This is a genomic window from Serratia sp. TSA_198.1, from assembly GCF_052686505.1.
In genome coordinates this window covers 1-55627 of sequence record NZ_JBQZFP010000011.1, presented here as the reverse complement: position 1 = coordinate 55627, position 55627 = coordinate 1, and the positions used below count along the sequence as shown (strand labels likewise).

At 59.0% G+C, this 55627-nt stretch carries 55 protein-coding genes (1 of these 55 cut by a window edge); 36 read left to right on the top strand and 19 right to left on the bottom strand.

All coding sequences use genetic code 11. The features are described from left to right. The 3 genes in view from ACUTSW_RS24690 to puuE are tightly spaced (at most 19 nt apart) and all read left to right on the top strand, a layout consistent with a single transcriptional unit that may run on beyond the window. Nucleotides 1-424, top strand: the 3' portion of a protein-coding gene (locus tag ACUTSW_RS24690; RefSeq protein WP_445585572.1) for a GntR family transcriptional regulator. It extends 326 nt beyond the left edge of the window; the window shows 424 of its 750 coding nt (coding positions 327-750); its start codon lies off the left edge, out of view; it ends in the stop codon at nucleotides 422-424. Then, nucleotides 421-1164, top strand: coding sequence for an allantoin racemase (gene hpxA / locus ACUTSW_RS24685; RefSeq protein WP_197912136.1), 744 nt, complete (start codon nucleotides 421-423; stop codon nucleotides 1162-1164). The genes ACUTSW_RS24690 and hpxA overlap by 4 nt, the downstream gene beginning before the upstream one ends. Before the next feature lie 19 nt (nucleotides 1165-1183). Continuing rightward, nucleotides 1184-2122, top strand: a complete 939-nt coding sequence (gene puuE / locus ACUTSW_RS24680) for an allantoinase PuuE (protein ID WP_073440923.1) — start codon at nucleotides 1184-1186, stop codon at nucleotides 2120-2122. A gap of 55 nt (nucleotides 2123-2177) precedes the next feature. Here the strand turns inward: puuE and ACUTSW_RS24675 are convergent, their stop codons facing one another. Genes ACUTSW_RS24675 through ACUTSW_RS24655 form a run of 5 tightly spaced genes read right to left on the bottom strand, consistent with a single transcriptional unit; the run spans nucleotide 2178 to nucleotide 10171 of the window. After that, nucleotides 2178-4373, bottom strand: a complete 2196-nt coding sequence (locus tag ACUTSW_RS24675) for a TonB-dependent siderophore receptor (protein WP_445585571.1) — start codon at nucleotides 4371-4373, stop codon at nucleotides 2178-2180. Between the two features lie 35 nt (nucleotides 4374-4408). After that, the gene (locus tag ACUTSW_RS24670; RefSeq protein ID WP_445585570.1) at nucleotides 4409-5737 is read right to left on the bottom strand and encodes a lysine N(6)-hydroxylase/L-ornithine N(5)-oxygenase family protein; all 1329 of its coding nucleotides are present in this window, start codon (nucleotides 5735-5737) and stop codon (nucleotides 4409-4411) included. Then, nucleotides 5734-7482 carry an aerobactin synthase IucC gene (gene iucC / locus ACUTSW_RS24665; protein WP_445585569.1) on the bottom strand — a complete coding sequence of 583 codons (1749 nt, stop codon included), beginning with the start codon at nucleotides 7480-7482 and terminating at the stop codon, nucleotides 5734-5736. The genes ACUTSW_RS24670 and iucC overlap by 4 nt, the downstream gene beginning before the upstream one ends. Next, nucleotides 7479-8429, bottom strand: coding sequence for a GNAT family N-acetyltransferase (locus tag ACUTSW_RS24660; RefSeq protein ID WP_445585568.1), 951 nt, complete (start codon nucleotides 8427-8429; stop codon nucleotides 7479-7481). Before ACUTSW_RS24660 ends, iucC begins: the two co-directional genes overlap by 4 nt. Then, on the bottom strand, nucleotides 8426-10171 hold the full coding sequence (locus ACUTSW_RS24655; protein WP_445585567.1) for an IucA/IucC family protein: 1746 nt from the start codon (nucleotides 10169-10171) through the stop codon (nucleotides 8426-8428). The genes ACUTSW_RS24660 and ACUTSW_RS24655 overlap by 4 nt, the downstream gene beginning before the upstream one ends. Before the next feature lie 137 nt (nucleotides 10172-10308). Here ACUTSW_RS24655 and ACUTSW_RS24650 point away from each other — a divergent pair, with 137 nt between their 5' ends. Both ACUTSW_RS24650 and ACUTSW_RS24645 read left to right on the top strand, forming a co-directional pair. Continuing rightward, complete coding sequence (locus tag ACUTSW_RS24650) at nucleotides 10309-11532, top strand: MFS transporter (protein ID WP_445585566.1); 1224 nt, start codon at nucleotides 10309-10311, stop codon at nucleotides 11530-11532. Nucleotides 11533-11537: 5 nt separating this feature from the next. Beyond that, a complete protein-coding gene (locus tag ACUTSW_RS24645) occupies nucleotides 11538-12422 on the top strand; it encodes a siderophore-interacting protein (RefSeq protein WP_445585565.1) in 885 nt (294 codons plus the stop codon). A gap of 9 nt (nucleotides 12423-12431) precedes the next feature. Here ACUTSW_RS24645 and ACUTSW_RS24640 read toward each other — a convergent pair whose 3' ends face one another. From ACUTSW_RS24640 to ACUTSW_RS24615, 6 genes are all read right to left on the bottom strand, one after another. Next, nucleotides 12432-12722, bottom strand: coding sequence for a type II toxin-antitoxin system RelE/ParE family toxin (locus ACUTSW_RS24640; RefSeq protein ID WP_445585564.1), 291 nt, complete (start codon nucleotides 12720-12722; stop codon nucleotides 12432-12434). Beyond that, entirely contained in the window at nucleotides 12710-12988 is a 279-nt protein-coding gene (locus ACUTSW_RS24635; RefSeq protein WP_166728990.1) for a CopG family ribbon-helix-helix protein, read from the bottom strand. The genes ACUTSW_RS24640 and ACUTSW_RS24635 overlap by 13 nt, the downstream gene beginning before the upstream one ends. 85 nt (nucleotides 12989-13073) lie before the next feature. Further along, nucleotides 13074-13460: an oxalurate catabolism protein HpxZ gene (hpxZ, locus tag ACUTSW_RS24630; RefSeq protein WP_445585563.1), complete on the bottom strand. Its 387-nt coding sequence runs from the start codon at nucleotides 13458-13460 to the stop codon at nucleotides 13074-13076. Nucleotides 13461-13463: 3 nt separating this feature from the next. Then, complete coding sequence (locus tag ACUTSW_RS24625; protein WP_197912129.1) at nucleotides 13464-14864, bottom strand: AtzE family amidohydrolase; 1401 nt, start codon at nucleotides 14862-14864, stop codon at nucleotides 13464-13466. After that, complete coding sequence (gene hpxX, locus ACUTSW_RS24620) at nucleotides 14861-15052, bottom strand: oxalurate catabolism protein HpxX (RefSeq protein WP_006322394.1); 192 nt, start codon at nucleotides 15050-15052, stop codon at nucleotides 14861-14863. Before hpxX ends, ACUTSW_RS24625 begins: the two co-directional genes overlap by 4 nt. A gap of 24 nt (nucleotides 15053-15076) precedes the next feature. Next, on the bottom strand, nucleotides 15077-16663 hold the full coding sequence (locus ACUTSW_RS24615) for a gamma-glutamyltransferase family protein (RefSeq protein WP_445585562.1): 1587 nt from the start codon (nucleotides 16661-16663) through the stop codon (nucleotides 15077-15079). Nucleotides 16664-16932: 269 nt separating this feature from the next. On the opposite strand from ACUTSW_RS24615, the gene ACUTSW_RS24610 reads away from it, so the two are divergent. From ACUTSW_RS24610 to ACUTSW_RS24565, 10 genes are all read left to right on the top strand, one after another. After that, nucleotides 16933-17772 (top strand): MurR/RpiR family transcriptional regulator, encoded by an 840-nt coding sequence (locus ACUTSW_RS24610; protein WP_006323781.1) that lies wholly within the window; start codon nucleotides 16933-16935, stop codon nucleotides 17770-17772. 219 nt (nucleotides 17773-17991) lie between these two features. Beyond that, nucleotides 17992-18783, top strand: a complete 792-nt coding sequence (locus tag ACUTSW_RS24605) for a transporter substrate-binding domain-containing protein (protein WP_197912127.1) — start codon at nucleotides 17992-17994, stop codon at nucleotides 18781-18783. Between the two features lie 12 nt (nucleotides 18784-18795). After that, nucleotides 18796-19461: an amino acid ABC transporter permease gene (locus tag ACUTSW_RS24600; protein WP_445585561.1), complete on the top strand. Its 666-nt coding sequence runs from the start codon at nucleotides 18796-18798 to the stop codon at nucleotides 19459-19461. Beyond that, nucleotides 19461-20117: an amino acid ABC transporter permease gene (locus ACUTSW_RS24595; RefSeq protein ID WP_332271377.1), complete on the top strand. Its 657-nt coding sequence runs from the start codon at nucleotides 19461-19463 to the stop codon at nucleotides 20115-20117. Before ACUTSW_RS24600 ends, ACUTSW_RS24595 begins: the two co-directional genes overlap by 1 nt. Further along, nucleotides 20098-20841 (top strand): amino acid ABC transporter ATP-binding protein, encoded by a 744-nt coding sequence (locus ACUTSW_RS24590; RefSeq protein ID WP_004949026.1) that lies wholly within the window; start codon nucleotides 20098-20100, stop codon nucleotides 20839-20841. Before ACUTSW_RS24595 ends, ACUTSW_RS24590 begins: the two co-directional genes overlap by 20 nt. Nucleotides 20842-20887: 46 nt before the next feature. Continuing rightward, nucleotides 20888-22129: a pyridoxal-phosphate-dependent aminotransferase family protein gene (locus ACUTSW_RS24585; RefSeq protein WP_197912126.1), complete on the top strand. Its 1242-nt coding sequence runs from the start codon at nucleotides 20888-20890 to the stop codon at nucleotides 22127-22129. Then, the gene (gene hpxK, locus ACUTSW_RS24580; protein WP_241921246.1) at nucleotides 22129-23385 is read left to right on the top strand and encodes an allantoate amidohydrolase; all 1257 of its coding nucleotides are present in this window, start codon (nucleotides 22129-22131) and stop codon (nucleotides 23383-23385) included. Before ACUTSW_RS24585 ends, hpxK begins: the two co-directional genes overlap by 1 nt. Next, nucleotides 23385-23885, top strand: a complete 501-nt coding sequence (gene uraD, locus ACUTSW_RS24575) for a 2-oxo-4-hydroxy-4-carboxy-5-ureidoimidazoline decarboxylase (protein WP_445585560.1) — start codon at nucleotides 23385-23387, stop codon at nucleotides 23883-23885. Before hpxK ends, uraD begins: the two co-directional genes overlap by 1 nt. Beyond that, nucleotides 23878-24213 carry a hydroxyisourate hydrolase gene (gene uraH, locus ACUTSW_RS24570; protein WP_445585559.1) on the top strand — a complete coding sequence of 112 codons (336 nt, stop codon included), beginning with the start codon at nucleotides 23878-23880 and terminating at the stop codon, nucleotides 24211-24213. Before uraD ends, uraH begins: the two co-directional genes overlap by 8 nt. A 74-nt stretch (nucleotides 24214-24287) precedes the next feature. Further along, nucleotides 24288-25640, top strand: coding sequence for a nucleobase:cation symporter-2 family protein (locus tag ACUTSW_RS24565; RefSeq protein ID WP_004949032.1), 1353 nt, complete (start codon nucleotides 24288-24290; stop codon nucleotides 25638-25640). Between the two features lie 42 nt (nucleotides 25641-25682). On the opposite strand, the gene ACUTSW_RS24560 is transcribed toward ACUTSW_RS24565, so the two are convergent. Next, a complete protein-coding gene (locus ACUTSW_RS24560) occupies nucleotides 25683-26456 on the bottom strand; it encodes an amidohydrolase (protein ID WP_013811621.1) in 774 nt (257 codons plus the stop codon). Beyond that, a complete protein-coding gene (locus ACUTSW_RS24555) occupies nucleotides 26444-27604 on the bottom strand; it encodes a pyridoxal phosphate-dependent aminotransferase (RefSeq protein WP_445585558.1) in 1161 nt (386 codons plus the stop codon). Before ACUTSW_RS24555 ends, ACUTSW_RS24560 begins: the two co-directional genes overlap by 13 nt. A gap of 162 nt (nucleotides 27605-27766) precedes the next feature. Here ACUTSW_RS24555 and ACUTSW_RS24550 point away from each other — a divergent pair, with 162 nt between their 5' ends. From ACUTSW_RS24550 to ACUTSW_RS24540, 3 genes are read left to right on the top strand one after another with little or no spacing between them, the layout of a single operon-like run. Continuing rightward, entirely contained in the window at nucleotides 27767-28381 is a 615-nt protein-coding gene (locus ACUTSW_RS24550) for a methylthioribulose 1-phosphate dehydratase (RefSeq protein ID WP_445585557.1), read from the top strand. Beyond that, entirely contained in the window at nucleotides 28378-29067 is a 690-nt protein-coding gene (mtnC, locus tag ACUTSW_RS24545; RefSeq protein WP_445585556.1) for an acireductone synthase, read from the top strand. Before ACUTSW_RS24550 ends, mtnC begins: the two co-directional genes overlap by 4 nt. Next, a complete protein-coding gene (locus tag ACUTSW_RS24540) occupies nucleotides 29064-29606 on the top strand; it encodes a 1,2-dihydroxy-3-keto-5-methylthiopentene dioxygenase (protein WP_063202606.1) in 543 nt (180 codons plus the stop codon). Before mtnC ends, ACUTSW_RS24540 begins: the two co-directional genes overlap by 4 nt. A 35-nt stretch (nucleotides 29607-29641) precedes the next feature. Here the strand turns inward: ACUTSW_RS24540 and mtnA are convergent, their stop codons facing one another. After that, a complete protein-coding gene (mtnA, locus tag ACUTSW_RS24535; protein ID WP_063202604.1) occupies nucleotides 29642-30670 on the bottom strand; it encodes an S-methyl-5-thioribose-1-phosphate isomerase in 1029 nt (342 codons plus the stop codon). A 143-nt stretch (nucleotides 30671-30813) separates the two neighbouring features. On the opposite strand from mtnA, the gene mtnK reads away from it, so the two are divergent. Then, nucleotides 30814-32013 carry an S-methyl-5-thioribose kinase gene (mtnK, locus tag ACUTSW_RS24530; protein ID WP_445585555.1) on the top strand — a complete coding sequence of 400 codons (1200 nt, stop codon included), beginning with the start codon at nucleotides 30814-30816 and terminating at the stop codon, nucleotides 32011-32013. Between the two features lie 91 nt (nucleotides 32014-32104). On the opposite strand, the gene ACUTSW_RS24525 is transcribed toward mtnK, so the two are convergent. Both ACUTSW_RS24525 and fadE read right to left on the bottom strand, forming a co-directional pair. After that, nucleotides 32105-32257 (bottom strand): Hok/Gef family protein, encoded by a 153-nt coding sequence (locus tag ACUTSW_RS24525; RefSeq protein ID WP_004949052.1) that lies wholly within the window; start codon nucleotides 32255-32257, stop codon nucleotides 32105-32107. 288 nt (nucleotides 32258-32545) lie between these two features. After that, nucleotides 32546-35002 (bottom strand): acyl-CoA dehydrogenase FadE, encoded by a 2457-nt coding sequence (gene fadE, locus ACUTSW_RS24520; RefSeq protein ID WP_445585554.1) that lies wholly within the window; start codon nucleotides 35000-35002, stop codon nucleotides 32546-32548. Nucleotides 35003-35247: 245 nt separating this feature from the next. On the opposite strand from fadE, the gene lpcA reads away from it, so the two are divergent. Both lpcA and ACUTSW_RS24510 read left to right on the top strand, forming a co-directional pair. Next, a complete protein-coding gene (lpcA, locus tag ACUTSW_RS24515; RefSeq protein WP_004949058.1) occupies nucleotides 35248-35829 on the top strand; it encodes a D-sedoheptulose 7-phosphate isomerase in 582 nt (193 codons plus the stop codon). Between the two features lie 96 nt (nucleotides 35830-35925). Then, nucleotides 35926-36729 carry a class II glutamine amidotransferase gene (locus ACUTSW_RS24510; RefSeq protein WP_004949060.1) on the top strand — a complete coding sequence of 268 codons (804 nt, stop codon included), beginning with the start codon at nucleotides 35926-35928 and terminating at the stop codon, nucleotides 36727-36729. Here ACUTSW_RS24510 and dpaA read toward each other — a convergent pair. Next, nucleotides 36664-37431, bottom strand: a complete 768-nt coding sequence (gene dpaA, locus ACUTSW_RS24505; RefSeq protein WP_445585553.1) for a peptidoglycan meso-diaminopimelic acid protein amidase — start codon at nucleotides 37429-37431, stop codon at nucleotides 36664-36666. The two genes, ACUTSW_RS24510 and dpaA, sit on opposite strands and share 66 nt — an antisense overlap. A 595-nt stretch (nucleotides 37432-38026) precedes the next feature. Here dpaA and ACUTSW_RS24500 point away from each other — a divergent pair. The 8 genes from ACUTSW_RS24500 to nqrM are packed head-to-tail and all read left to right on the top strand — an operon-like array spanning nucleotide 38027 to nucleotide 45136. After that, the gene (locus ACUTSW_RS24500) at nucleotides 38027-39376 is read left to right on the top strand and encodes a Na(+)-translocating NADH-quinone reductase subunit A (protein ID WP_445585552.1); all 1350 of its coding nucleotides are present in this window, start codon (nucleotides 38027-38029) and stop codon (nucleotides 39374-39376) included. A gap of 3 nt (nucleotides 39377-39379) precedes the next feature. Beyond that, nucleotides 39380-40621, top strand: a complete 1242-nt coding sequence (locus tag ACUTSW_RS24495; RefSeq protein WP_006323795.1) for an NADH:ubiquinone reductase (Na(+)-transporting) subunit B — start codon at nucleotides 39380-39382, stop codon at nucleotides 40619-40621. Beyond that, nucleotides 40611-41405, top strand: a complete 795-nt coding sequence (locus ACUTSW_RS24490) for a Na(+)-translocating NADH-quinone reductase subunit C (RefSeq protein WP_445585551.1) — start codon at nucleotides 40611-40613, stop codon at nucleotides 41403-41405. The genes ACUTSW_RS24495 and ACUTSW_RS24490 overlap by 11 nt, the downstream gene beginning before the upstream one ends. Next, complete coding sequence (locus ACUTSW_RS24485; RefSeq protein ID WP_445585550.1) at nucleotides 41398-42027, top strand: NADH:ubiquinone reductase (Na(+)-transporting) subunit D; 630 nt, start codon at nucleotides 41398-41400, stop codon at nucleotides 42025-42027. The genes ACUTSW_RS24490 and ACUTSW_RS24485 overlap by 8 nt, the downstream gene beginning before the upstream one ends. A 6-nt stretch (nucleotides 42028-42033) precedes the next feature. After that, on the top strand, nucleotides 42034-42630 hold the full coding sequence (gene nqrE, locus ACUTSW_RS24480; RefSeq protein ID WP_004949072.1) for an NADH:ubiquinone reductase (Na(+)-transporting) subunit E: 597 nt from the start codon (nucleotides 42034-42036) through the stop codon (nucleotides 42628-42630). A gap of 15 nt (nucleotides 42631-42645) precedes the next feature. Next, nucleotides 42646-43869 (top strand): NADH:ubiquinone reductase (Na(+)-transporting) subunit F, encoded by a 1224-nt coding sequence (nqrF, locus tag ACUTSW_RS24475; RefSeq protein ID WP_197928504.1) that lies wholly within the window; start codon nucleotides 42646-42648, stop codon nucleotides 43867-43869. Next, on the top strand, nucleotides 43870-44901 hold the full coding sequence (locus ACUTSW_RS24470) for an FAD:protein FMN transferase (protein ID WP_445585549.1): 1032 nt from the start codon (nucleotides 43870-43872) through the stop codon (nucleotides 44899-44901). It abuts the gene before it with no gap. Nucleotides 44902-44908: 7 nt separating this feature from the next. Then, nucleotides 44909-45136 carry a (Na+)-NQR maturation NqrM gene (gene nqrM / locus ACUTSW_RS24465; protein WP_445585548.1) on the top strand — a complete coding sequence of 76 codons (228 nt, stop codon included), beginning with the start codon at nucleotides 44909-44911 and terminating at the stop codon, nucleotides 45134-45136. Nucleotides 45137-45173: 37 nt separating this feature from the next. Here nqrM and ACUTSW_RS24460 read toward each other — a convergent pair whose 3' ends face one another. After that, nucleotides 45174-46070: a glycerophosphodiester phosphodiesterase family protein gene (locus tag ACUTSW_RS24460; protein WP_445585547.1), complete on the bottom strand. Its 897-nt coding sequence runs from the start codon at nucleotides 46068-46070 to the stop codon at nucleotides 45174-45176. A gap of 237 nt (nucleotides 46071-46307) precedes the next feature. On the opposite strand from ACUTSW_RS24460, the gene dinB reads away from it, so the two are divergent. Further along, complete coding sequence (dinB, locus tag ACUTSW_RS24455; RefSeq protein WP_445585546.1) at nucleotides 46308-47369, top strand: DNA polymerase IV; 1062 nt, start codon at nucleotides 46308-46310, stop codon at nucleotides 47367-47369. A 44-nt stretch (nucleotides 47370-47413) separates the two neighbouring features. Here dinB and pepD read toward each other — a convergent pair whose 3' ends face one another. Then, nucleotides 47414-48874 (bottom strand): beta-Ala-His dipeptidase, encoded by a 1461-nt coding sequence (gene pepD / locus ACUTSW_RS24450; RefSeq protein WP_006323802.1) that lies wholly within the window; start codon nucleotides 48872-48874, stop codon nucleotides 47414-47416. 324 nt (nucleotides 48875-49198) lie between these two features. On the opposite strand from pepD, the gene gpt reads away from it, so the two are divergent. From gpt to ACUTSW_RS24420, 6 genes are all read left to right on the top strand, one after another. Continuing rightward, nucleotides 49199-49657: a xanthine phosphoribosyltransferase gene (gene gpt / locus ACUTSW_RS24445; protein ID WP_004949082.1), complete on the top strand. Its 459-nt coding sequence runs from the start codon at nucleotides 49199-49201 to the stop codon at nucleotides 49655-49657. A 141-nt stretch (nucleotides 49658-49798) separates the two neighbouring features. Then, on the top strand, nucleotides 49799-51046 hold the full coding sequence (gene frsA / locus ACUTSW_RS24440) for an esterase FrsA (protein ID WP_445585545.1): 1248 nt from the start codon (nucleotides 49799-49801) through the stop codon (nucleotides 51044-51046). A 60-nt stretch (nucleotides 51047-51106) separates the two neighbouring features. Further along, nucleotides 51107-51508 carry a sigma factor-binding protein Crl gene (gene crl / locus ACUTSW_RS24435; protein ID WP_004949084.1) on the top strand — a complete coding sequence of 134 codons (402 nt, stop codon included), beginning with the start codon at nucleotides 51107-51109 and terminating at the stop codon, nucleotides 51506-51508. A gap of 114 nt (nucleotides 51509-51622) precedes the next feature. Next, complete coding sequence (proB, locus tag ACUTSW_RS24430) at nucleotides 51623-52726, top strand: glutamate 5-kinase (RefSeq protein WP_006323805.1); 1104 nt, start codon at nucleotides 51623-51625, stop codon at nucleotides 52724-52726. A gap of 9 nt (nucleotides 52727-52735) precedes the next feature. Further along, nucleotides 52736-53989, top strand: coding sequence for a glutamate-5-semialdehyde dehydrogenase (gene proA / locus ACUTSW_RS24425; RefSeq protein WP_445585544.1), 1254 nt, complete (start codon nucleotides 52736-52738; stop codon nucleotides 53987-53989). Between the two features lie 363 nt (nucleotides 53990-54352). Beyond that, on the top strand, nucleotides 54353-55591 hold the full coding sequence (locus ACUTSW_RS24420; RefSeq protein WP_064799179.1) for an IS110 family transposase: 1239 nt from the start codon (nucleotides 54353-54355) through the stop codon (nucleotides 55589-55591). The last annotated feature ends 36 nt before the right edge of the window (nucleotides 55592-55627 follow it).

Sequence of the window (55627 nt, the reverse complement as noted above, 5' to 3'; positions counted from 1 at the left end):
GCCGTCGGTGGTTGCCGCCTGTCGCGAAGAACACCTGCTGGCGATGGAAGGCATCGTGGCGCAGGAACAGCAGGCGCACCGCGATCAGGACGGCGCGGCGGCCATTCGTCTTTCTGCCGCCTTTCACGTTCAATTACAGGCGATCGCCGGCAATAACGTACTGACAGAAATGGTCTCGCAGCTCACGTTGCGCTCATCACTGGTGATTGCCGTTTACGGCGCACCCTGGCAGCAGGGCTGCCGCTGTCACGATCACAGCGATCTGCTGGCGCTGCTGCGCCGCAAGGACTGCACGGCGCTGGTGGATCACATGGCCCGCCATTTTGACGATATTGTGGCGAACCTGAGGTTTAGTCAGGGGGGAGATGAAACTCCTGATTTTGCCCGTATTTTTGCCAAAACCGGTTTGCAGGAGCCTTTATGACCGCCGATTGCGTAATCCAGGTCATCAACCCGAACACCAGCCAGGCCATGACGGCGACCATTGCCGGTGCCGCCCGCGCGGTGGCTGCGCCGGGCACCAAGATCCTGGCAGTTTGTCCGCCAGAGGGAGCGCCGTCGATAGAGGGGCATTTCGACGAAGCGATTGCCGCGATCGGTGTTTTGCAGCAGGTCAAACTCGGCCGCGAAGCCGGCGTCAGCGGCCATATCATCGCCTGTTTTGGCGATCCGGGCCTGTTGGCGGCGCGTGAGTTGGCAAGCCGGCCGGTGGTTGGCATCGCCGAGGCGGCCATGCATATGGCGACGCTGGTGGCGACGCGCTTTTCTATCGTCACCACACTGCCGCGCACGCTGATCATTGCACGCCATTTACTGCATCAATATGGGTTTGAGCGCCACTGTGCCGCGCTGCATGCTATCGATCTGCCGGTGTTGACGCTGGAAGATGGCAGCGGCCTGGCTCAGCAGAAAGTACGTGAACAGTGCATTAAAGCAAAGCAACACGACGGCAGCGGGGCGATCGTGCTCGGCTGCGGCGGCATGGCCGATTTGGCTCGTGAACTGACGCAGGAGCTGGGGATCCCGGTGATCGACGGCGTCAGCGCTGCGGTGAAAATGATCGAGTCGCTGCATGCGCTGGGCCTGAGCACCAGCAAGCACGGCGATCTGGATTTCCCGCTGGTCAAACCCTTGTCCGGCATGTTTGGCAGTTTTAACGGGTAATCGGCAGAGAGAAGCAGCGATGAAAGAGTATGACTTCAATCAAGAGTATCCCCGCGATCTGATGGGCTATGGCGGTCGGCCGCCGCACGCTCGCTGGCCGGGGCAGGCGCGTATCGCAGTCCAGTTTGTACTCAACTACGAAGAGGGCGCGGAAAACAACGTTTTGCATGGCGATGCCGGGTCCGAACAGTTCCTGTCCGATATCATTGGCGCGGCCAGCTACCCCGAACGGCATATGTCGATGGAGTCGCTGTACGAGTACGGGTCACGCGCCGGATTCTGGCGTATCCATAATGAGTTTCAACGCCGCGGTCTGCCATTGACGGTGTTTGGCGTGGCGATGGCGCTGGCGCGCAATCCGCTGGTGGTCGAGGCGATCAAAAACGCCAATTATGATGTGGTCAGCCACGGCTGGCGCTGGATCCACTATCAGAATATGGACGAAGCGACCGAACGGCAGCATATGCAGCGGGCGATCTCGGTACTGAGCGATCTGTTCGGCAAGGCGCCGCTCGGCTGGTATACCGGCCGCGACAGCCCGAATACCCGCAGACTGGTGGTGGAACAGGGCGGTTTGCTGTACGACAGCGACTATTATGGCGACGATTTGCCGTTCTGGACCGAAGTGCAGTGCGCCAATGGCGAGAAAAAACCGCATCTGATCGTGCCCTACACGCTTGAGGCCAACGACATGCGTTTTGCTTCACCGCAGGGCTTTAATACCGGCGAGCAATTCTATACCTACCTGAAAGACAGCTTTGATGTGTTGTATGCCGAAGGGGAAACGTCGCCGAAGATGTTGTCGATCGGCATGCACTGCCGTTTACTGGGGCGCCCGGGCAAGTTCCGCGCGTTGCAGCGGTTCCTGGATTATGTCGAGCAGCACGATCGGGTCTGGGTATGCCGGCGGCAGGATATCGCCGAACATTGGGTGGCGCAGCACCCTTTCAAAAAATAACCCGTGCCGGCACGGGTCGATTGATGTGGGCGCCGTAGAGGCGCCCTCATCAGGATCAGAACAGCACTGAGTAGTTCAGACCAAAGGTGCGGCCACGGCCTTTATAGCTGTACAGCTCTGGTGAGCCGTAAGTTGGGCTGTAAAGGATCGGCGCGCGCTGGCCCCAGACGGTGGTGTAATTCTTGTCCAGCAGGTTTTCCACGCTGAAGCTGACTTTCCCCACCGGCAAAGCGTAGCTGCCGAGGAAATCGAGGGTGTTGTAACCGTTGATTTTATTCCCGTCGGCATCCGAAACGTCGAACGTTTGCTGCGACTGCATGCGAAGATTCCAGTCGCCCGGAGCCCAATTGACGTAGGCGGTGGCTTTCGACGGGCTGGCGGTGTCGACGGTCAGTTTCTCCCACTTGCCGTCGGTTTTTGTTTCCGATTTGATCAGGTTAAAGGTGGTGCCGGTGCTCCATTCGCTGTTGTCGAAGAAGTAATCCACCGCACCTTCCACCCCGTAAATCCGGCGTTTATCCGAATCCAGGTTAATGGTCATGTCGGTTCTGTTGATCGAGATGGTTTTATCCGACAGCGAATAATAGGCAGCGACCTGGGTACGCAAGTTATCGCCGGTGTAGCGCCAGCCCAACTCGTAGGCGTTGACCTTGATGCCTTCCAGTTTGGAGTCGTTAACGTTGACGCTTTTCTGCAGCTGATAATGCCCGTTGACCAGCTTATAAGTGCCCGAACCGTAGTACTTCGCCAGATCCGGGATCTCAAAGCCTTGCGAGAAGTTGATCCATGCTTGCTGACGCTCGGTCAGGTGCGCCAGTAAACCGGCGTTGAACAAGGCGTTGTTGTAGTCGGTTTTGCCGCCCGGCACCGCATCGGCGGAGTTCGCCAGACCATTGGCGATCCCTTGTTGCTGCGCATAGCCGACAAAGTCGTCCATCTTGTTCTCGGTGTACTGATAACGTACGCCGCCGCTGAGGGTAAACATCGGGTCGATGTCATAGCTGGCCTGAAGGAACGGTGCCAGGTTGGTGGTGGTATAGCCAGGATAGCGGCCGACGTTATAGGCATTTTCCAGCGTCATACCGCCGGACTGCTGCGCCTTGGCCAGATTGAAGAACTGCTGGTTGGCGTTGAAGCTTTCATGTTCGGCGTCGACGCCGTAAGTCAGCGTCAGGGCGTCAATCGGCTTGCTGTTCAGCGTCAGTTTGCCGCCGTAAAAATCGGTCTTCTGCTGTGAGGCACCGATGCTGGTGACTTTGCCGCTGGTCAGCGTCGGGAACGGGTAGAAGGTCAACGATTCGTCGCGATAATAGACCTGCGCCACCAGATCCTGGCCCCAGAAATCGGTGTTGGAATATTGCAGGTTAATCAGATGGCGTTCGGTGCCCGGTATACGGTCCGAATTCAGGTTGCTGCCGTTGGAGGCCTGGCCCGCACCGGTCACGGCCGAGAAATTTTGCCCCAGATACAGGCCGTGCTTGCCGTCCGACTCGCTGTTGAAATACTGCGTCGTCACCTGCAACTGCTGGTGATCGTCAATGTTAATGGTGCCGGTACCCATCACGTCGATGCGATCGGAATATTGCAGCCCGGTTTGGGTGTTATCAATCAACACCTCATTGCCTTTGCCGTCGTACCAGCCGCCGTAACGTTGATAGGAGACCGACAGGCGGCCCGACGCGTTATCGTTGCCGCCGCTGACCGCCGCCGACACATTCTCGTCGTGATCGTTATGGCCGCCGAAACCGGTTTTTCCGCCCACCTGCAGCTCAACCTGTTTCTCTTTTTGCCCTTTCTTGGTGATGATGTTGATCAGGCCGCCGGTGCTGCCGCCGCCATACAGCGAGGTGGCGCCGGAAATCACCTCAATGTGCTCGATGTTGAACGGATCGATGGAATCCAACTGGCGGCTGTCGCTGCGCGAAGAGTTCAAACGCACACCGTCGATCATCACCATCATCGAACGGCCACGCATGTTCATGCCGTAGTTGGTACGGCCCTGGCTGCTGACATCCATGCCCGGGATCAGTTGCGCCAGGATATCTTTGATTTCCTTGCCACCCTGGACCTGCTGCTCAATTTCCTGGCTTTCAATCACCCAGGTGGTTTGCGCCATCTCTGCCACGCTACGGTGCGAGCGGCTGGCGGATACCACCATTTGATCTTCGCTTTTTTGTTCTTCTGCCCAGGCCGCCGGCGCAAGCATCGCCAGCAGGCAAGGGTTCAATACCCAAAGGTGTTTGCGTTTCATCGTTATTTTTCCAGTGTTCCCATATTGGTGTGTAATTAAAACTCGGTGTAATTGAGCATGACGTGTTCAGCGCGAGCCGGGGTGGCCGGTTGCTGACTGCGCCATTGGATCACAGCCGGGGTGGACGTTAAATCGAACTGGTCGCGTCCTAAAGCCCGGTTGAGAATACGTGCCGACCGCCAGGCCATCAGGCTGAGCTGGGGTTCGGCGATACCGTGGCTGTGCATGCCGGCGTTGACGGCAAACAGGCAGTTTTCCTGCGGGCCCTGCCACTCGAGGGTGAAGTCGGGCGCAACGCGGTATTGGTCATCGGCCGTGGTCAGCAGACGCTCCGCCAGCGGGGCGAGGAACGTGGGGCGATCCTGCTGATAACCGGTGGCGAAGATCACCACATCGGTATCGAAAGTTTCTTTGCCCTGATCGAGGTGGTGATGGGTCACCAACTGATAGCCGTTACCCTGAGCGTGGATCGCCGCCAGCGAACGGCTTGGCAGCAGGCGCGCCCAGGGTTTTTCACGCAGCACTTCAAACTGGTGATACATCGCGCGGTAGATGGCCAGCAGCGAATCGCTGGTGATGCCGTCGGAGGTCATTTTCTGCTCGGTCAGCATGCGTTGCTTGGCGCTGTCGTTCAGGCCATAAAAGCTGTCGACATAGTCCGGCGTGAAGTACTCGTTGGCGAACGCCGCTTCATCCAGCGCATTGTAGTTATTGCGGCGCGAGATCCAGTTCAACTGCGCCGGTTGGCCCCACTCGGCGCGGAAAATGTTCAGGAACAGATCGGCGCCGCTCTGGCCGCCGCCGACGATGGTGACGCGTTTGCCGGTCAGATCCGGGTTGCGCAAGGTCATCTCGCTGGCGTGGAAGCAGCGGTCGTTTTGCTCGGTAACGCAGTCCGGCAGTTTGATGCGTTTGCCGATGCCCAGGCAGACATGGCGTGCCCGGTAGGTGGCGCGCTGGGTGGTGACGACAAACTGGCGTTGCCGATCGTCAAAATCCACGCTCTGAATATCCTGGCTAAACTCGAGCGAACTCAGCCCGTTGGCGGCCCAGTCGAGGTAATCGGCGAACTCTTCGCGCGACACCGTACGCAGCTCGGTGGTCAGGAAGCGGTAGAATTTCTTCCTTTTCACCAGATAGTTAAGAAAGCTGTACGGATTGGTGGGCGACACCGCGCTGACCAAATCTTTCAGGAAGCTGGTCTGCATATGGCAGTCCGGTACCATCATGCCGGGGTGCCAGGAAAAGTGCGGTTTGCGCTCCAGGAATTTGCCGTTAAAGCCGGCGACTTCACTGCCGAGCGCGGCGATGCTGAGGTTGAAGGGGCCGATGCCGATGCCGATGAAATCCAGAGGCTGATTCATTGGGCAAACTCCTTGGTGACCAAATAAAGAGGGTTATCCAGATCTTGCAGATAGTTTGGCAACATGCGGCTGCCGCCATCCTGCTCCGAATAGGTGAGTTTCACCGGGTTGAGCACCACGCGAATAATTTGTGGTTTGAATAAATCAAAGAGGGCGAAGCGTTCTGCCATGTCCGGGTGCTGCGCCATGTAGCGCTCCAGCACCTGCGCCAGCAGTTGATAGAAACGGGATTCACTGACCCCGCAGGCTTGCATCAACGGCGAAATAAAACGCAGCACGGTGACGAAATGCCCGGTTTGCAAATCATGGATCAGATAGTCGGCGGACAGGCGCACGGTAACGTCCTTCACCACCTTCGGCAGTGAGGCCGCTTCCGGGAAGTCCTGATCCACCAGGCGCATATCGCCCTGGAAGTCTTTCAGCAGCACGCGTTGCGGCACATGGTCCTTCATCACCAGCGTGATGTTTTGGCCGTGGGCGATCAGGGCTACGCCGTAACGGCACATCAGGTGGTACATCGGCAGCACCACCCGGCTAAACATCTGTTGCAGCCAGGACTCGGCGCTCAGGCCGGACCGGGCGATGTAGGCGCCGATCAGCGGCTGGCCGTGGTTATCGGTTTCCATCAGCGTCGCCATCAGAATGGCCTGCTCGCCGTCCCGCAGATAGCACGAAGGGTTCTCGCGCCAAATCACCCCCAGCATTTCCTGATAGCGATAGGGCGCTTTGGCCAAAGCCGCGTAGGTTTGGTGCGTCATATAGCCTGCGGCCGGCTCGCCGAGGATCTCGGCACCGCTGGCGCGCAGCGTACTGTCTTCGGCAAACACCTGTTGCAGCCAGCGGGAGGCGGCCGGCCCGGCGCTGATGTACTTGCCCGGAATGCCGCGGTAACACGAGGTGTTGTAAATGGTCAGCGGCAGCTTGATGTCGAACGCCGAACGGCGGCTGACGTTGGTCAGGGTGCGTAATGATTGCTGCGCCAGATAGTTATCGCCAAACTCGCCCAGCTCGATCAGTTCTCCTTCGGCCAGTTGCGGCAGGAAGTGCAACGCGATCTTTTGCTGCCACTGCCATGGGTGCAACGGCACCGGGATCCAGTCATCGTTCAGCTCCAGCTCACGCCAGCGGCGGTCAAAGCGCTGGCGTTCATCGCCTGTCATGGCGCTGCCGAGCAGGTTTTCCAGCGGGTAGTTATCGTCGGCACACCAGACAAAGCTGCCCCGTTTGGCCGCGACCCAGTGCAGCCGGAACTGGCCCTGATATTCGGGCGCATACTGCTGCAACGCGGTCAGACCCCAGCCGCGACGGCCTTTGTTGAAGATAAACTTGGGGTGGCCGGCCAGCAGGCATTGCAGCGCGTCGGCGTCGAGCGCAATCAGATCCTGCGCGCTCATGCCGTGACGGGCGGACAGCAATTGCATATCACCGCGCAGCGTGGCGTACAGATCTTCCAGATGTTCGGCGATCTGCGCATCGTCCATCTTCAGCACCTGCGCCAGCTGGCGCAGCGTTTGGTCGGCCGCCAACGGCTGGCGATCGCAGGCCAGGCTGGCGGCGTCGATGTGTAACCAGCCCCAGATGCCGCGTTCGGCGCTGAAGGTATAACTGGCGTCGCCCAGTGCGATGCGCCATTGGCCGTCATGCTGTTCGGCGCATAGCGTGCGTTCGTATTCCAGCTCGGCCAGGATCTTGGCGATCATCTGGCGGTTGACCCGTTGCCAGTTGGCGTAATCTGCGGTGGTCATAAGCCGATCCCCCGGAAGAATTCATCGCGCTGATTCATGATCAGACGCGAACGCTTGTGCGGGAAATCGAACTCTTTCACGGTGTGGTAACCGGCGGCCGGCAGGTGGCGGAACAGGCGTTGGTTGTCGGCGCGCGGCTCGGCGACCACCCGTGTGGTGCGCGGTTCATCCAGATACAGGTAATGAGTCAGGCCGCGCAACCAGCTGCGGATATAGTGCGCGCCACGGCGATCTTCCTCGCCGACCAGCATGTGTAGCCCACGGTCGAACGGTTGCCAGCGGTAGTGGCGGCCAATGCGGTCTTCCGGTGCCCAATAGACTTCGAAATAACCGAACGGGCGATCGTCGAAACACCCCAGCAACGGATAGCAGTAGCTGGAATCCAGCTGGCGTTGCAGGTAGGCCGCCTGAGTTTCCAGCGGGCCGCTCATTTCCCAGAAGGCATCGACGCGCGGCGAATTCATCCAGCGGGTGAATTGCCCGGCATCGCGTTCTACTTCCGGCAGCCGGAAACTCAGGGTCTGTTTAAGTTGCGGATCGTAACGGCGATAGACCTCGCCATTGGGCCGCATCGGGCGTTGCGGGTACCAGAGGCTGCGTTCGGCGTCATACATCATCTGAGCGGAGGCAGGGTTGCGTTCGGCGCCCAGCCACAGCGGTAACTGATAAAACGTCTCGCGTGCCAGATAGTCGCCGCTTGCGAGCGCGAACAGCGCCTGCGCCTGCGGCTCTTCGCGCCATTGCGCATAGGGCAGAATGATGCCGCTCAACTGCGGTGCGGCTATCAGCAACTGGTCCAGCGCCTGCACCAGCCAGCCTTGCGGCAGGGAACCGGGATAGTGCAGCACCGCGCTGCCGTCCAGGCCCAGCCCGAGTTGCAGCTCCTTTTCCAGCCGTTCACAGCGAAAGCCGCTGCCGGCATGCATCAGTTTGGCGTGCGGCATCATTGGGCGGCTCCCTGGCGCAGCGGATTGACGAAATCAAAGTAAATCACCGCCGGATCGACGATGGTATTTTCGTTGTGGTCGTGCAGGTAACAGAAGAAGTTGCCTTTGCAGTTCCAGTGGCTGCTGTCGAGCACGTAGTCCAGGCACAGGGTGTTTTTGGCCGTGTCGCGCAGGCCGCTCAGCGCGTCGCGTACCCGGGCCATCAGGCTTTCTTCCGTGTCGAAACCGGCGGCAGCCAGTGCGGCGGTCACCGCCAGACTGGAGTTCACCAGCAGGTAGTAAGGGAAGTAGCGCAGCAATTGCTGTTCGCTGAAGCGGTTTTCCGCATCGGCTTCGCCAATCTCTTCCAGCCACGGTGTGGCATCGCGGGTAAAGCCGCTGCCCTGGCAGTCGCGGTACAGCATGCCGATCGGCAGATCCTGCTGCATCTCCACCAGAATGTTTTGCTGGTGGGCCAGCAGCACCAGCCCGTAATCGGCTTCCGTGCTGAACAGCGGCAACAACACCTGTTGGCAGTAGGCGTCCAGCCAGGCATGGGCGGCTTGTTGCAGCGGCAGATTCAGGCGGGCGGCCAGACGGCGCACTGCGGCGGCCAGCAGGCTGTCACCGCCATCCGGCGCTGCCTGCGTCAGCGTTACCAGCACGTTGGTTTGGCTATGCGGCTGGTCGAACAACAGGTTATCGCGCAGCGCCATCAGGCTTTCTTCCTGGACTATACCGTCCGCCGAGCGCAGGCCGGCCCAGCCGTCTTCCTGCATCACGCGGAAGGTCGGATAGCGCGCTTGCAGCTCTTGCCAGCGCGGCGTTTGCGCCAGCCGGGCCAGGCGGATACCGCGTTTTACTTCTTTAACCGACAGGGTGCGCACCGAGTTGGTCAGGCGCACGCTGAGGGAGAATTTGATCATGTCGCGGTTGCCCGCGCTGTACAGCGAGCGTGAGGAACTGGTTGGCAGCCAGCGCTCGCCGGCTTCGCCCAGATCGCTCAGCAATCCCTGCGCGGCGAGATCCTGGCACCATGTCTGCGTCAGCAGATGGTCGGCCTGCCACGGATGCATCGGCAGCAGCCAGACGTCATCGGTAAAGTGCGCCAACAGCTGCGGCGCGCTTTCGGCGGCAAAACGTTGCAGGCGTTGTTGCAGCGTCAGGTTCAGGCTGTCGCCGCACAGGTAGCGCTTATCGACGGCAAACCAGCGCAGCGGGAAGCTGGCGGCAAAGTCCGGCAGATAGCGACGCGCCTGCTGCTCATCGAAGGGCTCATGGGATTTCGGCGCCGGGTGGAAGGCGTGGCCGACCAGCAGACCTTGCTCCGCCTGGGCAAAGTTCAGCGGCTTGTCGCGCAGTGAAGGCCAGTCCAGCCGGACATCAATGGCCTGGCGGGTATTATCATGACTTTCCAGCACTCGCTGGCGAAAACGCGCCACTGCCTCATCGGACAGCTCACCTTTTATCGCCGGTTTCTCCAGCAGCAGGGTGACCAGTTGCTCCATGCTCAGCGCCACGCCAGCCCCATCGTCCTGCTGATGCAGATAAGCAGGGAAAAGATACTGATGATGTTGTGTGGGCGAGGTATGGCGTAAGGCAATGCGAATAGCCTGGGTTGGTGAAAGCGGAATGTTGAGCTGCGGATACTGTGGGTGGCTGGCGGCTGGAACGATTTGCCAGTCCTGGGTTTCACGCATCAGTGCGTTGAGAAAACATTGGGCAGCCACGTCGGTCGCCGCGGTTTCAAACTGGAGAGTCATGATCCGATTTTCGCTAAGAATCAATTGAGAATGATTCTTATATCAATAATATTTATTGTTATCAATCATCCTATGATACAATTTTTCAATGATTTTTTCATAACCATATAATTTCATTAACGGTAACCTTACTTTTGATGAGTATTTCACCTTCCGCTAAATCACCCGCAACTGGTAATACGTCTTCTTCAAATTGGCCGTTGGCGCTGTGCGCCGGTCTGTTGGGCATCGGGCAAAACGGCCTGCTGGTGGCGCTGCCGGTGTTGGTCGGCATGACCCATTTGTCGCTTTCCGTCTGGGCCGGGCTATTGACGCTCGGCTCAATGCTGTTTCTGGTCGGCTCCCCCTGGTGGGGGCGACAGTCTGAAATTCGCGGCTGCAAGTTTGTCGTGACGATGGCGCTTGCCGGTTATTTGTTCAGTTTTGCTTTACTGGCGTTGGCCGTTTGGGGGCTGGCGGCCGGCTGGCTTTCGCCGATGGTGGGATTGGGCGGCCTGATCGTGGCGCGCGTTATCTATGGGCTGACGGTGTCCGGCATGGTGCCCGCCAGCCAAACCTGGGCATTGCAGCGTGCCGGCTACGAACAGCGCATGTCGGCGCTGGCGACCATCAGCTCCGGGCTAAGCTGCGGGCGGTTGCTGGGCCCGCTGTGCGCCGCGCTGGCGTTGTCCCTTCATCCGATGGCACCGCTGTGGCTGATGGCCATTGCGCCATTCATCGCCTTGCTGGTGGTGTGCCGCCAGCATAACGATCCGCCCTTGCCGCCGGTGGCGCAGCAGCAAAATCGCTTGCGTCTCACCATGGTGCCTTATCTGCTTTGCGCGCTGTTGCTGGCGGCATCGGTCAGCCTGATGCAGCTCGGCCTGGCGCCGCATCTGACCCGTTTGTTCAGCCACTCTGCCACGACCGCCAGCCACCATGTTGCCGTGTTGCTCAGCGTAGCGGCGGCCTGTACTCTGTTGGCGCAGTTCCTGGTGGTGCGTCCGCAGCGCTTTAGCGCGCCGCAATTGCTGTTGATTGCGGCGGTATTGATGGTAGCGGGATTCGGCTTGATGTGCACCCAACCGCTGGCGCTGTTCTATCTCGGTTGCGCGCTGGCTTCCTTCGGTGCGGCGATGGCGACGCCAGGCTATCAGTTGATGCTGAACGATAAATTATCCACCGGCAAAGGTGCCGGGGCTATCGCCACCAGCCATACGCTGGGCTACGGTCTGAGCGCGTTGATGGTGCCGGTGGTGGCAAGATTTTATGGCGAGTCACAGCTGATTGCAGCGGCTCTGATGATGGCCGTCCTGCTGGGCGGTATCAGCGGCTGGCTATGGTGCCGGCAGCGTATTCAGCTACATTCTGCGGGAGAGTAACAGATATGTCCGGCGCATCGAGTTACCGAATTTTTGATATCACACTGAAAGTAAAAGAAAACATATCGCCTTCCTTGCTGCGCTGCGTTTTCGAAGGCCCGGATGTCCACCGCATGAAGCTGGAGGCGCCGGATCAGCGCATCAAACTGCTGTTCCCGGCCGACGATGGCCAGATCCCACGGCTGGAAAACAGCGATGACTGGTATCGTCGCTATATGGCGATCCCGAAAGAGCAGCGCCCGATTATGCGTACTTACACGCTGCGAGCGCTGCGCACTGAACACAATCAGATGGACGTCGAGTTTGTGCTGCATGGCGTGAACGGCCCGGCCTCCGCCTGGGCGACCCATGCCAAGCCGGGGGATGCCCTTCAGGCGGTGGCCCCCAATGCGGATTTTGACGGCGACAGCGGCGGCTACGAATGGGCGCCGCCGGCGCATCTGCAGCAGGCGTTGTTGATTGCCGATGAAACGGCGGTGCCGGCGGCGATGGGCATTCTGGAACAACTCGCGCAGCAGGCCAACCCACCGCAGGTGCAGGCGTTCTTTGAGGTGCCGCTGGCGAGCGATTGCCTGAATATGGACCGCTTCCCGTTCGCCGAGGTGTATTGGTTGCCGCGTGACGTCGGGCATCAGCAGATGCACGGCACGCTGCTGGTGGAATCGGTGCGCCAGCGGGTGACCATTCCTGAATCGGCGCGCGCGCAAGCGCAGTCGTTGACGGAAAACAGCCTGGGCGGCGAACTGCTTTGGGAGCGCGCAGAGGGCGCGGAGGGTTTCTATGCCTGGGTGGCGGCGGAGTCTTCTGCGGTGAAGGCGCTGCGTCGTTACCTGATCGGCGAGCGCGATCTGGACCGCTCTACCGTTAACTTTATGGCTTACTGGTGTTGAGTCGCGGCATCAATACCCGGTTTCGCTTTGGTGGCGAATAGCCAAAATAACGGCGGTTACACCGTTAAACCGATACAGAACAAGATAACCGCTATTGCCGAAATCGATAGGCCACTCCCTGAATTCAGGTGCCATATCTTTAGCGGGGCGGCCAATATGGGGTTGGTGCGCTATTATTTTGATGCAGTCACGAATAGTGGCGACAGCGCGCTTTGCCGAATTGAGATCCTTCTCAGCCAGAAATCGATAAAGCCGCTGTACATCCAGCAGCGCCGCTGGCGTCCATATCAGTTGTGGCACCCGGGTATCTCCGTATCATCACCTTTTTCCAGATCGGAGAGCCAGCCGTCAGCCTCGTCCTGAGTCAAATGTTTACCATTGGCCTGATAGGTTTCCCATGCCTGTAATGCATCGTTGCGAACAGCCTCGCGTTTTTCTTCACGCTCGACATATTCACGAATAGCTTCACGCATAATCCAGTGTGCGCTGCGCTGGTGGGCCGCGGCAATGTGTTGCACCCGTTGTTTAAGCTCATCATCAATTTTTATCGACGTAGCAGTAGCCATAAGTAGCCTCAGTTAGTTAAAGGTAATACCTTTAACTACTATACGGCTCCTGGCGTCAGGCTGTCCAATTTTTGCGCACGGTGACTTATTCTGCTATCAAACTCACGTGCGCGGCCACGATGCGCCAGCCGCAGGCCAGCTTGACCCAGGTTTGCATCTGGCGGCCGACGCGTTCGCTGCCCGGGCGGCGAAACTCGGTGCTGGCAACCGCCATATCATCACCGTAGGTGGTAATGACGGTGTTCTCCAGGAGGCGATCCAACCCTTGCGACGGCCGTTGCCGACGGAAATCGCGGATCTGATCGATGCCGTACAGGTTTTCCGTCGCGCCGTAGCGAACGGTACGCCCGTCGTGCCAGAACAGCTCATCCAATACGTCAATGTCATTGCCGATCAGCGCCTGTTCATAGCGATAAAACGCGGCGTTCACTTCGGCCAGCACCGCCGGCCGGTCGATATATTCACTTTTCATCCATTAACCCTGTTTTGCCGGTAAGGAACAATTCGCCACGCCGCGTTGCTCTAGCGCATAGGCGGCGCGCAACGCCAGATCTTCACGCCATGGCGGGGCGATAAGTTGCAGGCCGATGGGCAACCCCGAGGCGGTTTTCAGCGGCACCGTCACCACCGGCAGGCCGAGGAACGAAATCGGCTGCGTCAACATGCCCATGCTGGCGCGGATCGGCAGATCGGCGCCATTGATGCGCATCGTTTCCTGACCAAGGCTGGTCGCGCTGCACGGCGTTGCCGGGGCGATGAGAATATCCCAGTGTTCAAACAGCGGCAGCACTTGCTGTTGGAAATGGGCGCGGAAGCGTTGCGCTTGCACATACCAGGCTGCGGGCAGCATGGCGCCTGCCAACAGTCGCTCACGCGACAGTGGCTCAAAACGTTCCGGCTGGCTGCGCAACTGCGGCAGATAGTGATTGCCCCCCTCGGCGGCACTGATAATAAACGCCGCCGAACGCGCCAGTTCAGCCTGCGGCAGCTCAACCTCGGCACAGGCCTCCAGCGCCATCGCGACCTGTTGCACGGCGGCTTTGGCGTCGTCATTGCACCACTGCTGGAAATAGCCTGCAAGCACCGCACAACGCAGCCCCTGCTGGCCGCGTGGCAGCAGCGATTCGGTTTGGGTGATCGGTTTTTCCGCCTGAAAGCGGTCTTCGATATCGGTGCCCTGCATCACGTCGTACACCGCCGCCAGATCCCGCACCCGGCGGGCGAAAGGCCCCACATGATCCAGGCTGGCGACAAAGGGTTGGCTGCCGCTGCGCGACAGGCGGCCGAAGGTCGGTTTCAGCCCGTAAATGCCGCACAGCGACGAGGGCACGCGGATCGAGCCGTTGGTGTCGCTGCCGAGCGAGAAGGTCACCAGCCCGGCGGCGACCGCGGCCGCCGAGCCGCCGGAAGATCCGCCGGCAATGCGCGTGGTGTCGTGCGGGTTGCGGGTTGCGCCGTAGTGGCTATTTTCGGTGGTAAAGCCGTAGGCGTAGGCATCCATGTTCAGCATGCCGGAGAGCAGCGCGCCTTGTGCCGCCAGTTTGCCCACTGCCCAGGCGTCTTGTTTGGCGGGCGCACGGTCGCTGAACAGGCTGGCACCGGCCAGAGTGGTTTCGCCGGTGACGTCGAACAGGTTTTTCACCGCGTAGGGGATGGCAGCCAGGCTCGGCAACGTCTGCCCCTTGGCGCGGATGCGATCGAGGTGATCGGCTTCACTCAGCATCCGCTCGCGGGTGATGTGGGTATAGGCGTTCAGTGAAGGGTTGAACGTGTCGATATTCTCCAGCGTTTGCTGGGCGATTTCGCGCGCGGAAATCGCCCCCTGTTTAAGGGCGGCGCGGATCTCGGCGATCGATAGTGCGCTTAACGGATTCATGCGCGATACACCCCGGCAATCTCCAGGCGTTGATCGAGCGGGAAGGCCATCAGCGGTTCCGCCATCGCGGCGATGCGGTTGAACTGGGTCAGCAGCTCCTGGCGACGCGCGTCATCCATTTCCAGAGCCAATATCGCCTCCATCTGGCTGATATAGGCCGCCCAGTCGGTGGCAGGCAGGTTGTTCATAGATAGTCCCCTTTAACATGGTGTCTAAAAGCCGGCGGCGCTGCCGTTGCTGCGCGGGTCAAAAGCGCCTTCCAGCATGCCGTTGGTATGACGAACGATGGCGCCGGCATGGCCGACCGCTTCGCTGAAATCGGGCAGCAACTCCACCTCATGGCCGCGCCGGCGCAGATACTCCACGGTTTCTGCGCTGAAACGGCCCTCCAGCTTCAGGGAGTCCGAGCTTTCGCCCCAGGTGCGGCCGAGCAGCCAGCGCGGTGCGCTGATGGCCTGTTGCAGCGGCAACCCTTGCACCACGTGGCGGACAAATACCGCTGCCTGGGTTTGCGGCTGGCCGTCACCGCCCATGGAACCATAGACCAGGGTACGCCCGTCATACAGGCGTGCGGCGGCCGGGTTAAGGGTGTGGAACGGCTGTTTGCCTGGCGCCAGCGCCAGCAGGTGGGCGGCATCCAGGCTGAATGACGCGCCGCGGTTTTGCCACAGCACGCCGCTGTGCGGCAGAACGACGCCGCTGCCGAATTCGTGATAAATGCTCTGAATAAAGGATACCGCCAGACCGCTGCTGTCCATCACCCCCATCCAAACGGTGTCGCCCGGGCCTTTGCCTTTCCCCCAGGCGGCGGCCTGGTGGGGATCGATGCGTTTGGCCAACGCATCCAAATGCTCGGCTTCCAGCAGCGCCTGCGGATCCTGCGTCATATGGCGAGGATCGGTGATGAATTGATCGCGCAGGCCGAAAGCCAATTTGGTGGCCTCCACAATGCCGTGCACCACGGCGCCTTCGCTTTGGCCGGCGAGCGGCAGCCGATCGGTCAGCCCGAGGATAGCCAGCGACACCAGGCCCTGAGTGGGCGGCGTCAGATTGAAAACTTCGCCTTTCTGATGCTCCAGCCGCAGCGGCGTGCGGCGGCGCGGTCGGTAATCCGCCAGGTCCTGCGCGGTGAGCGGCATGCCCAGCCGGGCCATATCCGCTGCCATGTTGTGCGCCAGTGGGCCGCGATAGAAGCTGTCCAACCCGTCTTCGGTCAGCGCGATCAGGGTATCTGCCAGTTGCGGTTGGCAGAAACGTTGGCCGGCGTGAGGGATTTCCCCGTGCGGCAGGTAAGTGCGGGCAAAATGTTCCAGCTCCGCCAATTCATGATATTTGCTGCGGGTGGCGGCTTCCTGCGAGGCGGTGACCGGAATGCCGTCCGCCGCATAGCGAATGGCATCGGCCAACAGGCGCGGCAGCGGTAACGGCTCATTGCCCAATTCGGCGGAGTAATCCAGCGCGGCTTGCCAGCCGCCGACGGTGCCGGCCACGGTCAGCGCCGCCTTCGGCCCACGGTGCGGAATATGACGTTCACCGGCGTAGAAATCCAGCGTAGCCAGGGAACCGGCGGCACCGCTGGCGTCAATCGCGACCGGATCGCCCTGCGGCGGAACAATCAGCCAGAAACCGTCGCCGCCCAGGCCGTTCATGTGCGGGTAAACCACCGCGATAGTGGCGGCCGCGGCGACCATCGCCTCAATGGCGTTACCGCCTTCGCGCAGGACCGCCAGCGCGCTTTCGCTGGCGAGGTGATGCGGCGTGACCGCCATGCCCAATGGCGCGGTGTTGCTGTTAATCATTTCTTGGCCCTTTTTTGAGGTCAGCATCTGATTCAATACAAGCAAGAGGCGTTCCATATTTTTCCGGGGGACAATAATTGCTTGCCAGCAGGTGGATTGGCCGTGTTATGTTCCGCTGAAACGAACGTTACATCCCCGTCATATTTCACACTGCATCGGCGTTGGCTTCCCTCGCTCACCCCAGTCGCTTAGAGGGCTAAGCTTCTGGGGATTCGTTCGGTTGCCGCCTGGCTGCACTCTGCAATCTATTGGGGAAAGCAGGAGTAACAATGAAGCAGATTGATGAACGCCTGCGCAGTGAATACCCGCAGTTGACGCCGCAGGAACAGCGGGTGGCCGATTTTATCTTCGATCACTTCGATGACCTGATCAGCTACAACAGTGCCGAGCTGGCACGCCTGAGCGGCGTTTCCAAGGCTACCGTCAGCCGTTTGTTCAAGCGACTGGGTTACCAAAGCTACCGCGAAATGCGCGACGAACTGCGCACCCTGCGCCAGAGCGGCATGCCGTTGACCGATAACCGCGATGCGGTGCAGGGCAACACCCTGCTGGCGCGCCACTACAAGCAGGAAATGGCCAATCTCACGCACTGGGTGAACCATATTGATGCAAACCAGTTCAACGCGGTGATCGCCGCGCTGGTCCAGGCGCGGCGGGTGGTGCTGATGGGGTTTCGCAACAGCTATCCGGTGGCGATGCACCTGCGCCAGCAACTGATGCAGGTGCGCGAAAATGTGTTGCTGGTGCCACAGCCTGGGCAGACGCTGGCCGAAGAACTGGTCGATCTGAGTACGCAGGATGTGGCGGTGGTGGTGGCATTTCGCCGCCGACCGCGCCAGTTGCGGGCGTTGCTAACGCAATTGCAGGTCCAGCAGGTGCCGACGCTGCTGGTGTGCGAACCGCAGGCGCAGGCGCTGATCCCGCTGGCGAGCTGGCATCTGGCGGCGCCGCTCGACAGCGTTTCCGCCTTTGACAGCTACTCCGCCGCCATGAGCCTGGCTAACCTGCTCAGCAACGCTTTGCTGCACGAGACGTTGGCGCAAGGGCGGCAGCGCATTCATCAGATCGCTGACCTGTATAACGATTTGGACGAGCTGGAACAGCGCTGATCTCAGCGCTATTTTGGTGCTTTTGCACTTTGATGGTGCACATTTTTCCCCACTTTATGCCTTTCCTCCGCCGCTGCAGCGGCAGGGGAAATCCCCTTCTGATGCCTTAACTTACGGGCAATAAAGCAGAACGTTCCCCGCGCGGCCGATTGGCACATTAGTTGCAAAGTGATAATCAAAGAATCTTTTGTTTCATCACTTCACCATCGGGGATAATCTATGAACTTCAAGAAAATCGGGGTAGCGACATTGGGTGCGGTTTTGCTGATGGCGCAGGCCGCCTCTGCGATGGCGGATCAATTACAGGAGATCCAGCAGCGCGGCGTGCTGCGGGTGGCTGTACCGCAGGACTTCCCGCCGTTTGGATCCGTGGGCACCGATCTGCAGCCGCAGGGTTATGACATCGACATGGCGCATTATCTGGCCGACAAGATGAAACTTAAGTTGCAGTTGGTGCCGGTCACCAGCGCCAACCGGGTGCCTTATCTGCAAACCAACAAGGTCGATCTGGTGATCTCCAGCCTGGGCAAAAACCCGGAACGCGAGAAGACCATTGCGTTTAGCCGCGCCTATGCGCCGTTCTTCCTCGGGGTCTTCGGGCCGAAAGAGGCGGCACTGGGCGATGCCGCGCAGCTGGACGGCAAAACCGTCGGCGTGACGCGCGGTGCGGTCGAAGACATGGTACTGAGCGATACCGCGCCGAAGGGCGCACAGATCAAGCGCTATGAGGATAACAACACCACGCTGTCGGCCTACCTGTCCGGCCAGGTGCAGTACATCGCCACCGGCAATCTGGTGGTGAGCGCCATCGCGCGGCAGAACCCGACCAAAGCGCCGGTCGCCAAGTTTATGCTGAAAGACTCGCCGTGCTTCGTTGGCCTGCGCCTGGGTGAACCGGCGTTGAAAGCGAAAGTGGATGAGCTGATTGAACAGGCACTGAAGGACAACACCCTGAACGGCCTGTCGGAAAAATGGCTGAAAGCGCCGCTGCCTGCCAACCTTGGTGCATAACGGGAGCGCCTGATGACCTATCAGCTGAATTTTCCCGCTCTGTGGCCCTATATGCCCGAACTGCTGGCCGGTCTGCTGACCACCATCGAGCTGACGGCATTGGCCACTTTGATGGGCGTCGCGCTGGGGATTTGCGGCGCGGCAATCCGCAGCGGCAAGGCTAACCTGCTTAGCCATATTTGGGGCATTTACGTCGAGATAGTGCGCAATACGCCGTTTGTGGTGCAGCTGTTCTTCATCGTGTTCGGCCTGCCTAGCCTGGGCTGGAAACTGACCGCCGGGCAGGCGGCGCTGTTGGCGATGGTGATCAACCTGGGCGCCTACAGCACCGAAATCATTCGTGCCGGCATTCAGGTGACGCCGAAAGGCCAGTGGGAAGCCGGGCGAGTGCTGGGGTTCAGCCGCAGCCAGACGTTTCTGCGCATTGTGCTGCCGCCGTCGTTGCAGCGAATTTATCCGGCGCTGGTCAGCCAGTGCATTATCGTCATGCTGGGATCATCGGTGGTGTCGCAGGTGTCGTTCGAAGAATTGACCTTCGCCGCCAACCTGATCCAGTCGCGCACTTTCCTCAGTTTTGAGGTGTATCTGGTGACGACGCTGTTTTATCTGCTGTTATCGGTATTGATGCGCCAGCTGTTGCTGGCCGCCGGACGGCGCTTTTTGGGGAGCCAGGGCTGATGCTGACTTTTACCGACTGGGACATTGTGCGCAATCTGCTGCTGGCGGCGCGCTGGACGTTGCTGCTGTCGCTGACGGCGTTCTTCGGCGGTACTGTGGTGACGCTGCCGCTGTTATTGCTGCGCCTGAGCAAGCGCAAGTGGGCGATGCGTTTTGTCCGCTTCTATTCCGAGCTGTTTCAGGGCACGCCGCTGCTGATGCAGCTGTTCCTGGCGTTCTTTGGCCTGGCGCTGTTCGGCATCGACGTCAGCCCCTGGGCTGCTGCCGCGCTGGCGCTGACACTGTTCACCAGCGCTTTTCTGGTGGATATCTGGTCCGGCAGCATCGCTGCCCTGCCGAAAGGGCAGTGGGAAGCGTCGCGTTGCCTGGGGCTGAGCTTTGGCCAGACTCTGGCGCGGGTGATTGTGCCGCAGGCGGTACGTATCGCCATCGCGCCCACCGTCGGGTTTTCGGTGCAGGTGATCAAGGGCACCGCGTTGGCCTCGATCATCGGTTTTATCGAGCTGACCAAGGCCGGCACCATGCTGAACAACGTCACTTATCAGCCGTTTAAAGTGTTTGGCCTGGTCGCGCTGGGCTATTTCCTGATGTGTTACCCGCTGTCGCGTTACAGCCATTATCTGGAGAAGAAATTCCATGCCGCTCATCACAATTAATCAGGTTCAGAAATATTATGGCCAGAACCATGTGCTGAAGGGCGTGGATCTGGATATCGACATGGGCCAGGTGATTTCGATTATCGGCCGCAGCGGTTCAGGCAAAAGCACGCTGTTGCGCTGTATCAATGGGCTGGAAGGGTATCAGGAAGGCAGCATCAAATTGGGCGGCATGACCATTACCGACCGCGATTCGCAGGCGCGTGAAATCAGCCGCTCCATCGGCATGGTATTTCAGAACTTTAATTTGTTCCCGCACATGACTGCGTTGGAGAACGTGATGCTGGCGCCGCGCCGGGTGCTGAAAAAAAGCCCCGCCGAATGCCGCGAACTGGCGGAGGAGATGTTGAACAAGGTCGGGCTGGGCGAGCGAATGCACTATTCACCGGCCAATCTTTCCGGCGGGCAGCAGCAGCGCGTGGCGATTGCCCGGGCGCTGGCGATGAACCCTAAGGTGCTGCTGTGCGATGAAATTACCTCGGCGCTGGATCCTGAGCTGGTGGGCGAGGTGCTGAAGGTGCTGGAGCAACTCGCCAAAGAGGGCATGACGCTGATTCTGGTGACCCATGAAATGAACTTTGCTCGCGAGGTCGGTGATCGGGTGGTGTTTATGCACCAGGGCAAGGTTTGGGAGCAGGGCGACAGCCGCACGCTGTTCGCTAATCCGCAAACGCAGGAATTAAAACAGTTTATCGCTTCGGTCCGTGGGCTGACAGAGGCCTGACCGGGGTGAGTGGAATAATAACTTATTAAGTTGATAAGGAATGAACATGTTAGATATCACCCAGTTCGATCAGATTAATCCGCCGGCTCGCCTGTTGATGGGGCCGGGGCCGATCAACGCCGATCCGCGCGTGTTGCGCGCTATGTCGAGCCAGCTGATCGGCCAGTACGATCCGGCGATGACCGGCTACATGAATCAGGTGATGGAGCTGTACCGCGCGCTGTTCCGCACCGAAAACCGCTGGACCATGCTGGTGGACGGCACCTCGCGTTCCGGTATTGAGGCCATGCTGATCTCCTCGATTCGCCCCGGCGACAAGGTGTTGGTGCCGGTGTTTGGCCGTTTCGGCCATCTGCTGTGCGAAATTGCCCGCCGCTGCCGTGCCGAGGTGCACACCATCGAGGTGCCCTGGGGCGAGGTGTTCAGTGCCGATCAGATTGAAGACGCGATCAAGAAGGTGCGCCCGCGCTTGCTGTTGACGGTGCAGGGCGATACGTCCACCACCATGTTGCAGCCGCTGGAAGAATTGGGTGACATCTGCCGCCGCCACGGCGTGCTGTTCTACACCGACGCCACCGCCTCCTTCGCCGGCAACCCGCTGGAAACCGACGCCTGGGGGCTGGATGCGGTATCCGCCGGCCTGCAGAAATGCCTGGGCGGCCCGTCCGGCAGTTCGCCCGTCACCCTCAGCCCGCAGTTTGAGGAGATCGTCCGCCGCCGTAAATGCGTGGAGCAGGGCATTCGCACGGCTGACCATGCCGACGGCGACGACGAGATGATCTACTCCAACTATTTTGATCTCGGTATGATCATGGATTACTGGGGCCCGGAGCGGCTGAACCACCATACCGAAGCCACCAGCATGCTGTTCGCCGCGCGCGAATGCGCCCGGGTGATCCTGGAAGAAGGGCTGGAAAATACCATCGCCCGCCACAAACTGAACGGCGCGGCGATGCTGGCCGGCATTCAGGGCATGGGGCTGGAGGTCTTCGGCGATCTCGATAACCGCATGAACAACGTACTGGGCGTGGTGATCCCGCAACAGGTCCACGGCGAGCAGGTGCGTCAGATGATGCTGAATGATTTCGCCATTGAGATCGGCACCTCGTTCGGCCCGCTACAGGGCAAGATCTGGCGTATCGGCACCATGGGTTACAACGCACGCAAAGACTGCGTGTTGCAGACGCTGACCGCGCTGGAAGCAGTGCTGAACCGGCTGGGCTTCGCCAGCCAACAGGGCGAAGCCTTGCAGGCGGCCTGGAATACCTACGACGCCGGGATCCGCTGATGGCGGCGCTGTTAACCGCCCAGGAGGCGGAACAGGCGGCGGCTCGTGTTATGGCGCGCTGCGATGCGCTGGCGGCGATCAGCGCCACGCCGGGCCAACTGACGCGGGTCTATCTGTCGCCGGAACATCGGCGTGCCAACCAACTGGTGGGCGACTGGATGCGTACCCTTGGCATGATTGTGCATCAGGACAGCGTCGGCAATATCTGCGGCCGTTACGAAGGCCAAACGCCAGGCGCACCGGCGTTGCTGCTCGGCTCGCATCTGGATACGGTGCGCAATGCCGGCCGCTATGACGGCATGCTCGGCGTACTGACCGCACTGGAAGTGGTGGCACATCTGCATCGGCAGCAGCGGCGTTTGCCGGTGGCGGTGGAGGTGATTGGCTTCGCCGATGAAGAAGGCACCCGCTTTAGCGTTGCCCTGTTGGGCAGCCGGGGTATCACCGGGCAGTGGCCTGCCGAGTGGCTGGAACGGACCGATGCCGAGGGGATCAGCATGGCGCAGGCGCTGCGCGAGTTTGGGTTGGATCCTGCTGCGGTGGGTGAGGCTAAGCGTGCGCAACGGGATATCTGCGGTTATCTGGAGCTGCATATTGAACAGGGGCCATGCCTGGAGGCGGCCGATTTGGCGCTGGGGGTGGTGACGGCAATCAACGGCGCTCGCCGGCTCAACTGCACCTTTACCGGCGAGGCGGGCCATGCGGGCACCGTGCCGATGGGGCAACGCAAAGATGCGCTGGCGGCGGCGGCAGAATGGATGGTGGCCGTCGAGACGATCACCACGGCCTGCGATCCGCATCTGGTGGCTACCGTTGGCAGAATCGAAAGCCTGCCGGGAGCGGTCAACGTCATCCCCGGCGAGGTAAAACTGTCGCTCGATGTGCGCGGCCCGGAGGATGGCCCTCTGGCGGCGTTGCTGGTGCAACTGCTGGCACAGGCTGAGGCGATCTGTGCGCGCCGGGGGTTGAGTTTTGCCAGCGAAGAGTTTTACCGCATAAATGCAACAGCCTGTGATGCAAATTTGCAACGGCGTTGGCAGGATGGCGTGATGCAGGTACAAGGCCGCAGTATGGCGCTGCCGAGCGGCGCCGGGCACGATGCGATAGCCGTGGCGGCCTGCTGGCCGGTGGGTATGCTTTTTGTGCGCTGCGATCGCGGTATCAGCCATCATCCGGCTGAGGCCGTCACTCAAGCCGATGTGGCGCTGGCGATTCAGGCCTACTGTCAGACGGTTGGCAGTTGGGAGGAAGCCTGATGGATTTGCAAGCGTTTAACCGGCTGTCGCCGCTGGAAGCCGAGCGGTTGCTGCGTCCCTGCGTGGATATTCCTTCCTGGATCGGTGCGGTAATTGCTGCCCGGCCGTTCGCCGGCATTGATGCCGCACTGGCGTTTGCCCTGCAGGCGTCACAGCGCTGGCAGGAGGAGGACGTCAATCGGGCGTTGGCACAGCATCCACGCATTGGTGAACGCACCAACGGGGCAGGCCGTGAGGCGCAGTTTTCCCAGAGAGAACAGGCGGCGGTCAATACGGAGGACGCCGCACTGGCCGAGGCGCTGCTGGCAGGCAATCAGTGTTATGAAGCGCAATTTGGTCAGGTGTTCTTGATACGCGCCGCCGGCCGCGATGGGCAGGCTATATTGCGTGAGCTGGAGCGTCGGTTGAGCAACAATGCGGAGCAGGAGCAGCGGGAAACCGCCGAACAGCTGCGTGAAATCGTGATGCTGCGTTTTAAGGAGTTACTGAGCGATGAGTAATATCAGCACCCATATTCTGGACACCTCACTCGGTAAACCTGCGGCAGACGTGCGGGTGTGGCTGGAGAGAGAGCACGACGGGCAGTGGCGGATGCAGGTCGAAAGCCATACCGATGCCGACGGCCGTGCGCGCAACCTGACGCCGGATGGCCTGACCGCCGGACATTACCGTCTGTCTGCCGATCTCGGCGGCTATTTTGCCGCAGGCCGGCGCGACACGCTGTACGCCACGGCGATTATCGATTTTGTCGTCGGCGATGCGACACAGCATTACCATTTACCGCTGTTAATCAGCCCCTATTCGTACTCGACCTACCGCGGCAGTTGATCTGATCCACTGACGTACCCTCGGGCGCGGTGTACCGCGCTCCCGGATTCAATCACCCAGCAAACGGGGGAAATATGGCTCTGTCTCAGGATAAGGGTGCGGCTTCATGCTGCCCGGAAGATGAAAAACTGCCGCTGGGAAAAACCTTTGCCTTCGGCCTGCAACATATTTTGACCATGTACGGGGGAATTATCGCGCCACCCTTGATCATCGGTTCGGCTGCGGGTTTAGGCGCGCCGCAGATTGGCATGCTGGTGACGGCGGCGCTGTTTGTCAGCGGGCTGGCGACGTTGCTGCAAACCCTCGGCCTGCCCGGCCTGGGTTCACGCCTGCCGCTGGTGCAGGGCGTTTCCTTCGCCGGGGTGGCGACCATGGTGACTATCGTCACCGGGGACGGCGGGCTGCCTGCGGTATTTGGTGCGGTGATCGCCGCCTCGCTGGCGGGGCTGTTGATCGCACCGTTTTTCTCGCAAATTATCCGCTTCTTCCCGCCGGTGGTGACCGGCACCGTGGTGACGGTGATCGGGCTGTCGTTGATGCCGGTGGCGGTGCGCTGGGCGATGGGCGGCAACGCCAAGGCGGCGGATTGGGGGGCGACCGGGAATATTGGCCTGGCCGCTTTCACGCTGGCGGTCATTTTGTTGCTCAATAAGATCGGTTCCCCGACGTTGAAGCGGTTGTCGGTACTGCTGGCGATGGCCGTGGGCTGCGTAGCGGCGGCGCTGGCGGGGAAAGTGAGCTTTGCCGCCGTGGGCAACGGGCCGTGGCTGGCCTTCCCCGAACCTTTCGCCTACGGTTGGCCAACCTTCGAGCTGAGCGCGATCCTGTCCATGCTGTTGATCGTGCTGGTGCTGTTGACGGAAACCACCGCCGGGCTGATGGCGGTGGGGGAAATTGTGGGTTCGCCGGTCAATTCGCGTCGTATCGCCAAGGGGCTGCGCGCCGATATGCTCTCCAGTGCGCTGTCGCCGGTATTTAACTCATTCCCGCAAAGCTCGTTTGCCCAGAATATCGGCCTGGTGGCAATCACCGGCGTGAAAAGCCGTTTTGTGGTCAGTGCCGGGGGCGCCATTCTGGTGCTGCTGGGCGTGTTGCCGGTTCTGGGGCGGCTGGTGGCCTGCATTCCGTTGCCGGTATTGGGCGGTGCCGGCGTGGTGCTGTTCGGTTCGGTGGCTGCCAGCGGCATTCGCACTCTGGCGAAGGTGGAGTATAAGGACAATATGAATCTGGTGGTGGTGGCGACGGCGATCGCTTTCGGCATGATCCCGATTGTGATGCCGACTTTTTACGATCAGTTCCCGAATTGGGTCCGCACTTTGCTGCATTCTGGCATTAGCGCGTCGTGTCTGGCGGCGCTGTTGCTGAATCTGTTGTTCAACCGGATCGATGCGGCAGAGAAAAATGCGACGGAGGAGGAGCTTTCCTGAAGAGAGCAGGCGCAGCGGACTGCGCCCGTAAGGATCAAAGGATCAATCGTGCCGCAGGAAGCTGTCGGCATCGCGCCAGGCCGGGAAAGCGCTGCGGTAACTCTGCAGGTTTTCCAGCGACAGTTCGGCGTCCAGCCGTGCGGCGGCGCCCGGTTCCGCCTGCGCCAGCGTTTCGCCTTGCGGGCTGAGGATCAGGCTGTCGCCGCTGTAGTTCAGCCCGTTGCCGTCTTCGCCAACGCGGTTGCAGCCGGCCACGTAGACCTGATTCTCAATGGCGCGTGCGGCCAGCAGCGTTTGCCAGTGTTTGCTGCGCGGCGCCGGCCAATTGGCGACGTACAGCGCCAGATCGTAATCCTGCTGGTAGCGGGACCACACCGGGAAGCGCAGGTCGTAACAGATCTGCGGCAGAATGCGCCAGCCGCGCCACTCGAAAATCTCGCGTTTTTTACCGGCGCGGTAATGCAGGTGCTCGCCGGCCATGCGGAACAGGTGGCGCTTATCGTAAGCATGCACCCGGCCGTGAGGTTCGACCAACAAGAAACGGTTGACTGCGCCCTCGGCAGTTTTCAGCGCCACGCTACCACCGACCAGAGCGTTGCTTTTGCTGGCCCAGCCGTGCAGCCAGGCGATCACCTGTTGTTCCGGCAGCGCGCTTTCCCCGGCGTCCATCGCGAAGCCGGTGGTGAACATTTCCGGCAGCACGATCAGATCGCGGCCGGTCAGCGGTGCCAGCAGCTCATCGAAATGGCGCAGGTTGGCTTCGCCGTCGCGCCAGACCAGCGGTTGCTGCAACAGGGTAATTTTTAAAGTCGACATAACCGCTCCGCAGCCGCATCCAGCGTGGCGTCCTGTTTAGCGAAGCACAGCCGGATCAATTTATGAGGGAAAGGATCGGCACAGAAGACCGACAGCGGAATTGCCGCCACGCCCACGTGCTCGGTTAACCAATGACAGAAAGCGACGTCATCCAAATCGGAGACCGCGCTGTAATCCGCCAGCAAGAAGTATGTACCTTCACAGGGTAAAATTTCCAGTCGGCTGTTTGACAGCGCCTGCACAAAGCGATCGCGCTTGGCGCGGTAAAACGCCGATAACTGTTGCCAATGCTCCGGCTCGCTGCGCAGCATATCCGCCAGCGCCAGCTGTGCCGGGGTATTGACCGAGAAAGTCAGGTATTGATGCACTTTACGTACTTCGGCGCTCAGCGCGGCGGGGGCCACGCAGTAACCCACTTTCCAACCTGTCATGTGGAAGGTTTTGCCGAAAGAAGACACCGCAATGGCGCGTTGCCGCAGTTGCGGATGGGCCAGCACGCTGGCATGGCCGCCCTGGGCAAAGCAAATATGCTCATACACTTCGTCGCTCAGCACATAGATTTCGTGATCGCTAATCGCGCGCCACAGCTGTTGCATATCTTCCGCCTGCCAGGTGGTGGCGGACGGGTTGTGCGGCGTATTGAGGATCACCAACCGGGTACGTGGCGAAAGCAATTCGGCAAACTGCTGCCAGTCCACGCCGAATGCAGGCGGCTGTAGCGCAATGCGCTTCAATGTGCCGCCAGACAGCGTGACCGCCGGCGCATAGCTGTCGTAGCTCGGGTCGAAACAAATCACTTCATCGCCGGGGCGCACCAAGGCGCTGATGGCGGCGAACAGCGCTTCTGTGGCGCCTGCCGTCACCGTGACTTCGCTGGCGGCGTCCGGCAGCCAACCGTACAGCCCGGCGGTTTTCTCGGCGATGGCTTCGCGCAATGGCACAACACCGGTCATGGGGGCATATTGGTTGGCCCCCTGGCTGACGTGCCAGGCCAGGCGATCTTTCAGATAATCCGGGCCATCGAAATCGGGGAAGCCCTGCGACAGGTTGATCGCCTGATACTGCGCCGCCAGCGCACTCATCTGCGTGAAAATGGTGGTGCCCAGAGCGGGCAATTTACTGTCGGGAATCAATGCTGATGTGCTCATAGCAGGCTAATACTCCTGGCGCTTAGGTTGCCGTCAATATAACACGATGTTAGTATTTGGCAATCAAGACGCTTAGATGGCTAAATGAAGAAAAGATCTAACTATATAAGCAAATCATTCTAAGCTTCACCTGCTGGACGACCTTACTGACCGGGAAAAATAATGACAGAAAATCCGCAACTTATAGCGTTATTGGCTGCCTGCCACTGGATTGGCGAAAAGGGCTGGTGCCCGGCGACCGGCGGCAATATGTCGCTGCGTCTCGACAATCAACGCTGCCTGGTGACCGAATCCGGCAAGGATAAAGGCAGCCTGACCGAAACGGACTTCCTGCTGGTGGAAACGGCGACCAATCATGTGCCGAGCGGCCGCACGCCTTCGGCGGAAACCGGCCTGCATACCCTGATTTACCGGCTGTATCCGCAGATAGGTGCGGTACTGCACACCCATTCGGTGAATGCGACCGTACTGTCGCGCGTTGAACGCAGCGATGGGCTGGTGTTGCAGGGCTATGAAATGCAAAAATCGCTCGGCGGCCAGAGCAGCCATCTGGACAGCGTGATTATTCCCATTTTCGATAACGATCAGGATATTCCGCGGCTTGCGGCGCGCGTGGCGGCGTATGCCGAAGTGACGCCACTGCAGTACGGTTTTCTGGTCCGTGGACACGGCCTGTATTGCTGGGGCCGCCAGGTCGCGGAAGCCCGTCGTCACCTTGAAGGGCTGGAGTTCCTGTTCCAGTGCGAACTGCAACGCCGTTTACTGGAGGCTAAATGATCCGCGCCATCGTCACCGATATTGAAGGCACCACCAGCGATATTCGCTTCGTGCACCAGGTGCTGTTTCCCTATGCGCGTGAGCGGCTGGCCGAGTTTCTCCGTCAGCACGCTGCCGATGCCGAAGTGGCCGCACCGCTGGCCGCGCTGCGGCAGGAGATTGAGCAACCGCAGGCGGACATTGAGCAACTGATTGCCGCGCTGTACCGTTTTATGGATGAAGATCGCAAATCCACCGCGCTGAAGGCGCTGCAGGGCATCATTTGGCGCAGCGGCTACCGGAACGGTGATTTTCGCGGCCATCTGTACCCGGAAGTGGCTGGGCAACTGGCCGCCTGGCAGCAGCAAGGGTTGAAACTGTACGTCTACTCTTCCGGCTCGGTGGAGGCGCAAAAGCTGCTGTTCGGCTACAGCGACGCCGGGGATTTACAGCCGCTGTTCAGCGGCTATTTCGATACCCACGTCGGCGCCAAGCGTGAAACCGCTTCGTACCGAAATATCGCCGCTGAAATCGGCATTGCGCCCGACGAGCTGTTGTTTCTTTCCGACATTCATCAAGAGTTGGACGCCGCACGCGCCGCAGGCTGGCGTACTTGTCAGTTGATCCGCGACGACGCCGATGCGCAGAGCCGGCACCCGCAGGTTAACCGTTTTGATCAGATCGATTTAGGGGAGTTTGCCTCATGAGTGGATTGACCATTTTCAGCGATAAAGAGCCGCAGCAGCCGTTATGGCAAAGCCAGGATGCCGAGGCCATTCAACGGCAACTGACGCAAATTGGCGTGCGCTTCGAGCGCTGGCAGGCGGATCGCGAACTGGGTGAAAACCCGGAGCCGGCGGCGGTGATTGCCGCCTATCAGCACGAGATTGATCGGCTGGTGGCGGAGAAGGGTTATCAGAGTTGGGACGTGATCAGCATGCGTCCGGATAATGAGCAACGCGAAGTCTTGCGCAGCAAATTTCTTTCCGAACATACGCACGGCGAAGATGAGGTGCGCTTCTTTGTGGCCGGCGCGGGGCTGTTTTGCCTGCATCTGGATGGCAAGATCTTCCAGATCCTGTGCGAGAAGAACGATCTGATCTCGGTACCGGCCAATACCCGTCACTGGTTCGACATGGGGTCGGCGCCCAACTTTACCGCGATCCGCGTCTTCGATAATCCGGAAGGTTGGGTCGCGCATTTCACCGGCGACAGGATCGCCGATGCCTATCCGCGCCTGGATTAACGTTTAACGGGGCGGCTTTTGCGCCCCGTTATTGATTACCCCAGTGCCCGCTGGAAGATCCCGTCATTAACCTGTTGCGGCGTAATCACGCCGCTGTCGAACACCCAACCGCTAATCAGCGCCGCAGGCGTCACGTCAAACGCCGGGTTATAAACCGGGGCATCGGCAGGCGCCCACTGGCATGATCCGAAACTGCCGGACACGCCGGTCACTTCGGTTGCGGCCCGTTGCTCAATCGGGATGGCCGCGCCGTTCGGGCAGTGCGGATCGTGGGTGGTGTGCGGGGCGGCCACGTAGAACGGAATGCGGTGATAGTGCGCCAGCACCGCCAGGCTGTAGGTGCCAATCTTGTTGGCGACGTCGCCGTTGGCGGCAATGCGGTCTGCGCCAACCCACACGGCATCTACCTGGCCCTGCGCCATCAGGCTGGCGGCCATCGAATCGCAAATCAACCGGTAGGGAATGCCGAGCTCGCCCAGCTCCCAGGCGGTAAGACGGCCGCCCTGCAGCAACGGACGGGTTTCGTCGACCCACACCTGCTGTACTTTCCCTTGCTGATGGGCGCGCAACAGCACCCCGATAGCCGTGCCGATACCGGCGGTCGCCAGGCCACCGGTATTGCAATGGGTCAGCAGGCGGCTGCCGGGCTGTACCAGTTCCGCGCCGTGATCGGCGATCCGATCGCACAATTTACGGTCTTCTTCCACCAGTCGCAACGCTTCCTCCACCATCGCAGGCACCCACTGCGGTTGTGCCAGAGCCTGCTTCATGCGGTCCAGATTGTTCATCAGATTAACCGCCGTCGGGCGCGAGGCGCGTAAGGTGGCCAAGGCTTGCTCCAGTTCTTCACGCGGCAGACCGCGTTCCGCCAGCAGCGCCAGCAACAGGCTGGCGGACAGGCCGATAAGCGGTGCGCCCCGTACCCGCAAGGTGAGGATATGATCGACCAACTCTTCTACGGTGTCACATTGGCGCCACTGTTTTTCCTGCGGTAAAGCCTGCTGATCGAGGATCCAAAGTCGGTTGTCACTCAGGGTCAAACTGGTGGTGTTAAGCGATTGCATCGGCAGTTAAATCCTTGTTGCGTTGTTATTGCATCTGAAAAGGTATTCTGCCAACATGCCATACGGATGTATAGACGTCCAAATGCTTTTACGTCTAAAAAATAACATCGCTGCGTCAGTGAGAAAAATCAGAGGGGTTGGGAATGTCGCTTTATCGTACCTTTACTGCTGCCGATGCCGTTGAATATGCCCGCCAATACGGGCAGTTGGCCGATCCGCAGGCGCTGGTGAGCGCTGACGAGATTGGTGACGGCAACCTGAACCTGGTGTTCAAAATCCGCGATCGCGACGGCGTAAGCCGGGTGATCGTCAAACAGGCGTTGCCGTACGTACGCTGCGTGGGCGAATCCTGGCCGCTGACCCTGGATCGGGCGCGCATTGAAGCGGAAACCCTGTTGATCCACGGCGGCGTTTGCCCACGGCATACGGTGAAGGTGCTGCATCACGATCCTGAATTGGCGGTGATGGTGCAGGAGGATCTTTCCGATCACCATATCTGGCGCAACGAGCTGATCAAAGGCCACTATTACCCGTTGGCGGCCGGACAACTGGCGGAATATCTGGCGCAAACCCTGTTTCATACCTCCGATTTTTACCAGACGGCGCAAGAAAAAAAGACCGAGGTCAGCCGCTTCACCAACCCTGAGCTGTGCCAGATCACCGAAGATCTGTTCTTTACCGATCCCTATATCGATCACGAACGCAATCAGTTCGACGAGGCGCTGCTGCCGCAGGTGCGAGCGCTGCGTGACGATACCGCGCTGAGGCTGGCGGTGGCCGGGCTGAAGCACCGTTTCCTCAGCAAGGCGGAAGCGCTGCTGCATGGCGATATTCACAGCGGCTCGATTTTTGTTGCGGAAGGCAAGCTGAAGGCGATAGATGCCGAGTTTGGTTTCTATGGCCCGATAGGTTTTGACGTCGGCAACGCGTTGGGTAACCTGTTGCTGAATTACTGCGGCCTGCCTGGCCTGCTAGGGCCGCGCGATGCCGCCGCCGGGCGGGAGCAGCGCCTGCAGGACGTGCGTGAACTCTGGCTGATTTTTGCCGATCGCTTCCTGGCATTGTGCCACCAACAAACCCGCGAGATTGCGCTGGCGGTGCCGGGCTATGCCGAACAGTTCCTGCAGCAGGTATGGACCGATGCCATAGGTTACTGCGGCAGCGAGCTGATCCGCCGCACTATCGGCCTGGCACACGTCGCCGATCTGGACAGCATCAGCGATGCCGAAATGCGCGCCGAATGCCAGCGCAGTGCCCTGAGCCTGGGCCGTGCGCTGATCGTCAACGCGGCGCAGATTGAGCATATCGACGCACTGCTGGCGCGTATCCGCCAGAACGGCTAGGCGTTGTTTGGGCACCGCCGGCAGGAAGAGGGTGCTCATGGATCTCTGTCTGACAACCAACGGGCGGGGCGAACCCCGCAGTTGGGTTGCCTTACCCTTCGGATTCGTAAGCCAAAATGGCCGCAACCTCCGTGTCTCCCAGTTTGATGCGCAGTTCACATAGCGAACCGCGAGTGATCAACATGAACGCAATCAGCGTCATGCAGATAATCATCAGCCTCAGAACGACCCGTTCCTGCTGCATTTCTGACCTCCTTATCCTTGCCTTCCGGCGGGTAAGAGGCTAACCTGATGTTGTTTGGACATTCAGAGTGGCCTCGGGTTGATAATATCGACTCGGGGCCTTTCTCTTTCTATCCGTTGCTTATGCCCCGGAAAGAAAGATCCAGAGCACCCGCTACGCAGTCTATCCGATTATTCCCGGGTTAAATTAGTCGTTCTGGCAAGGTTGCGAGCCGCCGCGCATTTTGCTGCAGCACAAAAAGAAAAAGGGGCGATAATCATCGCCCCTGGGTGAATGGGAGTAACGCTGTTACGCCGCTTCGGTGTGCTGCTGGCGTTTAGACGGCGCTACCGGTTTTTCCGGCTTGTTGGCCGCCAGCGCATCCGGCTCGAAGTCATCTACGTTGATGGAACGCAGGCGGCTCTCTTCGGCTTTCACCAGGATCTTCGCTTCATCGGCGCTGATCTTGCCTTCTTCCAGCGCACGCTGTGCCAGGCGATCCAAACGGGTAAACGGCAGGTTTTTGCCGCTTTCCTTGCACAGGCGCAGATGAATCGGCTCGGCGGCAATGACGTCAGCCAGCGCGGCTTCCAACAGGCCAACCGGGTTATGCTCGCTTGGCGTCAGGTACTGGCCACGGCCCAAACGGCTGCGGGTTGCGGACGGCTGCTGGATGATCTTGGCCAACTGGTGGTCCAGACGGTCAGAAGGTGCGGTATGCACGCGGCCGAACGGGAAGATCACGAAGCGCATTGCGCCGGCGATAAAGCGGTTCGGGAAGTTGCGCAGCAGATCGTCCAACGCCTGTTCTGCCTGATGCAGACTGTCCTGCACCCCCCAGTGTACCAGTGGCAAATCTTCTTTCTGACGGCCTTCATCCTCAAAACGTTTCAGCGTCGCGGAAGCCAGGTACATCTGGCTGAGAATATCCCCCAGACGGGCGGAGATACGCTCGCGGCGTTTCAGGCTGCCGCCCAGCACGCCCATGGAGACGTCCGACAGCAGCGCCAGGTTCGCGCTCAGGCGGTTCAACTGTTGGTAGTAACGGCGTGTCGCATCTTTGGTCGGCGTGCTGCTGGTGCGGCCATTGGTCAGGCCCAGCCAGAAGCTGCGTACCTTGCTGCTGCCCACGTGGCCCAGATGGCCGAACAGCGATTTGTCGAAGGCGTTCAGATCATTGCTTTGCGCAGCCGCCATCTCGTCCAGTACGTAGGGATGGCAGCGGATGGCGCCCTGGCCGAAGATCATCATGGTGCGGGTCAGGATATTGGCGCCTTCAACCGTGATGGCGATCGGTGCGCCCTGGTAGGCTCGGGCCAGGAAGTTGGATTTGCCCAACATGATGCCTTTACCGCCGGCGATATCCATTGCATCAATGATTGCCTGCTGGCCTCTGTGGGTACAGTGGTATTTCACGATGGCTGACAGCACCGCCGGTTTCTCGCCCAGCATCAGGCCGCTGGTGATCAGCGTTGCCGCCGCATCCATCACATAGGTGTTACCGGCGATACGCGCCAACGGCTCTTCGATGCCTTCCATCTTGCCGATAGAGATCTTGAATTGACGGCGGATATGGGCGTAAGCGCCAATGGCCAGCGCCATAGACTTCACGCTGCCGGTCGAGTTGGAAGGCAGGGTGATGCCGCGGCCTACCGACAGACACTCAACCAGCATGCGCCAGCCCTGGCCGGCCATTTTTGGTCCGCCGATAATGTAATCGATAGGGACGAACACGTCGTTGCCGCGGGTTGGGCCGTTCTGGAACGGCACGTTCAGCGGGAAGTGGCGATTGCCGATTTCAACGCCTGGGGTGCTGGTCGGGATCAGCGCGCAGGTGATGCCCGGTGATTCGTTATCGCTCAGCAGGCGGTTCGGGTCATGCAGTTTGAACGCCAGGCCCAGCACGGTTGCGACCGGCGCCAGCGTGATATAGCGTTTGTTCCAGGTCAGGCGCATGCCCAATACCTGTTCGCCTTGCCACTCGCCCATGCAGACGGTGCCGACATCCGGAATAGCGCCGGCGTCTGAACCCGCTTCCGGGCTGGTCAGGGCGAAACAAGGGATCTCGTCGCCGCGCGCCAGGCCTGGCAGGTAGTGGTTTTTCTGCTCGTCGGTGCCGTAGTGTTGCAGCAGCTCGCCAGGGCCGAGGGAGTTTGGCACGCCGACGGTGATTGCCAGAATACCGGAAACGCCGGACAGTTTTTGCAGCACGCGCGCCTGGGCATAAGGAGAGAAGTCCAGGCCGCCGTATTCTTTCTTGATGATCATCGCAAAGAAGCGGTGTTCTTTCAGATAGGCCCACAGTTCCGGCGGCAAGTCGGCCAGTTCATGGGTGATCTGGAAGTCGTTCGCCATGCGGCAGGCTTCTTCCACCGGGCCGTCGATAAACGCTTGTTCTTCGGCGGTCAGTTGCGGTTTCGGGTAGTTATGCAGCTTGTTCCAGTCCGGTTGGCCGCGGAACAGATCGCCTTCCCACCAGGTGGTGCCGGCTTCGATCGCTTCTTTCTCGGTGGTGGACATCGGCGGCATTACCTTGCGGAACGCGCGCAGCGCCGGAGCGGACAGCATCGAACGGCGCAGGGAAGTCACGTTCAGCGGCAGAAGGACGATCACCAGCGGCAGCAGCATCCAGAAGCTCCACAGGCCGATAACGCCCATGGCGGCGGTGTATGCCAGCAGAATAAGGCTACTGAGGGTGAGGTTCACTCGGTGATAAAACATCACACCAATGAGTGCCAGTAAAACAACAATACTAAGAACCATCATAAGAAGCTCCGAAGTAGTAAGAGGTCTGACCTGTTGTATGTATGTAATAGGTTTTAGTACAACCCCATATTTTTATCAATGCATTTACAGTTTAATTACAACTTAAGTCACAAACTGAGCGCATCAATAATCAAAAACCTCACTCGTACCTCAACCGGCGCGCTGTTTGGCTCACAGTGCTTCTCGGTTTTTCCCCGATCCGGTACACTGCGAAGCGGAAGATTGACGATAACAAGAGGTTCCTCATGTACCACGACCTTATTCGCAGTGAACTGAACGAAGCGGCCGATACCCTGGCGAAATTTATCAATGACGATGCCAATATCGACGCCATTCAACGCGCGGCAGTGCTGCTGGCCGATTCCTTTAAAGCCGGTGGGAAAGTGATTTCCTGTGGCAATGGCGGTTCTCACTGTGACGCCATGCACTTTGCCGAAGAGCTGACCGGTCGCTACCGCGAAAACCGCCCGGGCTATCCGGCGATTGCCATTTCCGATGTCAGCCACCTGTCTTGCGTCAGCAACGATTTCGGTTACGAATACGTGTTCTCACGTTACGTGGAAGCGGTAGGCCGTGAAGGCGACGTATTGTTGGGTATTTCCACTTCGGGCAATTCGGGCAACATCATTAAAGCTATCGAAGCGGCGCGCGCCAAAGGGATGAAAGTGATCACCCTGACGGGTAAAGACGGCGGCAAAATGGCCGGCTCCGCCGATGTGGAAATCCGCGTACCGCACTTCGGCTACGCAGACCGTATTCAGGAAATCCATATCAAAGCGATTCACATCTTGATTCAGCTGATTGAAAAAGAGATGGTTAAAGCGTAATGGCTTCAGGGGGCATGCCGCCCCCGCGACATTTTTAGGGGCGCCGCATGCTGCGCCCGCATAGACAGTGCCAGTGTGGGTAAGGAGTGGCAAGCGATGTGTGAACTGCTCGGGATGAGCGCGAACGTACCGACCGATATCTGCTTTAGCTTTACCGGGCTGGTTCAGCGCGGTGGCCGTACCGGGCCACATAAAGATGGCTGGGGCATTACCTTCTATGAAGGGAACGGCTGCCGTACGTTTAAGGATCCCCAACCGAGTTTCGATTCGCCGATCGCCCGCCTGGTGCAGGAGTACCCGATCAAATCCTGCGCGGTGGTCTCGCATATCCGCCAGGCCAACCGCGGCGAAGTGGCGCTGGAAAATACCCACCCCTTTACCCGCGAACTGTGGGGCCGCAACTGGACCTACGCGCACAATGGTCAGTTGAAAGGCTATCGCCAGTTGGAAACCGGCACCTTCCGCCCGGTGGGCCAGACTGACAGCGAATATGCGTTCTGCTGGCTGCTGCATCAGCTTTCCCTGAAATACCCGCGCACCCCGAGCCGTTGGCCGCCGGTATTCCGCTATATCGCTTTGCTGGCGGATCAACTGCGCAAGAAAGGGGTATTCAATATGTTGCTGTCGGACGGGCGTTTTGTGATGGCCTACTGCTCCACCAACTTATATTGGATCACCCGCCGCGCGCCGTTTGGCAAAGCCACGTTGCTCGATCAGGATGTGGAGATTGATTTTCAGCAGCAGACCACACCTGACGATGTGGTCACCGTGATTGCTACCCAACCGCTGACGGCGAATGAAACCTGGCACAAGATTGCGCCAGGCGAGTTCGCATTATTTCACTTCGGTGAGCGGCTTGGTTTGAGCGAAGGGGTTGGTGCTGGCAGCGGGAGCCGTTGACGCGTACTGCGTCATCTGGTTGCTGCTCATGACGGGCTGACCCAGCACGTACTGGCCATTGGAGACGCTGACCACCGGTGGCTGGTGATTCTTGACGAAGTAGTCGTAGCCCGGTTTCAACTGGTTCCAGAAGGCGATATCGCTGGATGAGCGGTGACGCTTCAGGTTCTGTTCGGTCATGCGGAACGGATAGATGCTGATATCGATCCGGTTCTGACCATAAGCGAATGCGGCTTCTACGTAACGGTAGATCTCATCCATATAGGTGTTGGTCATCGCGTAACAGCCAATCGATTTACATTCGCCGTGGATCATCAGATAAGCGCCGGAATAACCCTGCGACTTGTCGTAATCGTTCGGGAAGCCGATATTTATTGCGCGATAATATTTGCTATCGGGTTTCAGATGGCGTGCGTCGACGCTATAAAAACCTTCCGGGCTTTTGAAGTCGCCTTCACGGCGTTTCGGGCCGAGTCCGCCGGAAAAATTACAGATGCGGAAGGAGTTCACCAGACGGAATTCGTTGCCCATTTTGGCATACAATTCCAGCGTGCGTTCTTCTTTGAAGATCTGAATATAGACCGGTGAACCTACTAATTGCTGTTTAACTACCGGTGCCTCGGGAACCTGCTCGCTGGCGCTGCAGGCCGTGATCATCGGCAAAGAAAAAAGCATCGCAAACAACAGCGCGATTTTGCTCATTATTATTCCTGCTTATATTTATCTGCTGGCTCAATGAACTCGGCCGGCATGCCACTGATTATTGTTTTACTGCGTTAAAACCCCGCCAGATTACCAGTGTGTTTTTTTTTAGCAATATGCGATATGTATAAAAAAACTACAAACTTCGATAAAAGTGAATCGACAGGCAGTTTTTAACGATTGGTGATGCAAAACAGCAGAAATTTAATTGCATTTGCTTGACTCAGGTCACTGCTCAACGCAGAACAAAGTGGTGAAAAATGTTAATATTCCGGCTCCAATTAACCTGTTGTTGCAGTTGCATAAGAAGGCCTTGAGCTTATCTCCATGGCGATAACATGGGCTCTGCGGCAACAAGGTATTAACAGCGTTTTTGTCGAGAAAACCTTTTTTATCGTGCCAAACGAGGCCGGCGGGAGTTAATCAAGGGAATGTGCGTAACCCCATTTTATCGGCGCGAAAAAATTCATGTTGAGCGTGATGCCGTTGCGCTTAACCCGGAGGCTGCCGTTGCAGTCTCATCATCCAGGCATCGTCAGCACCAGCCTCTGGGGCCGGTAAGACGTGTAAACCTAGCCAACATCGTATAAATCCTATGATTAAAATCAGAAAAGGGTTAGATCTGCCCATTGCCGGAGCCCCGGTTCAGGCGATTCAGGACGGCCCACCAGTTCAGCATGTTGCCCTGCTTGGGGAAGAATACGTCGGCATGCGCCCTTCCATGTTAGTGCAGGAAGGCGATACCGTTAAGAAAGGCCAGGCGCTGTTCGAAGATAAAAAGAACCCCGGGGTTTTCTTCACGGCTCCCGCCAGCGGGCGCATTGCGGCAATCAACCGCGGTGAGCGCCGCGTGTTGCAGTCCGTGGTGATTGCGATAGAAAACGGCGGTGACGAGCAACTTGAGTTCGCTCATTATCCGGTCGCCGAACTGGCGGAGCTGCTGCGAGAGCAGGTTGAAGGCGAACTGATCGCCAGCGGCCTGTGGACCGCGCTGCGCACCCGCCCCTTCAGTAAAACGCCGTGTCCCGGCACCATCCCGCGCGCCATCTTCGTGACCGCCATGGACAGCCAGCCGTTGGCCGCCGATCCGCAGGTGATCATTGCCGGGCAACGGGAGGCCTTTAACGCCGGGCTGGCGGTGCTGGCGCGCCTGACCGACGGCAAGCTGCACGTTTGCCACGCCGCAGGTGCGAATCTGGGCAAACAGCCTGGCGCGCAGATAACCTACAACGAATTCGCCGGCCCGCATCCCGCCGGGCTGGTGGGCACCCACATTCACTTCCTCGAACCGGTCAGTTTGAAAAAAACCGTCTGGCATATCGGCTATCAGGACGTCATCGCCATCGGCACGCTGTTCACCACCGGCCATCTCGACACCCGTCGGGTGGTGGCGCTGGCCGGGCCGCAGGTGGAACAGCCGGTGCTGCTGCGTACCCGGTTGGGCGCCAGCATTGAGCAACTGACCGCCGGTCGCCTTAAAAGCGGCGAGAACCGGGTGATTTCCGGCTCGGTACTGAGCGGTACTCATGTCGCCGGCCCGAATGCGTATCTCGGCCGTTTTCACTCGCAGGTTTGCGTGCTGCAGGAAGGGCGTGATAAACAGCTGTTCGGCTGGATCGCGCCTTCGCCGGACAAATTCTCCATCACCCGCACCACGCTGGGCCACTTCCTGAAAAATAAGCTGTTCGCCTTCTCGACCACCACCCACGGCGGCGAGCGCGCAATGGTCCCGATCGGCAACTACGAACGGGTGATGCCGCTGGATATTCTGCCGACTCTGCTGCTGCGCGATCTGCTGGCGGGCGATACCGACAGCGCGCAGGCGCTGGGTTGTCTGGAGCTGGATGAAGAAGATCTGGCGCTGTGCACTTTCGTTTGTCCGGGCAAGTATGAATATGCGCCGGTGCTGCGCGACGTGCTGACCAAGATTGAGCAGGAAGGATAACCGATGGGCCTGAAGAACTTTTTTGACAAGATCGAGCATCACTTCACGCCGGGCGGCAAGCTGGAAAAGTGGTACCCGCTGTTTGAAGCGACCACCACGGTGTTTTATACCCCCGGTCTGGTGACGCGCGGGGCTTCGCATGTGCGCGACGCCATCGATCTGAAACGCATGATGATCCTGGTGTGGTTGGCGGTATTCCCGGCGATGTTCTGGGGTATGTACAACGTCGGCCAGCAGGCCATTCCGGCGCTGCACCATCTGTACAGCGGCGATCAACTGCAGCAGGTGCTGGCGGGCGACTGGCATTACCGGTTGGCGCAATGGCTGGGGGCGTCGCTGGCGGCGGATGCCGGTTGGATCAGCAAAATGGTGCTGGGCGCCTGCTACTTTATGCCGATCTACGCCGTGGTGTTTCTCGTCGGCGGTTTCTGGGAAGTGCTGTTCGCGGTCATCCGCAAGCATGAGATTAACGAAGGTTTCTTCGTCACCTCTATTTTGTTTGCGCTGATTGTGCCGCCAACGCTGCCGCTGTGGCAGGCGGCGCTGGGCATCAGCTTCGGCGTGGTGGTGGCGAAAGAGATTTTCGGCGGCACCGGGCGCAATTTCCTCAACCCGGCGCTGGCGGGGCGCGCTTTCCTGTTCTTCGCCTATCCGGCGCAGATCTCCGGTGACCTGGTGTGGACCGCCGCCGACGGCTTCTCCGGCGCGACGCCCTTGGCGCAATGGAGCGTGGGCGGGGCACACAGCCTGAGCAACGTAGCCACCGGCCAGTCGATCAGTTGGATGGACGCCTTCCTCGGCAACATCCCGGGTTCGGTCGGTGAGGTCTCCACGCTGATGATCCTGATCGGCGGTGCAATTATCCTGTTTGGCCGCGTGGCTTCCTGGCGCATTGTTGCCGGCGTGATGCTCGGCATGATGGCCACCGCCTTCCTGTTCAACAGCATCGGTTCCGCCACCAACCCGCTGTTCGCCATGCCGTGGTATTGGCATCTGGTGTTGGGCGGCTTTGCCTTCGGCATGATCTTTATGGCCACCGACCCGGTTTCCGCCGCCTTTACCAACAAGGGAAAGTGGTGGTACGGCATCCTGATTGGCGTGATGTGCGTGTTGATCCGGGTGGTCAACCCGGCCTACCCGGAAGGCATGATGCTGGCGATCCTGTTCGCCAACCTGTTCGCGCCGCTGTTCGATTATCTGGTGGTGCAGGCCAACATCAAGCGGAGAAAAGCCCGTGGCGAATGAATCTAAAAACGACACTATCGGTAAAACGCTGCTGGTGGTGCTGCTGCTGTGTCTGGTGTGTTCGGTAGTGGTGGCGGGTTCCGCCGTCGGCCTGAAGTCCAAACAGCAAGAGCAAAAGCTGCTCGACAAGCAGCGCAATATCCTCGATGTGGCTGGCCTGTTGCAGCCGAAGATGGAAGGCGAGCAGGTCAAGGCGCTGTTCACCCAGCGTATCGAACCGCGCCTGCTGGATTTGAACAGCGGCGAGTTTGTGGCGGGCAATGCGGCGGCGTTCGATCTGGCCGCTGCGCTGCGTGACGATGCCAAAAGCGTCGCCTTATCGACGGGCGAAGATCCGGCCGGCATCAAACGCCGCAGCAACCGGGCGGAGATCTATCTGGTGCGCGATAACGGCGGGGCGGTGAATCAAATCGTGCTGCCGGTCTACGGCACCGGCCTGTGGTCGATGATGTACGCTTTTGTGGCGCTGGACAGCGACGGCAACAGGGTGAAAGGCATCACGTATTACGATCAGGGGGAAACCCCGGGCCTGGGCGGTGAAGTTGAGAATGCCGGTTGGCGCCAGCAGTGGATCGGCAAAAAGCTGTTTGATAACGACGGCAAGCCGGCGATCCGCGTGGTGAAAGGCGGGGCGCGCCCGGGGGATGAGCACGGAGTGGATGGTTTGTCCGGTGCCACGCTGACCTCCAACGGCGTGCAGCACACTTTTGATTTCTGGTTGGGCGATCAAGGTTTCGGCCCATTCCTGAAAAAAGTTCGTGAAGGAGCGCTGAAAAATGGCTGATTCCAAAGAGATTAAGCGGGTCCTGTTCGGGCCATTGTTTGATAACAACCCGATAGCCTTGCAGGTCCTCGGGGTGTGTTCCGCGTTGGCGGTGACCACCAAGCTGGAAACGGCGGTGGTGATGACCATCGCGGTGACCCTGGTCACGGCGTTCTCCAGCTTCTTTATTTCCCTGATCCGTCACCATATTCCGAACAGCGTGCGCATCATCGTGCAGATGGCGATTATCGCCTCTCTGGTGATTGTGGTCGATCAGCTGCTGCGCGCCTATGCGTTCGAGATTTCCAAGCAGCTGTCGGTGTTTGTCGGCCTGATCATCACCAACTGTATCGTGATGGGCCGCGCAGAAGCCTACGCCATGAAGTCGCCACCGATTGAAAGCTTTATGGACGGTATCGGCAACGGGCTGGGTTATGGAGTGATTCTGGTGCTGGTCGGTTTCCTGCGCGAGCTGATTGGTTCGGGCAAGCTGTTTGGCATTCCGGTGCTGGATACGGTGCAGAACGGCGGCTGGTATCAGCCGAACGGCCTGTTCCTGCTGGCACCGAGCGCGTTCTTTATCATCGGCCTGCTGATTTGGGTGCTGCGCACTCTGAAGCCCGCACAGATCGAAAAGGAGTAACGGCCGATGGAACATTATATCAGCCTGTTTGTGCGCGCGGTGTTCGTCGAGAACATGGCGTTGGCGTTCTTCCTGGGGATGTGCACCTTCCTGGCGGTGTCGAAGAAGGTGTCGACCGCCTTCGGCCTGGGCATCGCGGTGACCATAGTGCTCGGCATCTCGGTGCCGGCGAACAATCTGGTCTACAACCTGGTGCTGCGCGATGGCGCGCTGATGGAAGGCGTCGATCTGAGCTTCCTCAACTTCATTACCTTTATCGGCGTGATCGCGGCGTTGGTGCAGATTCTGGAGATGATCCTCGATCGCTTCTTCCCATCGTTGTACAACGCACTCGGCATTTTCCTGCCACTGATCACCGTGAACTGCGCCATTTTCGGCGGCGTGTCCTTTATGGTGCAACGCGACTACAACTTTGCAGAATCGGTGGTGTACGGCTTCGGCTCCGGCACCGGCTGGATGCTGGCGATTGTCGCGATGGCGGGGATCCGCGAAAAACTCAAGTATGCCAACGTCCCCGCAGGGCTGCGCGGTCTGGGCATTACCTTTATCACCACCGGGCTGATGGCGTTGGGCTTTATGTCCTTCTCCGGTGTTCAGTTGTAAAGGCGGGAAGAATCTATGGAAATTATTTTAGGCGTCGCGATGTTTACCGGCATCGTTATGGTGCTGGTACTGCTGATCCTGTTCGCCAAATCAAAGCTGGTGAACACCGGTGACATTGCGGTGGAAGTTAACGGCGATCAGGGCAAGAGTTTTAACGCCCCGGCGGGCGACAAACTGCTGAACATGCTCTCCAGCCAGGGGATCTTCGTGTCCTCGGCCTGTGGCGGTGGCGGCTCCTGCGGCCAGTGCCGGGTGGTGATTAAAGAGGGCGGCGGCGATATCCTGCCGACCGAACTTTCGCACATCAACAAGCGCGAAGCGAAAGAAGGCTGCCGCCTGGCCTGCCAGGTGAACGTGAAGCAGAATCTGAAAATCGAGCTGCCGGAAGAGATTTTTGGCGTGAAAAAGTGGGAGTGCGAGGTTATCTCCAATGATAACAAAGCCACCTTTATCAAAGAGCTGAAGCTGAAAATCCCCGATGGCGAAGACGTGCCGTTCCGCGCCGGCGGGTTTATCCAGATAGAAGCGCCTGCCCACGACATCAGCTATGCCGATTTTGACGTACCGGAGGAGTACCGCGGCGATTGGGACAAGTTCAACCTGTTCCGCTACCGCTCGGCGGTGAACGACACCACGGTGCGCGCTTACTCAATGGCGAACTACCCGGATGAAAAAGGCATCATCATGCTCAACGTGCGTATCGCTACGCCGCCGCCGCGCGCGCCGGACGTGCCGCCGGGCATTATGTCCTCCTATATCTGGTCGCTGAAGGCCGGCGACAAGGTGACCATCTCCGGGCCGTTCGGCGAGTTCTTCGCCAAAGACACCGATGCCGAAATGATCTTTATCGGCGGTGGCGCCGGCATGGCGCCAATGCGCTCGCATCTCTTCGATCAGCTCAATCGCCTGAACTCGAAGCGTAAAATCACCTTCTGGTACGGCGCGCGTTCGCTGCGTGAAATGTTCTATGAGGATGATTTCAATCGGTTGCAGGCGGAGAATGAAAACTTCACCTGGCACGTGGCGCTGTCCGATCCCCAGCCTGAGGATAACTGGACCGGCTACACCGGCTTTATCCATAATGTTCTGCTGGAGAACTATCTGAAGCACCACCCGGCGCCGGAAGACTGCGAGTTTTATATGTGCGGCCCGCCGATGATGAACGCCGCAGTGATCAAGATGTTGAAAGATCTGGGGGTCGAAGATGAAAATATCATGCTGGATGACTTTGGTGGCTAAATGCGCATTGGGGCAATGAAGGGCTGGATGAGGGCGGTGGCGCTGGGCGCCACGTTGTTATTGACCGGTTGCGGGCCGGAACAGGTGAATCTCGATGGCAAAACCATGGGGACCTCTTATTCGATCCGTTATGTCACCGGTGACGACACGCCGTCGGCGGCCAAAATACAGGCGGAGATCGACAAACGCCTGGAGTTGGTGAACGATCAAATGTCCACCTACCGGCCGGGTTCGGAGCTGAGCCGCTTCAACGCCAGCCGCGAGGTGGGCAAGCCCTTCCCGGTCTCGGCCGCGACCACCGAGGTGGTGCTGGAAGCGTTGCGCATTAACCGCGTGACCGACGGCGCGCTGGACGTGACCGTCGGGCCGCTGGTCAATCTGTGGGGCTTTGGCCCGGAAGGGCGGCCGGACAAGGTGCCGAGCGCTGCCGAACTGGAACAGCGCCGCGCCTGGACCGGCATCGACAAACTGTCGGTGCAGGGCAACGCACTGGTGAAACACATTCCGGAACTGTATGTCGATCTCTCGTCCATCGCCAAAGGCTATGGCGTCGATGTGATAGCCCAGTACCTGCAATCGCAGCAGGTGAAAAATTACATGGTGGATATCGGCGGCGAGGTGCGTACCCGCGGCCACAACGGTGAGCAGAAACCCTGGCGTATCGCCATTGAGCGGCCGACGGCCGGCGTGGAGCAAAAAGCGCAGTTGGTGATCCAGCCGGGCGAGATATCAATCGCCACCTCAGGGGATTACCGCAACTACTTTGAGCAAGACGGCGTGCGCTATTCGCACACCATAGATCCGATCACCGGTCGGCCGATCCATCATCATCTGGTTTCGGTCACCGTACTGAGCCCGACCTGCATGGCCGCCGACGGCCTGTCGACCGGGCTGAACGTGCTGGGGCCGGAACGAGGTATGGCGTTGGCCAACCTGATGGGGATCCCGGTGTTCATGATTGTGAAAACCGCCAACGGATTTGAAGAGCGCTACTCTGAGGCGTTTAAACCCTATCTGAAAAAGATCTTATGAGGCCGCTATGTTGACGGTATTTATCGCCACCTTCGTGTTGTTTCTGCTGGTGATCGGCGGCATGTCGCTGGGCTATGTGTTCAAGCGCAAAAGCCTGCAGGGCAGTTGCGGCGGCATCACTTCGCTGGGGATAGAAAAGGTCTGCGACTGCCCGGAGCCCTGTGATGCGCGCAAGAAACGCGAAGCCAAAGCGGCGCTGCGGCGGCGGCAGTTGGAAAAACACCGGATCATCTGAAGACGAGGGGCGCACGTGGCGCCCCTTTCTCTACCGGCTATTTGGCCTTGCGGAAGTTTTTCGCGTCGGCCGGTGAGTTGACCATCACCCCGTCGGCCCCCAGCGCCAGTGCCTGCCGGTATTCCGCCGGTGAATTGACGCCGAACAAAATGATGTGCGCTGGACCTTGTGAACGGAAACAATCGATCGACTCTTTATCCCAGGTCAGAAACGCTTTCGAGCGCCCCTCGCCCAAAGTGTATTTCTCTACCACTTCCACTTCACGTTTCAGCTCCAGCCCGTACCAGCGCGGTTGCTGATTATCCGCTTTCAATTCGCACTGGTGCGCCATGGCGACATTGGCCAGCAGGGTGCGGGTTTCGTCGCGGCTTTCAAAGCGTTTGATTTGTGGCGGTAGCGCTTGCAGGTATTTGGCATCGGTAGAATACACGCGGGTGCGGTTCAGGCTATCGGCCTTTTCCAGCGTTGTCAGCAGCGCTTTGCCAAATTGCGTCGGATCGGCGTCCGGCGACTTGATATCCAGATAGAAGGTCACCTTGGGGAAAGCCTCCAGGATCTCGTCCAGACGCGGGATACCTATGCCTTTGCCGCGAAACGGATGCGTTTCACCTTTTACGAATGACCAGCCGGCATCCACTTTGGCCAGTTGATCGGCAGTATGGGCGGAGACTGGCCCCTGCTCGTTGGTCAATGCTTTGAGATCGGAAGGGCGGTACAGCACGATCGCGCCGTCTTTGGATTGCTGCAGCGTGATCCAAATGGCGTCGGCGCCATTTTTCAGGGCAGTTTCAATCGCGATGCGGGTGTTTTCCGGCGCGTCTGCGGTGCCGCCGCGGTGGGCGATAATGGCTGGGGCATGGCCGACGGCGGCACCCGTCGCCAGCGAAACCAGCGACAGTGCGGAAGCCAACAGCAAATGGGAAAACCTGATCATGCGGAATACCTTTTATGATGTACCCGTCGTCTTTCGAGCCGCAGCCTTGTGAGCCGTCACATGAAATCCATAGGGTACAAGGATGAGAGAGTAAGTCAGCGGAAATCATACTATTGAAAAATTAAGCTTTTTTAACAACGCGGAAATATCTGGCTCAAACGCCGTTTTTTCCATGTCCACCGAGTCTTGAGCTTTCGATTATTGGCTGTATACTTATACAGTGTTATTGGAGGCGCGATGCGTAAAATCATTCATGTCGATATGGACTGCTTCTTCGCGGCGGTAGAAATGCGCGACGATCCCAGCCTGCGCGATATTCCGTTGGCGATCGGCGGCAGCGCCGACCGACGCGGAGTGATCAGCACCGCCAACTACCCAGCACGCCGCTATGGCGTGCACAGTGCAATGTCGACGGCGATGGCGTTCAAACTGTGCCCACACCTCAAACTGTTGCCAGGCCGTATGGCGGCGTACAAGGAAGCCTCGCTGCACATTCGCGAAATTTTTGCCCGCTACACTCCGCTGATTGAACCGCTGTCGCTGGATGAAGCCTATCTGGACGTGACCGACTGCACCCAGTGCAACGGTTCGGCGACGCTGATCGCCCAGGAAATCCGCCAGGCGATTGCCGAAGAGCTTAATCTCACGGCCTCTGCGGGCATCGCACCGATCAAGTTCCTCGCCAAAATTGCCTCGGAGCTGAACAAACCGAACGGGCAATACGTCATCACGCCGGCGCAGGTGCCGGCTTTTTTACGGCAACTGCCCCTGAGCAAAATCCCTGGCGTGGGCAAAGTGACCGCCAAACGGTTGGAAGACGTGGGGCTAATCACCTGCGCCGACGTACAACAGTACGATCTGGCGCTGCTGCTCAAGCGCTTCGGCAAGTTTGGCCGGGTGCTGTGGGAGCGCTGCCAGGGCATTGATCTGCGCGAGGTTTCGCCGGAGCGGTTGCGTAAATCGGTGGGGGTGGAACGCACGCTGGCGGAAGACATTCATGACTGGGAAGACTGCGAGGCGCTGATTGTCGACAAGCTCTATCCCGAGCTGGAAATGCGGCTGCGCAAGGTGAAACCGGACCTGCATATCGCTCGGCAGGGCGTGAAGCTGAAGTTTCAGGATTTTCAACAAACCACTCAGGAACACGTCTGGCCGGTGCTGAATAAAGACGATTTGCTCAACGTGGCGCGGCAGGCATGGCGTGAGCGGCGGGAAGGCCGTGGCGTGCGCTTGGTCGGCTTGCACGTAACGCTGCTGGATCCGCAGCTTGAGCGGCAACTGCTGTTGCCGTGGGAATAAAAAAGGCCGGCGAGAGGCCAGCCTTTTAACGTTAAACGCGGCGATTAGGCGCGTTCTGGGATCGCTTTCAACAGCGCGGTCAGCAGCTTCCAGTACAGGCCGACGCTTTCGATATGTACCTGCTCATCCGGCGAGTGTGGCCCGGTGATGGTTGGCCCAATCGACACCATATCCATGTTCGGGTACGGCTTTTTGAACAGGCCGCATTCCAGACCGGCGTGGATCACCATGATGTTCGGCGTCTTGTTGAACAGATCCTGATAGATCTCGCGCACCAGATGCATGACCGGTGAGTCTGCGTCCGGCTGCCAGCCTGGGTAACCGCCCTTCGGCGCCACTTTGGCGTTGGCCAACTGGCCCAGCGCGGTCAGCATCTCGACCACGTAATCTTTGCCGCTGTCGATCAGCGAGCGGATCAGGCAGATGATTTCCGCTTCGTTCTCGCTGGTGGTGACCACACCAACGTTCAGTGAGGTTTCCACCACGCCTTTTACCGCGTCGCTCATGCGGATCACGCCGTTTGGCGTAGCGTTCAGCAGGGCCAGGAAACGCTGTTGGCTGTCGGCGGTCAACGCCTGAGAGGCGCTGGTCACCGGCTCCAGCAGCACGGTGATGTTCTTCTCTTTGGCGGAAAGCTCGTTTTGCAGTGTGCTCAGGAAGGCCTGGCTCAGCGCTTTCAGCGCGTCGGCTTTTGCCGCAGGCACGGCAACCACCGCAGAGGCTTCACGCGGGATAGCGTTGCGCAGGGTACCGCCGTTCAGATCCAGCACGCGCAGGTTCAGTTCTGCGGCATGAGCGAACAGGAAGCGCGTCAGCAGCTTGTTGGCATTGCCCAGGCCCACGTGGATCTCGGCGCCGGAGTGGCCGCCTTTCAGGCCCTTGAGCGTCAGTTTCAGCGTCTGATAGCCGGCCGGTACCGCTTCGCGCTGCAACGGCAGGGTAGTGATGAAATCAATACCGCCGGCGCAACCCATGTAGATCTCGCCTTCTTCTTCGGAGTCGGTGTTGATCAGGATATCCGCCTGCAGCCAGTTAGGCTGTAGCCCGAATGCGCCGTCCATGCCGGCTTCTTCGGTCATGGTCAGCAGCACTTCCAGCGGGCCGTGTTCGACGCTGTCGTCAGCCAGCACCGCCAGCGCGGAAGCCATGCCGATGCCGTTGTCGGCGCCCAGCGTGGTGCCGCGCGCCTTGATCCACTCGCCGTCGATATACGGCTGAATCGGATCCTTGGCGAAGTCGTGCACGGTGTCGTTATTTTTCTGCGGCACCATATCCAGGTGCGCTTGCAGGGCAACCGGTTTACGGTTTTCCATGCCTTTGGTGGCCGGCTTGCGCAGCAGGATATTGCCCACCTGATCGCGTTCGGCATGCAGATTCTTCTCTTTGGCCCATGCGAGGATGTGCTGTGCCAGCGCTTCTTCATGATAAGAAGGATGCGGAATAGAGCAGATTTTGGCAAAAATATCCCACAGCGGCTGTGGTGAAAGTTGAGACAATTCAGACACTATAGGTCTCCTGTGACAGCATTCTCAGCATGGCGTGAATGCCGCTCGGTTAGGGTGGATTGGCATCGGTGCGTTTTTGGCACGATCTCCAGAGAATATCACTTTATTCAGGGGCGCGCGCGTACCCTATTGCACTGTTTAAGGGGGGGAATGCACATATTTGACGTGTGATTGTTGGTTTATGCAGGATCAATCACCAGACGAAATACTTATGATTTCCACAGTACAACTGGTATTCGGCTCAACCAGTCTCTATAATCTCGCGCAACCTTTTTTCCCCTGATCACGAGTAAGTCACACCATTGCTGGCTGGGATACCATTTTATGAGCGAAAAATACGTTGTTACCTGGGACATGCTGCAAATGCAAGCGCGCAAACTGGCTCACCGCCTGCTGCCTGCTGACCAATGGACGGGCATTATTGCCGTAAGCCGCGGCGGCCTGGTGCCGGCGGCCTTGCTGGCGCGCGAATTGGGCATCCGCCACGTGGATACCGTCTGCATTTCCAGCTATGACCATGACAACCAACGCGAAATGAAGGTACTCAAGCGCGCAGAAGGTGACGGTGAAGGCTTTATCGTGGTCGACGATCTGGTGGATACCGGCGGCACCGCGAAAGCGATCCGCGACATGTACCCGAAAGCGCATTTCGTCACCATCTTCGCCAAGCCGGCAGGCCGCCCGCTGGTGGACGACTATGTGGTCGATATCCCACAGGATACCTGGATCGAGCAGCCGTGGGACATGGCGGTGACCTTCGTGCCACCGATCGGCGGCCGTTAATCCCCGCTCACGCCAGTAAAACGCCCGGTTATGCCGGGCGTTTTCGTTATTTTGGTTTATCGCCCCAGAGTTAGGTACACTACCTCCAGTTAAGTAGGCTGTTTGCGGCCTACGGCCAGATTTACGGAGGCTGTTGTTACCATGGCACAAGCCAACCTTTCTGAAATCCTGTTCAAACCCTCATTTAAACACCCCGAGACCTCGACGCTGGTGCTGCGTGCGCGCAACAAAACCGGCGCCGATCTGCACTCTACGCTGGAAGGCAACACTGTCAGTAATTGGTATCGCATGCTCAACCCGCTGCTGTGGGCCTGGCGCGGCGTTGATCCGATCGAAATCAACGAAGTGCTGGCGCGTATTGCGGTCGCCGACGTGGAACATACCAACGACAAACTGCTCGATACCGTGATCGGTTACCGTAATGGCAACTGGATCTACGAGTGGGTGCATCAGGGCATGCTCTGGCAGCAGCGGGCATTGGAACAGCAAGATCCGCTGATCGGCGGCCAGTACTGGCTCAATGCCGTCAACTTTTACAGCATCGCCGGCTATCCGCACCTGAAAGGCGACGAACTGGCCGAACAGGCCGAGACGCTGGCCAACCGCGCTTACGAAGAGGCAGCGCTGCTGTTGCCTTATCAGCTCAAGGAGCTGGAGTTCCGCATTGACGGGGGAAGCAGTATTACCGGCTTCCTGCACCTGCCGGAGAAGGGCGAGGCGCCGTTCCCGACGGTGCTGATGTGCGGCAGCCTGGATACCCTGCAGACCGACTACCACCGCCTGTTCCGCGAGTACCTGGCGCCGCACGGCATCGCCATGCTGACCATCGATATGCCTTCCATCGGTTCTTCTTATAAGTGGAAGTTGACGCAGGATTCCAGCTTCTTACATCAGCAGGTGCTGGCCCAACTGCCTTCGGTGCCCTGGATCGACCATCAGCGCGTTACCGCATTTGGCTTCCGTTTCGGCGCCAACGTGGCGGTGCGCCTGGCTTATCTGGAGCCGCAGCGGTTGCGTGGCGTGGCCTGTCTGGGGCCGGTGGTCCACAGCCTGTTATGCGACGCCGGCCGCCAGCGAGACGTGCCGGACATGTATATGGACGTGCTCGCCAGCCGGATGGGGATGGCCAACGCCTCGGATAACGTGCTGAGAGTAGAGCTGAACAGCTATTCGCTGAAAACCCAGGGTTTGCTGGGCCGCCGCTGCCCGACGCCGATGCTGGCAGGCTATTGGGATCGGGATCCGCTCAGCCCGAAAGAGGAGGCGCAACTGATCGCGTCGTCCTCGATGGACGGCAAGTTAATTGCTATTCCACGCGCACCGGTGTATAGCAGTTTCCACAAGGCCTTGCTGCAAATGGCCCACTGGATGAAAGATAAAATGCGTTAATTTGTTGCTAAATTTTAACAATTTGTTAAAAAGAGTGGTCTACATTGAGGAGGTTAAAGAATGACGTTACCTAGTGGTCACCCTAAAAGCCGACTAATGAAACGTTTTGCCAGCTTGGGGCCGTACCTGCGTGAAGGGCAGTGCGAGAACGACCGTTTTTTCTTTGATTGTTTAGCCGTTTGCGTCAATGTCAAACCCGCGCCAGAGAAGCGTGAGTTCTGGGGATGGTGGATCGAGCTGCATGCTGAAGAAGCGCGTTTCACTTATGCTTATCAGTTCGGTCTGTTTGATAAGGACGGGCGCTGGACGCCGGAAAAGATTAAAGATACTGAAGTAAAAACCAAGCTGGAAACCACCCTGCGTGATTTCCACCGCCGCTTGGGCGAGTTGCTGGCGACGATGGAGCTGGCGCTTGAACCGGCCGATGATTTCAAAGAAAAACCGATTAAACTCTCCGCCTGACCCCGTTTGACCACAGTATTGTGCTGATTTCGCGTTGTGCCTGTTGGCATAACGCGTCTCTCCTGTTACAAAGTCCTTTGCATTATCCTTCTCATCTTACACGGCAGAAACACTATGAACGGCAGCCAGACATTGGTTGTGAAATTGGGCACCAGCGTGTTGACCGGCGGATCGCTGCGTCTTAACCGTGCCCATATTGTCGAACTGGTACGCCAGTGCGCACAACAGCATGCAGCGGGTCACCGCATCGTTATCGTCACCTCCGGCGCGATTGCCGCCGGGCGCGAACATTTGGGCTACCCCGAACTCCCCGCCACCATTGCCTCCAAGCAGCTGCTTGCGGCGGTCGGCCAGAGCCGGTTGATCCAACTGTGGGAACAGCTGTTCTCCATTTACGGCATCCACGTCGGGCAGATGCTGCTGACGCGCGCCGATCTGGAAGACCGCGAACGCTTCCTCAACGCGCGTGACACCATGACCGCGCTGCTGGATAACCGTATCGTGCCGGTAATCAATGAGAATGACGCGGTAGCGACCGCAGAAATCAAGGTGGGCGACAACGACAACCTGTCTGCGCTGGCGGCGATCCTGGCCGGGGCCGACAAACTGCTGTTGCTGACCGATCAACAAGGCCTGTATACCGCCGATCCGCGCAACAACCCGCAGGCGGAACTGATCCGTGAAGTGCACGGCATTGACGACGCGCTGCGCGCCATCGCCGGCGACAGCGTTTCCGGGCTGGGCACCGGCGGCATGGGCACCAAATTGCAGGCGGCCGACGTGGCCTGCCGCGCCGGTATCGACGTGATCATCGCCGCAGGCAGCAAGCCGGGCGTGGTGGGCGACGTGATTGAAGGCAAACCGGTGGGCACCCGTTTCCACGCGCTGGAAACCCCGTTGGAAAACCGCAAACGCTGGATCTTCGGCGCACCGCCGGCCGGTGAAATCACCGTGGACGACGGCGCGGTCGACGCCATTATGGCGCGCGGCAGCTCGTTGTTGCCGAAGGGCGTTCGCGAAGTGAAGGGCGATTTCTCCCGTGGCGAAGTGATCCGCATCCGCAACCTGGCGGGGCGCGATTTGGCGCACGGCGTCAGCCGCTATAACAGCGACGCGATGCGCATGATTGCCGGCCACCACTCGCAGGAAATCAGCGAAATTCTCGGTTACGAATACGGCCCGGTGGCAGTGCACCGCGACGACATGATTGTGAGCTAAGGAGTGAGCATGCTAGAGCAAATGGGGAAGGCCGCCAAACAGGCCTCCTGGCAACTGGCGGTGCTGAGCACGGCGAAAAAAAACCAGGTGTTGTCGGTGATGGCCGACATGCTGGAAGCCAACAGCGAAGTGATTTTGCAGGCCAACGAACAAGACATGGCGCAGGCGCGCGCAACCGGGATGACCGAAGCGTTGCTCGATCGCTTGCTGCTGACCCCGGCGCGGCTGGCGGCCATCGCCAACGATGTGCGCCAGGTGTGCCGTCTGAACGATCCGGTCGGCCACGTATTGGACGGCAGCCTGCTGGACAGCGGGTTGAAGCTGGAACGCCGCCGCGTGCCGCTCGGTGTGATCGGCGTGATTTATGAAGCACGGCCGAACGTCACCATCGACGTCGCCAGCCTGTGCCTGAAGACCGGCAACGCGGTGATCCTGCGTGGCGGTAAAGAAACCCACAACACCAATCTGGCGACGGTGAAGGTGATCCAGCAGGCGCTGGAACAATGCGGCCTGCCGGCTGCGGCGGTGCAGGCGATCGACAGCCCCGATCGCGCGCTGGTGAATGAGCTGTTGCGCCTGGATCGCTACGTAGACATGCTGATCCCACGCGGCGGTGCCGGCTTGCACAAACTGTGCCGCGAACAGTCGACCATTCCGGTGATCACCGGCGGCATTGGCGTTTGCCATACCTATGTTGACGAGAGCGTTGATTTCGACAAGGCGCTGACGGTCATCGAGAGCGCCAAAATCCAGCGCCCAAGCGCCTGTAACTCGCTCGAGACGTTGCTGGTGAACCGCAACATCGCCGAACGGTTCCTGCCGGCGCTGAGCGCCAAGATGGCGGCGGCGGGTGTGACGCTGCACGCGGCGCAGAACGCCATGCCGCTGCTGCAAAACGGCCCGGCGACGGTGGTGGACGTGGCGGAAGGGGATTACGACGACGAATGGCTGTCGTTGGATCTGAACGTGCTGGTGGTGGACGATATCGATCAAGCCATCGACCATATCCGCGCCCACGGCACCAACCACTCCGATGCGATCCTCACCCGTTCGCTGAGCAGCGCCGAGCACTTCGTGCGCGTGGTGGATTCCTCGGCGGTGTACGTTAACGCCAGCACCCGCTTCACCGACGGCGGCCAGTTCGGCCTGGGCGCAGAAGTGGCGGTCAGCACCCAGAAGCTGCACGCACGTGGCCCAATGGGGCTGGACGCACTGACCACCTACAAGTGGATCGGCTACGGCGACGATTTGGTACGCAGTTAAGTCAGGTTTTGCGTTTTAAATTTAAGGGCGCAGTTCATTGAACTGCGCCCTTTTTGCATACGGGTTCAGACCTGAGCTGGCATCGTAGTTGGTCTAAGCGAAACCCAATCGGACAGTCGGTTTTGTGCCAAATATAGTCATTCACACCCTGAGAGTTACACTTTTAAGTGATTCAGGGTATGCGCTTACTGGTTACGAATATTGTGCCAGAATCATGTGGTTTGATGATTGCCGCTTTGCTTTCGAGCCAGTAAGTGCTCCACGTTCGCTAACGAATACTCAGGGCATGCAGACAAACTGCTGACTATATTTCTTTCGAAGAGCGTGGAATGCATACCAATCCCCGGTAAAGAGGAGTTGGTTATGATTGCGATAGATCAGTTTGCTGCTCATGTTGGTCTGGACTGGGCGGATAAAAAACACGATGTCTGCGTTCAGTTTAAAAACGGCGAGCGCATATTCCATGTGGTTGAACATACTCCGGAAGCGCTGGATATCTGGCTCAACGAATTGCACCAAAAAGTGAAAGGCAGGATCGCTATCGCCCTTGAGCTGAAGAAAGGCCCGGTGGTGTATGCTCTCCAGAAGTACCCATTTGTCACTGTTTTTCCTGTGCACGCTTTGTCCCTTGCTCGTTACCGGCAAGCTTTCTCGCCCAGCGGCGCTAAAGATGATCCGCAGGATGCCGAGCTGGCATTAGAGTTAATGCTACGCTATCCCCAAAAGATAAAAGCCATAGAACCCGACAATGCTGATATCCGATTACTTCAACAGCTGGTTGAGCAGCGTCGACTGCTGGTCGAAGACAAACGCCGCTTTGTGAATCGTCTCATCAACACGCTTAAGCAGTATTATCCTCAGCCCCTGGAATGGTTCTCACATCGGGACAGTTCTCTGTTCTGCGAGCTAATAATCCGCTGGCCCAGTCTGCAACAACTCAAGCGTGCCCGGAGCGATACCATCCGTCATTTTATGAACGCTAAAGGTGGTCCTGCTGTTGCATATACAGAGCAGAGGATCGCAAGCATTGCCATCGCTATTCCCCTGACCACCGATAAAAGTGTCATCGAGGCGAACGCGCTAATGGCAACAGGACTTGCATCGCAAATCAAACTGGTAGGTGACCTCATCAGAACCTACGACGAGCGAATCGAATCGTTATTCGATACTCTTCCGGATGCAGATCTGTTCAAATCACTTCCGGGCATGGGGCCGTGCATGGGCCCACGGATGCTTGCTGCACTTGGTGATAACCGTAACCGGTTTAACAGCGCTGAAGAAATTCAAAACTACGCAGGTATTGCACCGGTGACAGAACGAAGTGGCCAGAAATCCTGGGTTCACTGGCGATGGCAATGTGCCAAGTTCGTCAGGCAGACCTTTGTTGAATGGGCTGCCAAGACGGTTAACTCATCATACTGGGCCAAGCTGTATTATCAGGGGCTTCGAGAAAAAGGAAAATCTCATCAGTCAGCGATCCGGGCTCTGGCATTCAAATGGATAAGGATAATTTACCGCTGCTGGAAGACCAGAACCCAGTACGACGAAGCAAAATATTTGCTGGCTCTCGAGGCGCGACACTCGCCCTTACTGAAGTCATAAAAAGCTTGTCGAATGTCTCAGGGCGTGAAGCGGACG

Coding starts and splice junctions, on each gene's coding strand:
- hpxA (WP_197912136.1), top strand. CDS start 421: ATGACCGCCGATTGCGTAATCCAGGTCATCAACCCGAACACCAGCCAG.
- puuE (WP_073440923.1), top strand. CDS start 1,184: ATGAAAGAGTATGACTTCAATCAAGAGTATCCCCGCGATCTGATGGGC.
- ACUTSW_RS24675 (WP_445585571.1), bottom strand. CDS start 4,373: ATGAAACGCAAACACCTTTGGGTATTGAACCCTTGCCTGCTGGCGATG.
- ACUTSW_RS24670 (WP_445585570.1), bottom strand. CDS start 5,737: ATGAATCAGCCTCTGGATTTCATCGGCATCGGCATCGGCCCCTTCAAC.
- iucC (WP_445585569.1), bottom strand. CDS start 7,482: ATGACCACCGCAGATTACGCCAACTGGCAACGGGTCAACCGCCAGATG.
- ACUTSW_RS24660 (WP_445585568.1), bottom strand. CDS start 8,429: ATGATGCCGCACGCCAAACTGATGCATGCCGGCAGCGGCTTTCGCTGT.
- ACUTSW_RS24655 (WP_445585567.1), bottom strand. CDS start 10,171: ATGACTCTCCAGTTTGAAACCGCGGCGACCGACGTGGCTGCCCAATGT.
- ACUTSW_RS24650 (WP_445585566.1), top strand. CDS start 10,309: ATGAGTATTTCACCTTCCGCTAAATCACCCGCAACTGGTAATACGTCT.
- ACUTSW_RS24645 (WP_445585565.1), top strand. CDS start 11,538: ATGTCCGGCGCATCGAGTTACCGAATTTTTGATATCACACTGAAAGTA.
- ACUTSW_RS24635 (WP_166728990.1), bottom strand. CDS start 12,988: ATGGCTACTGCTACGTCGATAAAAATTGATGATGAGCTTAAACAACGG.
- hpxZ (WP_445585563.1), bottom strand. CDS start 13,460: ATGAAAAGTGAATATATCGACCGGCCGGCGGTGCTGGCCGAAGTGAAC.
- ACUTSW_RS24625 (WP_197912129.1), bottom strand. CDS start 14,864: ATGAATCCGTTAAGCGCACTATCGATCGCCGAGATCCGCGCCGCCCTT.
- hpxX (WP_006322394.1), bottom strand. CDS start 15,052: ATGAACAACCTGCCTGCCACCGACTGGGCGGCCTATATCAGCCAGATG.
- ACUTSW_RS24615 (WP_445585562.1), bottom strand. CDS start 16,663: ATGATTAACAGCAACACCGCGCCATTGGGCATGGCGGTCACGCCGCAT.
- ACUTSW_RS24610 (WP_006323781.1), top strand. CDS start 16,933: ATGAAGCAGATTGATGAACGCCTGCGCAGTGAATACCCGCAGTTGACG.
- ACUTSW_RS24605 (WP_197912127.1), top strand. CDS start 17,992: ATGAACTTCAAGAAAATCGGGGTAGCGACATTGGGTGCGGTTTTGCTG.
- ACUTSW_RS24600 (WP_445585561.1), top strand. CDS start 18,796: ATGACCTATCAGCTGAATTTTCCCGCTCTGTGGCCCTATATGCCCGAA.
- ACUTSW_RS24595 (WP_332271377.1), top strand. CDS start 19,461: ATGCTGACTTTTACCGACTGGGACATTGTGCGCAATCTGCTGCTGGCG.
- ACUTSW_RS24590 (WP_004949026.1), top strand. CDS start 20,098: ATGCCGCTCATCACAATTAATCAGGTTCAGAAATATTATGGCCAGAAC.
- ACUTSW_RS24585 (WP_197912126.1), top strand. CDS start 20,888: ATGTTAGATATCACCCAGTTCGATCAGATTAATCCGCCGGCTCGCCTG.
- hpxK (WP_241921246.1), top strand. CDS start 22,129: ATGGCGGCGCTGTTAACCGCCCAGGAGGCGGAACAGGCGGCGGCTCGT.
- uraD (WP_445585560.1), top strand. CDS start 23,385: ATGGATTTGCAAGCGTTTAACCGGCTGTCGCCGCTGGAAGCCGAGCGG.
- uraH (WP_445585559.1), top strand. CDS start 23,878: ATGAGTAATATCAGCACCCATATTCTGGACACCTCACTCGGTAAACCT.
- ACUTSW_RS24565 (WP_004949032.1), top strand. CDS start 24,288: ATGGCTCTGTCTCAGGATAAGGGTGCGGCTTCATGCTGCCCGGAAGAT.
- ACUTSW_RS24560 (WP_013811621.1), bottom strand. CDS start 26,456: ATGTCGACTTTAAAAATTACCCTGTTGCAGCAACCGCTGGTCTGGCGC.
- ACUTSW_RS24555 (WP_445585558.1), bottom strand. CDS start 27,604: ATGAGCACATCAGCATTGATTCCCGACAGTAAATTGCCCGCTCTGGGC.
- ACUTSW_RS24550 (WP_445585557.1), top strand. CDS start 27,767: ATGACAGAAAATCCGCAACTTATAGCGTTATTGGCTGCCTGCCACTGG.
- mtnC (WP_445585556.1), top strand. CDS start 28,378: ATGATCCGCGCCATCGTCACCGATATTGAAGGCACCACCAGCGATATT.
- ACUTSW_RS24540 (WP_063202606.1), top strand. CDS start 29,064: ATGAGTGGATTGACCATTTTCAGCGATAAAGAGCCGCAGCAGCCGTTA.
- mtnA (WP_063202604.1), bottom strand. CDS start 30,670: ATGCAATCGCTTAACACCACCAGTTTGACCCTGAGTGACAACCGACTT.
- mtnK (WP_445585555.1), top strand. CDS start 30,814: ATGTCGCTTTATCGTACCTTTACTGCTGCCGATGCCGTTGAATATGCC.
- ACUTSW_RS24525 (WP_004949052.1), bottom strand. CDS start 32,257: ATGCAGCAGGAACGGGTCGTTCTGAGGCTGATGATTATCTGCATGACG.
- fadE (WP_445585554.1), bottom strand. CDS start 35,002: ATGATGGTTCTTAGTATTGTTGTTTTACTGGCACTCATTGGTGTGATG.
- lpcA (WP_004949058.1), top strand. CDS start 35,248: ATGTACCACGACCTTATTCGCAGTGAACTGAACGAAGCGGCCGATACC.
- ACUTSW_RS24510 (WP_004949060.1), top strand. CDS start 35,926: ATGTGTGAACTGCTCGGGATGAGCGCGAACGTACCGACCGATATCTGC.
- dpaA (WP_445585553.1), bottom strand. CDS start 37,431: ATGAGCAAAATCGCGCTGTTGTTTGCGATGCTTTTTTCTTTGCCGATG.
- ACUTSW_RS24500 (WP_445585552.1), top strand. CDS start 38,027: ATGATTAAAATCAGAAAAGGGTTAGATCTGCCCATTGCCGGAGCCCCG.
- ACUTSW_RS24495 (WP_006323795.1), top strand. CDS start 39,380: ATGGGCCTGAAGAACTTTTTTGACAAGATCGAGCATCACTTCACGCCG.
- ACUTSW_RS24485 (WP_445585550.1), top strand. CDS start 41,398: ATGGCTGATTCCAAAGAGATTAAGCGGGTCCTGTTCGGGCCATTGTTT.
- nqrE (WP_004949072.1), top strand. CDS start 42,034: ATGGAACATTATATCAGCCTGTTTGTGCGCGCGGTGTTCGTCGAGAAC.
- nqrF (WP_197928504.1), top strand. CDS start 42,646: ATGGAAATTATTTTAGGCGTCGCGATGTTTACCGGCATCGTTATGGTG.
- ACUTSW_RS24470 (WP_445585549.1), top strand. CDS start 43,870: ATGCGCATTGGGGCAATGAAGGGCTGGATGAGGGCGGTGGCGCTGGGC.
- nqrM (WP_445585548.1), top strand. CDS start 44,909: ATGTTGACGGTATTTATCGCCACCTTCGTGTTGTTTCTGCTGGTGATC.
- ACUTSW_RS24460 (WP_445585547.1), bottom strand. CDS start 46,070: ATGATCAGGTTTTCCCATTTGCTGTTGGCTTCCGCACTGTCGCTGGTT.
- dinB (WP_445585546.1), top strand. CDS start 46,308: ATGCGTAAAATCATTCATGTCGATATGGACTGCTTCTTCGCGGCGGTA.
- gpt (WP_004949082.1), top strand. CDS start 49,199: ATGAGCGAAAAATACGTTGTTACCTGGGACATGCTGCAAATGCAAGCG.
- frsA (WP_445585545.1), top strand. CDS start 49,799: ATGGCACAAGCCAACCTTTCTGAAATCCTGTTCAAACCCTCATTTAAA.
- crl (WP_004949084.1), top strand. CDS start 51,107: ATGACGTTACCTAGTGGTCACCCTAAAAGCCGACTAATGAAACGTTTT.
- proB (WP_006323805.1), top strand. CDS start 51,623: ATGAACGGCAGCCAGACATTGGTTGTGAAATTGGGCACCAGCGTGTTG.
- proA (WP_445585544.1), top strand. CDS start 52,736: ATGCTAGAGCAAATGGGGAAGGCCGCCAAACAGGCCTCCTGGCAACTG.
- ACUTSW_RS24420 (WP_064799179.1), top strand. CDS start 54,353: ATGATTGCGATAGATCAGTTTGCTGCTCATGTTGGTCTGGACTGGGCG.